Source organism: Campylobacter sp. CNRCH_2014_2849, from assembly GCF_025772845.1.
Lineage (GTDB): Bacteria > Campylobacterota > Campylobacteria > Campylobacterales > Campylobacteraceae > Campylobacter_D > Campylobacter_D lari_D.
On the sequence record NZ_JAKMSW010000002.1, the window covers coordinates 115,343 to 173,013 of the forward strand.

Annotated in this window: 59 protein-coding genes, 1 pseudogene and 1 riboswitch (2 of these 61 running past the window's edge); of the genes and pseudogenes, 15 read left to right on the forward strand and 45 right to left on the reverse strand. The window is 29.5% G+C overall.

Going from position 1 to position 57,671, the window contains the following annotated elements:
• A protein-coding gene (gene glmU, locus L8X33_RS01985; RefSeq protein ID WP_263669818.1) for a bifunctional UDP-N-acetylglucosamine diphosphorylase/glucosamine-1-phosphate N-acetyltransferase GlmU crosses the window boundary here: on the reverse strand, nucleotides 1-586 show its 5' portion. The gene continues 707 nt to the left of window position 1, outside the view; only the first 586 of its 1,293 coding nucleotides appear in the window; it begins with the start codon at nucleotides 584-586; the stop codon falls past the left edge of the window.
• 161 nt (nucleotides 587-747) lie between these two features.
• On the opposite strand from glmU, the gene L8X33_RS01990 reads away from it, so the two are divergent.
• The 5 genes from L8X33_RS01990 (at nucleotide 748) to L8X33_RS02010 (ending at nucleotide 8,672) form a co-directional block, all read left to right on the forward strand.
• The gene (locus L8X33_RS01990) at nucleotides 748-3,093 is read left to right on the forward strand and encodes an autotransporter outer membrane beta-barrel domain-containing protein (protein ID WP_263669819.1); all 2,346 of its coding nucleotides are present in this window, start codon (nucleotides 748-750) and stop codon (nucleotides 3,091-3,093) included.
• 144 nt (nucleotides 3,094-3,237) lie between these two features.
• On the forward strand, nucleotides 3,238-3,972 hold the full coding sequence (gene fliP, locus L8X33_RS01995) for a flagellar type III secretion system pore protein FliP (RefSeq protein ID WP_133318758.1): 735 nt from the start codon (nucleotides 3,238-3,240) through the stop codon (nucleotides 3,970-3,972).
• Nucleotides 3,973-4,037: 65 nt separating this feature from the next.
• Nucleotides 4,038-5,786: a bifunctional anthranilate synthase component I family protein/class IV aminotransferase gene (locus tag L8X33_RS02000; protein ID WP_263669820.1), complete on the forward strand. Its 1,749-nt coding sequence runs from the start codon at nucleotides 4,038-4,040 to the stop codon at nucleotides 5,784-5,786.
• Nucleotides 5,783-6,349: an anthranilate synthase component II gene (locus L8X33_RS02005; protein ID WP_263669821.1), complete on the forward strand. Its 567-nt coding sequence runs from the start codon at nucleotides 5,783-5,785 to the stop codon at nucleotides 6,347-6,349. The genes L8X33_RS02000 and L8X33_RS02005 overlap by 4 nt, the downstream gene beginning before the upstream one ends.
• Nucleotides 6,350-6,443: 94 nt before the next feature.
• Nucleotides 6,444-8,672: an autotransporter outer membrane beta-barrel domain-containing protein gene (locus L8X33_RS02010; RefSeq protein WP_263669822.1), complete on the forward strand. Its 2,229-nt coding sequence runs from the start codon at nucleotides 6,444-6,446 to the stop codon at nucleotides 8,670-8,672.
• A 52-nt stretch (nucleotides 8,673-8,724) separates the two neighbouring features.
• Here the strand turns inward: L8X33_RS02010 and L8X33_RS02015 are convergent, their stop codons facing one another.
• From L8X33_RS02015 to L8X33_RS02100, 18 genes are all read right to left on the reverse strand, one after another.
• Nucleotides 8,725-9,054 carry a Spx/MgsR family RNA polymerase-binding regulatory protein gene (locus L8X33_RS02015; protein WP_263666156.1) on the reverse strand — a complete coding sequence of 110 codons (330 nt, stop codon included), beginning with the start codon at nucleotides 9,052-9,054 and terminating at the stop codon, nucleotides 8,725-8,727.
• Nucleotides 9,048-10,388, reverse strand: coding sequence for a class II 3-deoxy-7-phosphoheptulonate synthase (locus L8X33_RS02020; protein WP_263669823.1), 1,341 nt, complete (start codon nucleotides 10,386-10,388; stop codon nucleotides 9,048-9,050). The genes L8X33_RS02015 and L8X33_RS02020 overlap by 7 nt, the downstream gene beginning before the upstream one ends.
• 53 nt (nucleotides 10,389-10,441) lie before the next feature.
• Entirely contained in the window at nucleotides 10,442-10,795 is a 354-nt protein-coding gene (locus L8X33_RS02025; RefSeq protein WP_243705616.1) for a cupin domain-containing protein, read from the reverse strand.
• 1 nt (nucleotide 10,796) lies between these two features.
• Complete coding sequence (gene rplS / locus L8X33_RS02030) at nucleotides 10,797-11,153, reverse strand: 50S ribosomal protein L19 (protein WP_012661698.1); 357 nt, start codon at nucleotides 11,151-11,153, stop codon at nucleotides 10,797-10,799.
• Between the two features lie 11 nt (nucleotides 11,154-11,164).
• On the reverse strand, nucleotides 11,165-11,869 hold the full coding sequence (gene trmD / locus L8X33_RS02035) for a tRNA (guanosine(37)-N1)-methyltransferase TrmD (protein ID WP_263666155.1): 705 nt from the start codon (nucleotides 11,867-11,869) through the stop codon (nucleotides 11,165-11,167).
• Nucleotides 11,866-12,390 (reverse strand): ribosome maturation factor RimM, encoded by a 525-nt coding sequence (gene rimM, locus L8X33_RS02040; protein WP_263666154.1) that lies wholly within the window; start codon nucleotides 12,388-12,390, stop codon nucleotides 11,866-11,868. The genes trmD and rimM overlap by 4 nt, the downstream gene beginning before the upstream one ends.
• Entirely contained in the window at nucleotides 12,380-12,625 is a 246-nt protein-coding gene (locus L8X33_RS02045; protein ID WP_043019956.1) for a KH domain-containing protein, read from the reverse strand. Before L8X33_RS02045 ends, rimM begins: the two co-directional genes overlap by 11 nt.
• Before the next feature lie 2 nt (nucleotides 12,626-12,627).
• Nucleotides 12,628-12,855 (reverse strand): 30S ribosomal protein S16, encoded by a 228-nt coding sequence (gene rpsP, locus L8X33_RS02050; protein WP_012661702.1) that lies wholly within the window; start codon nucleotides 12,853-12,855, stop codon nucleotides 12,628-12,630.
• A 71-nt stretch (nucleotides 12,856-12,926) separates the two neighbouring features.
• Nucleotides 12,927-14,264: a signal recognition particle protein gene (gene ffh, locus L8X33_RS02055; RefSeq protein WP_220566836.1), complete on the reverse strand. Its 1,338-nt coding sequence runs from the start codon at nucleotides 14,262-14,264 to the stop codon at nucleotides 12,927-12,929.
• 64 nt (nucleotides 14,265-14,328) lie between these two features.
• Nucleotides 14,329-15,081: a pseudouridine synthase family protein gene (locus tag L8X33_RS02060; RefSeq protein ID WP_263669824.1), complete on the reverse strand. Its 753-nt coding sequence runs from the start codon at nucleotides 15,079-15,081 to the stop codon at nucleotides 14,329-14,331.
• The gene (waaA, locus tag L8X33_RS02065) at nucleotides 15,062-16,246 is read right to left on the reverse strand and encodes a lipid IV(A) 3-deoxy-D-manno-octulosonic acid transferase (RefSeq protein WP_263669825.1); all 1,185 of its coding nucleotides are present in this window, start codon (nucleotides 16,244-16,246) and stop codon (nucleotides 15,062-15,064) included. The genes L8X33_RS02060 and waaA overlap by 20 nt, the downstream gene beginning before the upstream one ends.
• Nucleotides 16,243-16,962 carry a zinc ribbon domain-containing protein gene (locus tag L8X33_RS02070; protein ID WP_133318747.1) on the reverse strand — a complete coding sequence of 240 codons (720 nt, stop codon included), beginning with the start codon at nucleotides 16,960-16,962 and terminating at the stop codon, nucleotides 16,243-16,245. Before L8X33_RS02070 ends, waaA begins: the two co-directional genes overlap by 4 nt.
• Before the next feature lie 11 nt (nucleotides 16,963-16,973).
• Nucleotides 16,974-17,699, reverse strand: a complete 726-nt coding sequence (locus L8X33_RS02075) for a Nif3-like dinuclear metal center hexameric protein (protein WP_263669826.1) — start codon at nucleotides 17,697-17,699, stop codon at nucleotides 16,974-16,976.
• Nucleotides 17,689-18,549 (reverse strand): glycine--tRNA ligase subunit alpha, encoded by an 861-nt coding sequence (glyQ, locus tag L8X33_RS02080; protein ID WP_263659059.1) that lies wholly within the window; start codon nucleotides 18,547-18,549, stop codon nucleotides 17,689-17,691. The genes L8X33_RS02075 and glyQ overlap by 11 nt, the downstream gene beginning before the upstream one ends.
• Nucleotides 18,546-19,052: a DUF3972 domain-containing protein gene (locus L8X33_RS02085; RefSeq protein WP_220566839.1), complete on the reverse strand. Its 507-nt coding sequence runs from the start codon at nucleotides 19,050-19,052 to the stop codon at nucleotides 18,546-18,548. Before L8X33_RS02085 ends, glyQ begins: the two co-directional genes overlap by 4 nt.
• 9 nt (nucleotides 19,053-19,061) lie before the next feature.
• Nucleotides 19,062-19,556: a 5-(carboxyamino)imidazole ribonucleotide mutase gene (purE, locus tag L8X33_RS02090; RefSeq protein WP_133318743.1), complete on the reverse strand. Its 495-nt coding sequence runs from the start codon at nucleotides 19,554-19,556 to the stop codon at nucleotides 19,062-19,064.
• The gene (locus tag L8X33_RS02095) at nucleotides 19,553-20,809 is read right to left on the reverse strand and encodes a peptidase U32 family protein (RefSeq protein ID WP_263660991.1); all 1,257 of its coding nucleotides are present in this window, start codon (nucleotides 20,807-20,809) and stop codon (nucleotides 19,553-19,555) included. The genes purE and L8X33_RS02095 overlap by 4 nt, the downstream gene beginning before the upstream one ends.
• Nucleotides 20,806-21,513, reverse strand: a complete 708-nt coding sequence (locus tag L8X33_RS02100; RefSeq protein ID WP_263659057.1) for a protein phosphatase CheZ — start codon at nucleotides 21,511-21,513, stop codon at nucleotides 20,806-20,808. Before L8X33_RS02100 ends, L8X33_RS02095 begins: the two co-directional genes overlap by 4 nt.
• A 214-nt stretch (nucleotides 21,514-21,727) precedes the next feature.
• Here L8X33_RS02100 and glnA point away from each other — a divergent pair, with 214 nt between their 5' ends.
• Nucleotides 21,728-23,158, forward strand: a complete 1,431-nt coding sequence (glnA, locus tag L8X33_RS02105) for a type I glutamate--ammonia ligase (protein ID WP_263669827.1) — start codon at nucleotides 21,728-21,730, stop codon at nucleotides 23,156-23,158.
• Nucleotides 23,159-23,182: 24 nt separating this feature from the next.
• Here glnA and purU read toward each other — a convergent pair whose 3' ends face one another.
• From purU to L8X33_RS02175, 14 genes are all read right to left on the reverse strand, one after another.
• Complete coding sequence (purU, locus tag L8X33_RS02110; RefSeq protein ID WP_263669828.1) at nucleotides 23,183-24,010, reverse strand: formyltetrahydrofolate deformylase; 828 nt, start codon at nucleotides 24,008-24,010, stop codon at nucleotides 23,183-23,185.
• Between the two features lie 2 nt (nucleotides 24,011-24,012).
• Nucleotides 24,013-25,116 carry a CCA tRNA nucleotidyltransferase gene (locus tag L8X33_RS02115; protein ID WP_263669829.1) on the reverse strand — a complete coding sequence of 368 codons (1,104 nt, stop codon included), beginning with the start codon at nucleotides 25,114-25,116 and terminating at the stop codon, nucleotides 24,013-24,015.
• Nucleotides 25,085-25,522, reverse strand: a complete 438-nt coding sequence (gene ciaD / locus L8X33_RS02120) for an effector protein CiaD (RefSeq protein WP_263666151.1) — start codon at nucleotides 25,520-25,522, stop codon at nucleotides 25,085-25,087. Before ciaD ends, L8X33_RS02115 begins: the two co-directional genes overlap by 32 nt.
• On the reverse strand, nucleotides 25,519-25,767 hold the full coding sequence (locus L8X33_RS02125; RefSeq protein ID WP_087691144.1) for a hypothetical protein: 249 nt from the start codon (nucleotides 25,765-25,767) through the stop codon (nucleotides 25,519-25,521). Before L8X33_RS02125 ends, ciaD begins: the two co-directional genes overlap by 4 nt.
• 61 nt (nucleotides 25,768-25,828) lie before the next feature.
• Entirely contained in the window at nucleotides 25,829-27,001 is a 1,173-nt protein-coding gene (locus L8X33_RS02130) for an MFS transporter (protein ID WP_263659053.1), read from the reverse strand.
• A 2-nt stretch (nucleotides 27,002-27,003) separates the two neighbouring features.
• Nucleotides 27,004-27,171: a hypothetical protein gene (locus L8X33_RS02135; protein ID WP_087699327.1), complete on the reverse strand. Its 168-nt coding sequence runs from the start codon at nucleotides 27,169-27,171 to the stop codon at nucleotides 27,004-27,006.
• A 2-nt stretch (nucleotides 27,172-27,173) separates the two neighbouring features.
• A complete protein-coding gene (locus L8X33_RS02140; RefSeq protein ID WP_133318735.1) occupies nucleotides 27,174-27,509 on the reverse strand; it encodes a chaperone NapD in 336 nt (111 codons plus the stop codon).
• Complete coding sequence (locus L8X33_RS02145) at nucleotides 27,496-28,422, reverse strand: WD40 repeat domain-containing protein (RefSeq protein WP_263660117.1); 927 nt, start codon at nucleotides 28,420-28,422, stop codon at nucleotides 27,496-27,498. Before L8X33_RS02145 ends, L8X33_RS02140 begins: the two co-directional genes overlap by 14 nt.
• A 4-nt stretch (nucleotides 28,423-28,426) precedes the next feature.
• Nucleotides 28,427-28,945, reverse strand: coding sequence for a nitrate reductase cytochrome c-type subunit (locus L8X33_RS02150; RefSeq protein WP_133318733.1), 519 nt, complete (start codon nucleotides 28,943-28,945; stop codon nucleotides 28,427-28,429).
• On the reverse strand, nucleotides 28,935-29,726 hold the full coding sequence (gene napH / locus L8X33_RS02155; protein ID WP_263669830.1) for a quinol dehydrogenase ferredoxin subunit NapH: 792 nt from the start codon (nucleotides 29,724-29,726) through the stop codon (nucleotides 28,935-28,937). The genes L8X33_RS02150 and napH overlap by 11 nt, the downstream gene beginning before the upstream one ends.
• Nucleotides 29,723-30,472 (reverse strand): ferredoxin-type protein NapG, encoded by a 750-nt coding sequence (gene napG / locus L8X33_RS02160; RefSeq protein ID WP_263666147.1) that lies wholly within the window; start codon nucleotides 30,470-30,472, stop codon nucleotides 29,723-29,725. Before napG ends, napH begins: the two co-directional genes overlap by 4 nt.
• 2 nt (nucleotides 30,473-30,474) lie before the next feature.
• Nucleotides 30,475-33,249, reverse strand: coding sequence for a periplasmic nitrate reductase subunit alpha (gene napA, locus L8X33_RS02165; protein WP_263669831.1), 2,775 nt, complete (start codon nucleotides 33,247-33,249; stop codon nucleotides 30,475-30,477).
• Between the two features lie 168 nt (nucleotides 33,250-33,417).
• A complete protein-coding gene (flgG, locus tag L8X33_RS02170) occupies nucleotides 33,418-34,212 on the reverse strand; it encodes a flagellar basal-body rod protein FlgG (protein WP_133318729.1) in 795 nt (264 codons plus the stop codon).
• A 16-nt stretch (nucleotides 34,213-34,228) separates the two neighbouring features.
• On the reverse strand, nucleotides 34,229-35,041 hold the full coding sequence (locus L8X33_RS02175; RefSeq protein ID WP_133318728.1) for a flagellar hook-basal body protein: 813 nt from the start codon (nucleotides 35,039-35,041) through the stop codon (nucleotides 34,229-34,231).
• Between the two features lie 134 nt (nucleotides 35,042-35,175).
• On the opposite strand from L8X33_RS02175, the gene rpoD reads away from it, so the two are divergent.
• Nucleotides 35,176-37,053 carry an RNA polymerase sigma factor RpoD gene (gene rpoD / locus L8X33_RS02180; protein ID WP_133318727.1) on the forward strand — a complete coding sequence of 626 codons (1,878 nt, stop codon included), beginning with the start codon at nucleotides 35,176-35,178 and terminating at the stop codon, nucleotides 37,051-37,053.
• A 21-nt stretch (nucleotides 37,054-37,074) separates the two neighbouring features.
• Here rpoD and L8X33_RS02185 read toward each other — a convergent pair whose 3' ends face one another.
• Nucleotides 37,075-39,168, reverse strand: coding sequence for an RNA degradosome polyphosphate kinase (locus tag L8X33_RS02185; RefSeq protein ID WP_263669832.1), 2,094 nt, complete (start codon nucleotides 39,166-39,168; stop codon nucleotides 37,075-37,077).
• A gap of 227 nt (nucleotides 39,169-39,395) precedes the next feature.
• Here L8X33_RS02185 and nrfH point away from each other — a divergent pair, with 227 nt between their 5' ends.
• Both nrfH and L8X33_RS02195 read left to right on the forward strand, forming a co-directional pair.
• On the forward strand, nucleotides 39,396-39,890 hold the full coding sequence (gene nrfH / locus L8X33_RS02190; RefSeq protein ID WP_039618639.1) for a cytochrome c nitrite reductase small subunit: 495 nt from the start codon (nucleotides 39,396-39,398) through the stop codon (nucleotides 39,888-39,890).
• 16 nt (nucleotides 39,891-39,906) lie between these two features.
• Entirely contained in the window at nucleotides 39,907-41,724 is a 1,818-nt protein-coding gene (locus L8X33_RS02195; protein WP_263669833.1) for an ammonia-forming cytochrome c nitrite reductase subunit c552, read from the forward strand.
• A gap of 27 nt (nucleotides 41,725-41,751) precedes the next feature.
• Here L8X33_RS02195 and thiC read toward each other — a convergent pair whose 3' ends face one another.
• The 3 genes from thiC to rpe all read right to left on the reverse strand — a co-directional run bounded on the left by thiC (nucleotide 41,752) and on the right by rpe (nucleotide 44,639).
• Nucleotides 41,752-43,050, reverse strand: coding sequence for a phosphomethylpyrimidine synthase ThiC (gene thiC / locus L8X33_RS02200; RefSeq protein ID WP_263660121.1), 1,299 nt, complete (start codon nucleotides 43,048-43,050; stop codon nucleotides 41,752-41,754).
• A 43-nt stretch (nucleotides 43,051-43,093) separates the two neighbouring features.
• Nucleotides 43,094-43,198, reverse strand: a riboswitch (TPP riboswitch).
• Between the two features lie 32 nt (nucleotides 43,199-43,230).
• Complete coding sequence (locus L8X33_RS02205) at nucleotides 43,231-43,995, reverse strand: 3'-5' exonuclease (protein ID WP_263662503.1); 765 nt, start codon at nucleotides 43,993-43,995, stop codon at nucleotides 43,231-43,233.
• Nucleotides 43,992-44,639 carry a ribulose-phosphate 3-epimerase gene (gene rpe / locus L8X33_RS02210; RefSeq protein ID WP_220566854.1) on the reverse strand — a complete coding sequence of 216 codons (648 nt, stop codon included), beginning with the start codon at nucleotides 44,637-44,639 and terminating at the stop codon, nucleotides 43,992-43,994. Before rpe ends, L8X33_RS02205 begins: the two co-directional genes overlap by 4 nt.
• Nucleotides 44,640-44,781: 142 nt before the next feature.
• Here rpe and rpmB point away from each other — a divergent pair, with 142 nt between their 5' ends.
• The 5 genes and pseudogenes from rpmB to L8X33_RS08760 all read left to right on the forward strand — a co-directional run bounded on the left by rpmB (nucleotide 44,782) and on the right by L8X33_RS08760 (nucleotide 47,560).
• Nucleotides 44,782-44,976, forward strand: coding sequence for a 50S ribosomal protein L28 (gene rpmB, locus L8X33_RS02215; RefSeq protein ID WP_012661734.1), 195 nt, complete (start codon nucleotides 44,782-44,784; stop codon nucleotides 44,974-44,976).
• 25 nt (nucleotides 44,977-45,001) lie between these two features.
• Nucleotides 45,002-46,129: a potassium channel family protein gene (locus tag L8X33_RS02220; RefSeq protein WP_220566855.1), complete on the forward strand. Its 1,128-nt coding sequence runs from the start codon at nucleotides 45,002-45,004 to the stop codon at nucleotides 46,127-46,129.
• Between the two features lie 52 nt (nucleotides 46,130-46,181).
• Complete coding sequence (locus L8X33_RS02225; RefSeq protein ID WP_133318720.1) at nucleotides 46,182-46,397, forward strand: YdcH family protein; 216 nt, start codon at nucleotides 46,182-46,184, stop codon at nucleotides 46,395-46,397.
• A gap of 431 nt (nucleotides 46,398-46,828) precedes the next feature.
• Nucleotides 46,829-47,113, forward strand: a pseudogene (locus L8X33_RS08755) (methyl-accepting chemotaxis protein); the annotation flags it as partial.
• 99 nt (nucleotides 47,114-47,212) lie between these two features.
• Nucleotides 47,213-47,560, forward strand: a complete 348-nt coding sequence (locus tag L8X33_RS08760) for a CZB domain-containing protein (RefSeq protein ID WP_404842196.1) — start codon at nucleotides 47,213-47,215, stop codon at nucleotides 47,558-47,560.
• A gap of 12 nt (nucleotides 47,561-47,572) precedes the next feature.
• Here L8X33_RS08760 and L8X33_RS02235 read toward each other — a convergent pair whose 3' ends face one another.
• From L8X33_RS02235 to groES, 3 genes are all read right to left on the reverse strand, one after another.
• Nucleotides 47,573-48,142 carry an NUDIX domain-containing protein gene (locus L8X33_RS02235; protein ID WP_263660123.1) on the reverse strand — a complete coding sequence of 190 codons (570 nt, stop codon included), beginning with the start codon at nucleotides 48,140-48,142 and terminating at the stop codon, nucleotides 47,573-47,575.
• A 119-nt stretch (nucleotides 48,143-48,261) separates the two neighbouring features.
• Nucleotides 48,262-49,899 carry a chaperonin GroEL gene (gene groL, locus L8X33_RS02240; protein WP_070256698.1) on the reverse strand — a complete coding sequence of 546 codons (1,638 nt, stop codon included), beginning with the start codon at nucleotides 49,897-49,899 and terminating at the stop codon, nucleotides 48,262-48,264.
• A gap of 13 nt (nucleotides 49,900-49,912) precedes the next feature.
• Nucleotides 49,913-50,173, reverse strand: a complete 261-nt coding sequence (gene groES / locus L8X33_RS02245; protein ID WP_039626536.1) for a co-chaperone GroES — start codon at nucleotides 50,171-50,173, stop codon at nucleotides 49,913-49,915.
• Nucleotides 50,174-50,335: 162 nt separating this feature from the next.
• On the opposite strand from groES, the gene L8X33_RS02250 reads away from it, so the two are divergent.
• Complete coding sequence (locus L8X33_RS02250; RefSeq protein ID WP_263669834.1) at nucleotides 50,336-52,879, forward strand: hypothetical protein; 2,544 nt, start codon at nucleotides 50,336-50,338, stop codon at nucleotides 52,877-52,879.
• A gap of 34 nt (nucleotides 52,880-52,913) precedes the next feature.
• On the opposite strand, the gene hpf is transcribed toward L8X33_RS02250, so the two are convergent.
• The 5 genes from hpf to L8X33_RS02275 form a co-directional block, all read right to left on the reverse strand.
• Nucleotides 52,914-53,432 carry a ribosome hibernation-promoting factor, HPF/YfiA family gene (gene hpf / locus L8X33_RS02255; RefSeq protein ID WP_220566860.1) on the reverse strand — a complete coding sequence of 173 codons (519 nt, stop codon included), beginning with the start codon at nucleotides 53,430-53,432 and terminating at the stop codon, nucleotides 52,914-52,916.
• A 78-nt stretch (nucleotides 53,433-53,510) separates the two neighbouring features.
• Nucleotides 53,511-54,191, reverse strand: a complete 681-nt coding sequence (locus L8X33_RS02260) for an endonuclease III domain-containing protein (protein ID WP_263669835.1) — start codon at nucleotides 54,189-54,191, stop codon at nucleotides 53,511-53,513.
• Nucleotides 54,188-57,127 (reverse strand): DEAD/DEAH box helicase, encoded by a 2,940-nt coding sequence (locus tag L8X33_RS02265; RefSeq protein WP_263669836.1) that lies wholly within the window; start codon nucleotides 57,125-57,127, stop codon nucleotides 54,188-54,190. The genes L8X33_RS02260 and L8X33_RS02265 overlap by 4 nt, the downstream gene beginning before the upstream one ends.
• Nucleotides 57,117-57,521, reverse strand: coding sequence for a bactofilin family protein (locus L8X33_RS02270; RefSeq protein WP_263660127.1), 405 nt, complete (start codon nucleotides 57,519-57,521; stop codon nucleotides 57,117-57,119). Before L8X33_RS02270 ends, L8X33_RS02265 begins: the two co-directional genes overlap by 11 nt.
• Nucleotides 57,449-57,671 carry the final stretch of a M23 family metallopeptidase gene (locus tag L8X33_RS02275; RefSeq protein WP_243705623.1) on the reverse strand. 689 nt of this gene lie beyond the right edge of the window, so the window shows 223 of its 912 coding nt (coding positions 690-912); its start codon lies beyond the right edge, outside the window — the gene reads right to left on this strand; the stop codon is at nucleotides 57,449-57,451. The genes L8X33_RS02270 and L8X33_RS02275 overlap by 73 nt, the downstream gene beginning before the upstream one ends.

Sequence of the window (57,671 nt, forward strand, 5' to 3'; positions counted from 1 at the left end):
CATCGGTTAAATAATACTCTTTAGCTTTATTATCATTTTTTATCAAAGGCAATACTTCTTTTAAAATTTGTGCTTTTATAGCATAAACACCACTATTGCAAATGTTTATAGCAAGCTCTTCTTTGCTTGCATCTTTTGTTTCTACTATTTTTTGAATTTTATTTTCTTTTAAAACTATTCTTCCATAACTTTTTGGATCTTTTGCCTCAAAAACTGCCACATTAAAATCACTCTCATTTAAAGCTATTTTTTCTAAATCATCTGCTTTAACTAAAGGCATATCGCCACATAAAATCAATACTTTTTCATATTTACTTTCATAATTTCTTAAAGCCCCTGCAGTACCTGGAAAATTTTGCAAGTCTTGTTCTAAAAAGCGTGTATTTGGAAAATGCTCTAAAACAACTTGTTCAACCTTTTCTTTTTGATGAGAAAGCACCACACATACATCATCACTAATTTTATATGCTTGTTTTAAAATATGTAAAATCATTGCTTTTGAGCAAATTTTTTGAAGCACTTTTGGATTTTGTGATTTCATACGCGTGCCAAGTCCAGCAGCCAAAATAAGCACAGAAATTTTCATAATTTACCTTTGTTTTAAAAATTATTGCTTATTTTAACAAGCTAAAGTAAAAATTCTTACTAGTTGTTATTTGTTTTTTACAGATTTTCATTTACTTTAAACTTAAATTTATGGGGGGGGTATAATGCTTTTTTCAATTTAAATTTACAAGGAGTAATCAAATGAAACTTTCTTATTACACAAGTAAAGTTTTAATGGGAGTTAGCATTAGTGCTTTATTAAGCAGTACTGCTTTAGCTCAAGAAATAAATCATGAAAATTTTTCTAGTTATTTTAGTTATAAAGATGGAATTTGGAGTTTAGATTCTAAACAAAACATAGAATTAAAAATAAGCCCTTCAGATATTCAATCTTATTATATTGGAGAAAATAATGATAAGCCTATAAATGAATTTAATATCAAAACAAGTGGCGTTTTAACCATAGGATCTGATTCAGACTGGATAGATGTAGGTAGCACTTCAACTAATGAAGCAAAATATGATTTATATAGTGTTAATTTAGAAGCAAAAGAAATCATTTTAAATTCTGATAGAGCTACCTTAGAAGCAAATAAAGCTTTTAATATAAAAGGAAATGTTACGCTTAATGGTAGCTCACCTATAACAAATGATAATATAAGCAACGAAGAACTTGATAGACCTGCTTTAGATGTATGGAATGGATATGGCGAAAAAGATGGCTATATGAGCATACAAGGAAATTTAAATGTAAATAATTCTTTTATTGGTATATTTGATGCAAATAAAAAAGGTGGCTTAATCTCTGTAGATGGAGATGTAAATATAAAAGATTCAGCTATAGGTATAAGCACAAATAGTGTTTCAAATTTAGGTATAAACAACTATGTAGCTATAAAAACTACAGGTAGTTTTAACCAAGATATAGATAAAAACTTAGTAACGGCACTATATACTAAAGATATAACAAGCATGCTTGAAACAAGCAATTTACTACCAAAAAATGTATTTTTTGAAGATACTGATTTGGCTCAATTTACAGATTATAAACTTAGTGTTTCTAATGATGGCAAAAGTCTTTTAATTAGCGGTGGTGCTAATGAAAATGTAAGAGATTTATCAAAAATATTAAAATCTGAAATTGATATTAGAAAAGAAGCTTTAGATAGCTTTAATAATATAAAAGAAGATATTAAAAGAAATGAAAATTTAGAAAATTCTGGATTTGGAACCTACCAAAAACCAGGATATATTGGCGATGATGCTATGCTTGAGGCCATAGCACAAGCAGAAAAAGAACTGCAAGAACAAATTAAAAAATTAGAACAACAAATCCAAGATATACAAGATAATGGTGGAAAATTTGATGGTGGTGATTTAGTTGAAAATATGAAAGATATTAGCTTAGAAAATAAAAATTTAGCTGTAAATATGCTAAATAGTATTTTAGATTCTAAACTTAGCAATGATGCTATCGCAGCACTCACTCTAGATACCACAGGAAAAAATCTAAACACACTTACCACAAATACAAAAGCAAGTGCAAAAGCTATAGTAAATAATGCTCAAAATTCTTCTGTTAATTCATCTATAGGTGTAGCAAATGACCTAGCAATTGGAACAAGAATAGCAAAACTTTCAAATCCTTATCAAGATAAAGCTTTAGTAGAAAAATTTGCTACAACCCATATAGCAGCACTAGCAAGCGATGTTTATAATTATTATGGAAATTCTTCATTTAATAATAGCTTTTGGGGTAATGTTTTTGGTGGTGCAAATATCATAGATGGAGATAGTGGTGCTTTATATGGATTTACACTAGGTGCTGATAGAAAAATCAATGATAATGCTTTGCTTGGTTTTTACTTTACTTATGCTGATTCAACTATCAAAGATGGAGTTATGGAACAAAAATCAGATAACTATCAATTTGGTATTTATTCTTTAATTAATCCAAACGATCAATGGGAAATTAATCTAAGAGCTTACGGGCAAATTTCTCCAACAGATCAAAGTGTTGTAATGTTAAATGATTCTAATAAGGCTGATTTTGATAGTAAATTCTTTGGTTTAAGTGCTAATGCCGGTAGAATTTTTAATCCAAATTCATCATCATTATTCATCAAGCCTTTTGCTGGTATAAATTACTACTACGCACACACTCCAAGTTATAAAGAAAGTGGTATGTTTGCAAAAGATGTTCAAAGTATGACAAATAATTCCATATCTTTAGAACTCGGTGCTGAATTTAGAAAATATATGAGCGAAACATCATATTTATTTATCACTCCAAAAATAGAACAATATGTAATGAATAATGGAGATGATTATATAGCTGGATTTGTTGGATCAAATTCAAATTTTATCATCAAAGGTAATGATAAGAAAAAAACTTATGGACAAATCATCATAGGTGGAAATGTAGATATTAACGAGCAATTTAGCCTAAATGCAGGTATTGGAGCTAAACAAATACTAGCTGGTAAAACAGATGGTAAAAATGAAACTTATGTAAGTGGTCAAGTAGGTTTTAAATACAAATTCTAAAAAAATATTTTTTGAGAAACTCCTAAATGCTAGAGTTTTTCACTCTAGCATTTTAAAAATAAACCATTAATTCAATCATATAAATTGCATTTTTAAGAGTAAAATTGCTAAAATAATGCTTTTAATTTTAACCAAGGAAATATTTTGAGGGTTTTACTAGTTTTATTTTTATCAAGCCTAGCTCTTTTTGGTGCTGAAGCAACTATACCAACTGTAAATTTAAGCCTTAGTGCCCCAAATAGCCCTCAACAGCTCGTAACAACTTTAAATATAATTATAGTTTTAACTATACTAGCACTTGCTCCAACTATCATCTTTGTAATGACTTCATTTTTAAGACTTATAGTAGTTTTTTCTTTTTTAAGAACTGCTCTTGGCACACAAACCATGCCTCCAAATACTATCTTAGCGACACTAGCTTTGATTTTAACTTTTTTTATTATGGAACCTGTTGCTACAAAATCATACAATGAAGGCATAAAACCCTATATTGCTGAACAAATAGGCTATGAAGAAGCCTTTGCTAAAGGCGTTAAACCTTTTAAAGATTTCATGTTAAAAAATACCAGAGAAAAAGACTTAGCACTTTTTTATAGGATCAGAAATTTAGAAAATCCAAAAACTATAGATGATGTTCCTTTAACGGTTTTAGTGCCTGCTTTTATGATAAGTGAACTCAAAACTGCTTTTGAAATAGGCTTTTTACTTTTCTTGCCATTTTTAGTTATTGATATGGTAGTAAGCTCAGTGCTAATGGCTATGGGTATGATGATGTTACCACCTGTTATGATTTCCATGCCTTTTAAATTGCTTATTTTTGTTTTGGTAGATGGATGGAATTTGCTTATACAAAATCTCGTCAAAAGCTTTTTAACTTAGCAATTTAGAGCAAAAATATGTGTATTATTAGCTTTATTTGTATTTTTCTAAATCAAAGATTTTAAATGGCATTTGCTATATTTGGAAAATACCTTTATGATGATCTTGCCTTCACTCTTAAAGCTCACACTCAAAAAGAAAGTAAAAAAGCTTTTAAAATCATAGAAAAATATAAAAATCAATATTATTTTTTAGGCTATATTCAATATGAATTCTATAAATATCTAGAAGATAAAAATTATAAAAGCAAAGAGCCTTTTTTATATTTTTTTGCTTTTAAATCAAAAAAAATCTTTACAAACGAAGAAAAAAATTTAGACTTTTATCCAAGTTTTTCATCCAATTTAAACCAAGAAAAGTATTTTGAAAACTTTGACAAAGTCAAAGAAGCCATAGCTAAAGGTCAAAGTTATCAAGTTAATCTTACTCAAGAACTACATTTACAATCAAATCTTAATGTGTATGAGAGTTTTTTAAGCCTTTATCCTAAGCAAAATACCCCCTATAAAGCTTATATGAAAAATGAATTTTTAGAATTGGCTTCATTTTCACCTGAACTTTTTTTTAAAATCAAAAATAAAAAAATCATCACAAAACCCATGAAAGGCACAATCAAACGCTCAAATAATCCAAAAGAAGATGAAAATCTAAAAAACTTTTTAAAATGCGATGAAAAAACTATTAGCGAAAATGTAATGATAGTTGATTTATTACGCAATGATATTTCAAAACTCATCAAAAAACATTCTTTAAAATGCGAACTTTTTAAGGTTAAAACCTACCCTACCTTACACCAACTCATTTCAAAAATAAGTGGGAAATTAAAGCCAAAAAATGATTATTTTAAAATTTTCAAAGCCCTTTTTCCATGTGGATCTATCACAGGTGCACCCAAAATAGAAACTATTAAACTCATAGAAAATTTAGAGCAAAGAAAACGCGGGATTTATTGTGGAGCGATAGGTTTAATCCATAAAGATAAAGCAAAATTTAGCGTAGCCATACGCACTTTAGAGAAAAAAAATAATGATGATTTTTTAAGATATGGTGTGGGAAGCGGACTTGTGTGGGATTCACAAAAACAAGATGAATTTGAAGAATTAAAACTAAAAAGTAAAATTTTAAAACCTAACTTTTATTTATTTGAAACAATGTATTATAAAAATCATTCTATTTTATTTTTCAAAGAACATTTGACAAGAATTTTAAACTCAGCTAATTTTTTTGGCTTTGATACTCAAAGATTAAAACATGATTTTAAAAATATACTAGAGAGTAAAGATAAAAAATTCCATTTTAAATCTTTACAAAATTTTAACAATTTTGTTTTCAATCATCATCATTTTTTTACAAAAAGTAATTTTACTCAAAAAGGCTCAAAGGCTATTAAATTAAAACTTTTTAAAAATGGCCTTTATGAGTTTGATTTTAGCAATATACAAGAAAATTCAAGCAAAAAACTACTCATAAGTAAAGACATCATAAAAGTAAATCTTTTAACACACCATAAAACTTCTCTGCGTAGTTTATATGAGGCAAATTCTCATCTATGGAAAGAAAATATTTGCTATGACATAGTTTTTTTTGATGAAAAAGGCATACTTTGTGAGGGTTCAAGAAGTAACATTATTATAAATTTAAATGATGAGTATTTTACCCCTTATGCTAAAAACTGCCTAAATGGTATTTATAGACAAACACTCTTAAAACACAAGCTCATCAAAGAAAAAGATATCACTAAAGATGAGCTTTTAAATGCTAAAGAAATTTATGCTATTAATTCTTTAAGAGGCTTAAAAAAGGTATTTTTGTGAAAGTTTTGATTATAGATAATTATGATTCTTTTACCTACACCATAGCCTTTTATTTAAAAGAATTAAACATTGCTTATAAAATTATTAAAAACGATAAAATCAAAAATCCAAAAAAGCTTAAAAAATATGATTTTACCCATCTTTTAATCTCCCCTGGACCAAATTCTCCAAAAGAATCAAAGTTAAGTTTAAAAGCTATAAAGTATTTTAAAAAAGATAAAAAAATTCTTGGAATTTGTCTAGGACACCAATGCATAGCACATGTTTTTGGTGATAAAATTTCTAAACTTCCAAACCCAACTCATGGTAAGGTAAAAACTATAAAATTTAAACCAAACCCACTTTTTAAAAATCTTAAACAAAATTTTAAAATTTGTTTATATCACTCTCTTTATGTTAATCATATAGGTGAAAAATGTGAAATTTTAGCCCATAGTGAAGATAATATCATCATGGCTTTAAAACATAAAAAATACGATATTTATGGAGTTCAATTCCACCCTGAAGCCATACTAAGTCAAAACGGCAAAAAGCTACTTAAAAACTTTCTTACTTTGCAATAATCTAATATTTATATTTTTTTCATTTACTTTAAACTTAAATTTATGGGGGGGGGTATAATGCTTTTTTCAATTTAAATTTACAAGGAGTAATCAAATGAAACTTTCTTATTACACAAGTAAAGTTTTAATGGGAGTTGGTATTAGTGCTTTATTAAGCAATGCTATCTTAGCACAAGAAATTACCATAACAGATGACACTATGAAAAATTATTTTGAAACCAGTGATGGTCAAAATTTCAATCTAAAACAAGAACATACCAATCAAGACTTAGCTATAAATCTCACAATGACAGACCTAGCTAATGCTATAGCTAACGATGAATTTAAAGATCTCTCAAGAGTAAATATTAACTTAAATTCTAATAATCTTACTTTGAAAAATACTTCCGAAGGTGCTAGTTATGTAACAAACTATACCATTAATGCTAAAAAAACTGAGGCAACAGATGTGATATTTCAAAGCTTAGATGGAAAATCCATCGTAAATGGAGATTTTAGCATAAAAGGTTCATCTAATCCTACAGATGGTGTTTTAGATGATATAAAATCTTCAGCTATTTTAATCGCTGATGGGCATGGCCTACAAGGTTCTCTTGAAGTAAATGGAAATTTTACAGCAGATAAATCTACTCTATTTACCATAGGTGGTAATAAAAGTCAAAACCACATACAAGTAAATGGTAAAGCAAATATCACAAATTCAAACTTTTCCATAGGAACAACAAGCTTTGGTGATTTGGCTTTAAATAATTATGTTTTCATGAGTGCAAGCGAAGGATTTAATGAAGATATAACAAGCTCAAACAAAGCTAGTGCAAACATAAGTAAAAATTTTGAAAACATTGTAGGTATGAGTAGCAAAGATTTAGGACTTGATTATGAAATTGTAAGAGCTATAGATGTAAAAGATTTTGTTGATTATGAACTTTCTACAAAAGATAATAAGCTTTTAATTAGCGGTGGCGCAAATGAAAATGTACTTAATAATAAGAAAGTCTTAGAAAGTGATAAAAAATATCTAGAATTAATTAAAACTGATTTAGAAGATGCCAAAGATGAAGAAGGTGTTAATATAGAAAAAATAGATGAAGCCATTGCAAAAATTGATGAGCAAATAAAGCAAATTCAAGATATGATTAGCAATGCTGAAAGTGGAATAATCTCTAATGATGATTATATTAACAACGATTCTAGTGTTTCAACTTCTAACAAAGACTTTGTTTCTAAAATTTTAGATGGACTTGCACTCGGTAAAGATTTTAATGCAATAGGTAGTATTAAATTTGATAAAGCTGGAGAGCAAGTAGCAAATGATATAAAAGATTCAGCTAAATCTATCTCAAATGCAAATCAAGCCTCATCGGGTATAAACTCGACTATCAATGTATCAAATGATGTATCTATAGGTTCTCGTGTAGCTATGTTAAATAATCCTTATGGAAATTACGCTACAAAATTATCTCAAATAAGATTTGCTACTAATGATTATAGAGGAAATTATGTTGATAATTATAATAACAGCATTTGGGGTAATGTAATAGGCGGTGCAAACATCATAGATGGAGATAGTGGTGCTTTATATGGAGCCACTATAGGTATGGATAGAAAAATCAATGATGATGTTATTATTGGTGCTTATTTTACTTATGCAAACGCTGAAATAAAAGATAATCTTTTAACCCAAAAATCAGATAATTTCCAATTTGGCGCTTATTCTAATATCCATATAAGTCCAAAGGTAGAAGTTAATGTTAAGGCTTATGCTCAAATTTCTCCAACAGATCAAGATATTGTAAATAGAGGATTTAACACTACAAATAGTGCTGACTTTAATAGAAAATTCCTTGGTTTGAGTGCTAACATGGGATATATTTTTGATTTTAGTAATAATACCTTATTTATCAAACCTTTTGCCGGAGCAAACTACTACTATGCGCATACCCCAAGCTATAAAGAAAACGGAATTGCAGGAAAAGATGTCAATAGCGCTAGTAATAATTCTATTTCTTTAGAACTTGGTGCTGAATTTAGAAAATATATGAGCGAAACATCGTATTTATTTATCACTCCAAAAATAGAACAATATGTAATGAATAATGGAGATGATTATGTAGCGAGTTTAAATGGAGTAGCACTACCTAGCGTAAAAAGTGATGATAAGAAAAAAACTTATGGACAAATCATCATAGGTGGAAATGTAGATATTAACGAGCAATTTAGCCTAAATGCAGGTATTGGAGCTAAACAAATACTAGCTGGTAAAACAGATGGTAAAAATGAAACTTATGTAAGTGGTCAAGTAGGTTTTAAATACAAATTCTAAAAAAATATTTTTTGAGAAACTCCTAAATGCTAGAGTTTTTCACTCTAGCATTTTAAAAACTCTCATACTCTTTAGCTATAAAAACTTCATCATCTTTTATAATTAATGGGCGTTTTATAAGCGTTGGATTTTGCAAAATCATCACTTTAATTTCATCTTGGTTTAAATTTTGAAGTTTTTCTTTATTTAACCCTAATTTTCTAGCACTCATACCCGCTGTATTTACAAGCTCTAAAACACTCCTTTTGCTAAGCCAAAAAGCCAAAGTTTCTTCGTCTAGCTTTTTAATATCTAAAAATTCAAATTCAATTTGCTTAGAATTTAAATAATCCATGGCCTTTTTAACACTATTACAATTTTTAATACCATAAAATTTTAACATTTTCTTGCCTTTTTAACTAAGTCTGCTATGATAAATGCTAATTCTAAAGCTTGGTCAGCATTTAATCTTGGATCACATTGTGTTTCATAGCGTTTAGAAAGTTCTTCTTGAGTGATATTTAAAGAGCCTCCTACACATTCTGTTACATTTTGCCCTGTCATTTCCAAATGTACCCCACCAGGATACACTCCTTCACTTATAGCTATCTCAAAAAACGCACGCACTTCTTGAATAATTTTATCAAATTCTCTTGTTTTAAAATTACCTGATTTAACCGTATTTGCATGCATAGGATCTATGCTATAAAGTATATTAAACCCTTCTTGTTTTAACTCTTTAAATAATTTTGGCAAGGCATTTTCTATCTTATCACATCCCATACGGATGATGAAATTTAATCTTCCTGCTTCATTATGTGGATTTAAAATACTTACTAGCTTTTTTATTTCATCTAAATCATAATTAGCACTAAGCTTAACACCGAGTGGATTTTTTACTCCACTTAAAAAATGCACATGTGCTTCATCTGCTTTTCTAGTGCGCTCACCTATCCAAAGCATATGTGCTGAACAATCATAAATTTCCCCGCTTAAACTATCTACTCTAGTTAAAGCTTCTTCATAAGGCAAAAGCAAGGCTTCATGAGAAGTATAAAAGGCTGTTTGGGAAAGATTTGGGGTATCAGTGATACCACAAGCTTGCATAAAAGCTAAAGCTTGAGTGATTTTTTCACTAAGTTCATTATATTTTTTCCCAAGCTCTGCTTTTTTTAAAAAACCCAAATTCCACTTATGCACTACTCTTAAATCCGCTAAACCACCTCTTGAAAAAGCTCTTAATAAATTTAAAGTTGTAGCACTTTGATAATACGCTTCTAGCATTCTTTTAGGATCAGCTATCCTTGATTTTTCATTAAATTCAAAACCATTAATAATATCCCCACGATAACTTGGAAGTGTTACTCCATCTACTTCTTCAAAATCATTACTTCTTGGCTTTGCAAATTGTCCTGCAACACGCCCTACTTTAACAATAGGACAAGATCCTGCAAAAGTAAGTACTATGGCCATTTGAAGCATAACTTTAAACATATCTCTTATATTATCAGCACCAAAATTTACAAAACTCTCTGCACAATCTCCTCCTTGGAGTAAAAATGCTTGAGAATTTACAACCTTAGCAAGGGATTTTTTTAACTTATCTACCTCACCTGCAAAAACAAGTGGTGGTAATTTTTCTAATTTTTTAACAACATCTTGTAATTCATTTTCATCAGGATATTGCGGCTGTTGCTGAATTTTATAATTTTTCCAAGAATCTTTAGTCCATTTCATAGCTTAACTTCCTAATTTTAAGTAAGCTAAAATTATACAAAATGAGACTTAAATTAAGATTTCAAAACACTCTCAACGCGTTCAAGGCTATCTTGTTTATATAGAGTTAAACGCACTATAGAATCTTCTAGTGCTAAAAGATTATGAATTTCATTAGCTTTTAAACTAATGCTATCTAAAGATTTAAGTAGAATTTGCTGATTTAAAACTCCAAAATCAATAGAGCCTTTTAATACTTGTATAGTAATATCAAAAGGTGCTTTATGATCTTTCATAAAGCTATCCTTTGACATATTTATGCATATTTCCTTAGCATAAGCATTTTCTATTTTTTTAGATATATTTATGCCATTTTCAATTTCTTGTTCCCAAGAAATTACTTCATGCATTTGAGTTCTAAATTTCATTTTATTTTTTAAGTTCTTTAATACGAGCAGCCTTACCTCTTCTATCTCTTAAATAGAATAATCTAGCACGGCGTACACGACCTCTTCTTAATACTGTAATACTTTCTAAACTTTCACTATAAATAGGGAAAATTCTTTCAACACCTACATTATTAGCGCCTATTTTACGCACAATGAAAGTTTCATCTACACCATTTCCTCTACGCGCTATACAAATACCTTCAAAATTTTGAATTCTTGTTTTATCGCCTTCTTTAATGCGAATAGCAAGTCTTAAAGTATCTCCAGCACGAAATTCTGGAACATTTTTACCTTCAATTTGTTTTTGCTCAAATTGCTCAATGTATTTATTTTTCATAACGATATTCCTTAAAATTTGCGTTCATGCTTTTGATACAAATCAGGACGAAAATATTTCGTTTTGCAAGACGCCAAAGTAGTTTTTAAAGCTGTAATTTTAGCGTGATTTCCCTTTAAAAACTCTGAAGGAACATAAAATTTTTTATTTTCCTTTTCAAAAACAAATGGCTTAGAAAATGATGGTGCTTCTAATAAATCATTTTCAAAACTTTCTTCACTTAAACTTTCACTATTTCCAAGAACATCTTGAATATTTCTACTAATAGCATCACACATCACCAAAGATGCTAACTCTCCACCTGTAAGTATAAAATCTCCTATAGAAAACACTTCATTAGCAAATTCTTCCACAATACGCTCATCTAAACCCTCATATCTACTACATACAAAACAAATATGCTCTTTGACGCTTAATCTTTTAGCATCTATTTGCTTAAAAGTTTTAGCACATGGCAAAAGAAAAATAAAATGCGTATTTTTATCTTGGCTTTTAATATGCGTTAAACAATCATATAAAGGCTGAGCTTGTAATAAAAGTCCCGCACCACCGCCTATTTTATAATCATCTACTTTTAGATGTTTATTTGTAGTAAAATTTCTAGGATTAACAAAATCAAATTCTAAAATTCCTTTTTCTTTTGCCCTTGCCAAAATAGAAGCTTTAAAATAAGGCTCAATAAGCTCTGGGAATAAACTTACAAAAGTATATTTCATGAATTTTCTAAAATATCTAAAGCAGATTGTGTGAATATTTTTTTATTTTCTATATCAACTTTTTGAATATATTTATCAACATAAGGAATATAAAAGTTTTTAACCTTTGTCTGTAGTTTTTCATCGCATTTTATACAGAATAAAAATCCAGTTCCATTTTCTAAAATATCTTCAACTACACCTAATTTTTGTTCATTTTCAAAAATTTCACAGCCTATAATATCAAAATAAAAATACTCATCTTTTTTTAACTTACAAGTTTCTTTTGTAGTTTTTATGCTTTGAAATAGTGTAATATTAGTTAGTTTTTTCGCAGATTCTAAATTCTCAAAATCTTCAAATAAAACCAAAGATCTTGTTTTATCGAAAGCTTTTATGGTGTAAATTTTTTGATTACCATCAAAAAATTTAGCACCTGCTTTAAACTGCTCATAAAAATCACTTAAATTATGTAATTTTACATAACCTTTCAAACCAACACTTTTCCCAAGTTTAGCAACTTGGACCAAATCATTCTTCAATAGCTTTTACCGTTATACGATATGAAGTTGCATCTTTAACTTTATAAGCCATAATAACTGTTTTTATTGCGTTGATTAATTTCCCATTTTTTCCGATCAACTTACCAGTATCAGTCGGATCAACATAAATGATAATTTCAGCAAAATTGTTTTCTAAATTTTGTTTTTGTATATCAACTTTTTCAGGAAAATCAACAATTAATTTTGCGTATTCTCTTAAAAAATTTTCAACCATTTTTATTTGCTTGTAATAGCTGCTACTCTATCGCTTAATTTAGCACCTACGCTCTTCCAATAAGCTAAACGCTCAGCATCAAATTTTACTACTTCAGGTTCAACCATAGGATTATAATATCCAATGCTTTCTATCCAACTACCATCGCGTCTTTTTCTACTATCAGTTACAACTATACGATAAAATGGTCTTTTTTTGCGTCCCATTTTTGTAAGTCTAATTACTGTCATTTTAATACTCCTAAAAAAATTAAAATTTTGTTATAGATATTTTAACTCATATATCCATAAAAAAGCTTTAATTATTGCGGTCTTTTAGCTTGCTGCAACATATTCATAAAATTTTCCATTCCTTTTTTGTTTGAAAATTTTTTTGCCAACTTAGCCGCATTACTAAATTGTTTTAAAAAGCGATTTACTTCCATTTGAGATAAACCAGCACCCTCTGCAATACGACGCTTTCTTGCGTTGTTTAATAAATCAGGATTTTCTCTTTCTTTTGGCGTCATTGATGAAATCATTGCTTTAATATGAATAATTTCTTTAGAATTATCCAAATCAATATCTTTAATATTTGCTGCCATAGATGATAAACCAGGTATCATACCAATGATTGATTTCATACTACCAAGTTTTTTAACACTTTCCATTTGATTTAAAAAGTCATTGAAATTAAATTCACCTTTTTTGATTTTTTTATTAAGTTTTTTTGCTTCTTTTTCATCTATAATAGCGGCAGTTTTTTCAGCCAAAGTCGCCAAATCACCTTCACCCATGATACGATTAACAATCCTATCAGGGATAAATACTTCTAAATCAGCTACTTTCTCACCAACACCAATAAATCTTAAAGGCACACCAATTTGTTTAGCTATACCTAGCGCAACACCACCTTTAGTATCTGCATCAAATTTACTTAAAATAACCCCAGTGATTTCTAAAGCTTCATTAAAGCTACTTGCTGTTTTAACTCCATCTTGACCACTCATAGCATCAGCTACATAAAATACTTCATCAGGATTTAAAATAGCTTTTACTTCTTTAAGCTCATTCATCAAAGCTATATCAATTGCCAGACGACCGGCAGTATCTACAAGCAAAACATCATACATAGAATTTTTTGCTTTTTCCAAAGCTTGTTTAGCTACATTTAAAGGATTGCTTTCATTTTCTATAAAAAATAAATCAAGCTCATTAGCTTGAGTGAGTTGTCTTAATTGCTCTACCGCAGCTAATCTTTGCAAATCACATGCAGCAATTAATACTTTTTTATTTCTTAGTTTTAAGTAATTAGCAATTTTTACCGTAGTAGTAGTTTTACCACCACCTTGCAAACCGCACATCAAAACAACCGTAGGTGGCTTACTAGCAAATACAAAACCTTGATTTTTACCTTTAACACTAAGAATTTCTTCTAAATTTTTCTTAATTGAGTCTAAAAATTGCTTTTGGCCTATGCCATTAGTTTTTACATCATTTTCTACTAAAGTGAGTAATTCTTTCGTAACTTTATGATGTACATCTGCTTTTAAAAGGGCTTTTTTTAAAGTGTCAAGAGCATTTTTTAAAGCTTTTTCATCATCAACAAAACGAAGTTTATTAACCGCGGATTTAAATGACTCACTAACTATTTCAAACACTTTATTTTCCCTTTATTAAAATTCTAAAAAGCTAAATTATAAACCCTTTTAGCTTTAAACGCCTTTAAAAATTTAAATTTTTTATTTCAAAACCATAAGCATTAAAACTCTCATCAAGTAAAGCTTTAAATTGATAATCAAAAATATGCGTTTCGTAAGAATGCAAATACATTCTAGAAGAGCTATTTTTTGCATATTTTTCATCGCCAATAATACCATGTTTTATATGATTTAAATGCACTCTGATTTGATGTGTTCTACCTGTTTTAATGACTGCTTTTATTAAAGTTTTTTTTGCATTTACCATTAAAGGTATAACCTGAGTATGAGCTTCTAAGCCAAATTTATCGATTTTACTAAAAGCTCCGGATTTATTTTTTATAGTAGTTATTTTTTCACAAATTTCAAGTTCTTCAGCAATTACTCCATCGACAATAGCTAAATAGCTTTTATAAACATTTTGTTTTTTATACTCTTGAATGCATTTTAGTCTAAATTCCTCATCTTTGCTTAAAAGCAAAACTCCACTTGTTTCTTTATCAAGCCTGTTAATTAATTTAGCATTATAAACACCTTCTAAATTCTCACTAATTTCTCCATAAGGCTTATTTAAGGCTATGATTTTATCATCTTCAAAAAGTATTTTTGCTTTTTTTATTTTTTGCACAACAAATCTTGTTTTAGAACTCATTAAAGCTCTAGCTATAACAACCTTTTTACCCATAGCAAAAACACAGCCTTTATCAATCAAATCCTTTGCTGCATTATTAGAAATTTTTTCTTGCATTGCAAGCAATTTATAAGCTTTTTCTTGCATCTAAACCTTCTTTTATACTTAATATAATTTCATTTAAATCATTTTGCTCTTTAACTCGTGCTTGTGATAATTTTTGCTTTAAAAAATCATTTATATCTTTTACACTCTCACAAATATACAAATCATCAACTTCTTGATATAAACTTTCTTGATTAAAATAATATTTCCCCGAGATAATAACATTATTCCATCTAGCCGCTTCTATAGGATTATGCCCACCTATATTTTTTACAAAAGAGCCACACAAAAAAACTACATCACTAATCTTATAAAAACTTTCTAGCTCACCCAAAGTATCTAGTAATAAACACTTGGTCTTAAAAAAATTTGCAAAATCATTTTCACTTAAAGTAAAGTCTGAAAATTTTTGCATATTATAATGATTTTTTTGGCAAAAATCTTTTAAAATCCCCTCAACCTCACCAAAACGCTCCGGATGTCTTGGAGCGATAATTAATCTATCATTTTCTTCTAGTTTAATCTCATTAAGCAATAATCGTTCTTCATTTTCATGCGTACTAGCAAATATAATAACCCTAGCCTTAGGTTTTGAATAATTTTTCACTTGTTCTTGTTTTATATATGCTTTGATATTTTTATATGCTGCAACATTTTTAGCACCCAAACACTCTAACCTTTCTTTGTCTTTTTGACTTTGCGCAAACACAACATCAATATATTTAAAAATCAAACGATAAAAAAAGCTAAAACGCTTGTAGTTTTTTAAAGATCTATCACTAATCCTAGCATTTAATAAAATAACTTTTGCATTATAAAATTTAGCCATCAATACAAGCATAAGCCAAAGCTCTGCTTCAAAAATAATCAAAACTTTGCAAGGTTTCATCCAAAAAGGTATAAAAATTTCAAATGGTAAAAAATTTACTTTTTTAGAATGTCTTAAAGCTTCATTAAATCCAGTTTGCGTGATGGTTGAAATTTTACAAGTTGGAAAAAGTTTTATTAAGGGAGCAATGCTTTTAATCTCCCCAAAGGAGCAAGCATGAAAATATATATCTCCTTGTTCTTGTTTTAAGTTTTTGTAAAGAAAAAATCTAGATTTTAGAGATACTTTATATTTTTCTTTACAAAAACTTAAAATCAACAAAAAAGGAACTGCGATTACATATATAATCACAGCAAAAATGTAATAAAAAAAAATCAATTTTGATTTTCTTCTTTTTCTTTATATAAAATTCTTCCACAATGCGGACAAGTTACGATTTCATCACCTTTTAAAACTGCTAAATAAGTTTTATCATAAATTCTCATAAAACAGCCATAACAAGCATGTTTTTTCACAGGAACTACAGCACTATTTCCCGCCCATTTTCTAATTTTCTCATAAAAAGTTAAAACTTTTTGATTTATTTCGCCAACCAGCTTTACTTTTTTATCATAAATCTCTAATCTTTCTTTTTCAATATCAACTAATACAACTTTTGTTTGAGCATCTATTTGATCCACTTCATTTTCAAGTTCAGTTCTCTTAGTTTGCAATTCTTGTATAAATTTTTCTTTGTTTTCTAAAATTTTATCTAATCTTTCTATCTCTTCATTTGCTGCATCAAGTTGCTCTTTAGCTATATCTTCTTCGATTTTTAAAGCATTTGCTTCTTTTTCAGTTTTCACTGCAGCACTTTTTTTGGCTATTTCTTTAATTTTCACACCAAATTCTGCAATATGGTTATTGTTTTGTATTTTTTGATTTTCTATATCTTTAATATCTTTTTCAAAACCTGCAATTTCTTCTTCAGTTTTATCAAGCAAATTACGCTTTTCTTTTAAATCCTTTGTAGCATCTTCTACTTTATTTGCAAAACCATCTAACTCTTTATCAATTTGCGATAAAGCTATAAGTTGTTCTAAATATTTATTCATTGATTTTTTCCTTAAAAATATTGAAATGGATTTTTTGAAACTGATATTATAACTTCTAAATGAAATTTTTGCAAATCTTTTGCTAAAATTTCACCAAAGTATAACTCACTTTCATAGTGACCTATATCAATCAAATTGAGTTTATTATGATAACTTTCTAAGGCCTGATGATACTTAAAATCTCCACTTAAAAAACAATCTGCTTTTACACTAGAAATCAAATCTCCACCACTGCCTGTACATATTGCTAAAGTTTTTATTTTTTCTTGATGAGCATTAACAACCCTAATATGATTAAGCTTTAAACACTTTTTAACATGATCAACTAATGTATCTAATTGAAAATCTACATCACAATAGATCAAAAATTCATTTTGTTCTTTGATCTTAAAACCCAAAATTTCGCTAGTAAAATAAGTATTTAAATGACTTAAATCAAAATTTGTATGCATAGCAATCAAGGCTATATTTTTTTGTATCATTTTTGTAAGAAGATTTTGCGGATAAAGCACTCCACTTAAATTCTTCAAACCTTTAAAAATTAAAGGATGATGGACTATAAAAAGTGAATTTTCGCTTGCATTTTCAATTAAATGCATATCTACATCAAGCGCAAGATAAATCTTATTTACATCTTGATCGAAATTTCCAAGCAATAAACCACTATTGTCCCATGAACTTTGCGTATTAAATGGACTAATAGTATCTAAATAATCATAAATTTCTTTAATTTTCATCTAAACTTTCTTTATATACTAAAGCACAACTTTTAGATAATTCTCTAATTTTAAGCATAAAATCTTGTCTTTGAGTTACTGAAATAGCTCCTCTTGCATCAAGCAAGTTAAAAGTATGTGCTGCTAACATACAATAATCATATGCTGGTAAAGCAAGTTTTGCATCTAATGCATTTTTACACTCATTGTAAGCATTTTCAAATTGTACATTTAAAGTTTTTACATCACTTACTTCAAAATTATATTTACTAAATTCAAACTCGCCTTGCTTATGAACATCTTTATAGGTAATTTTTTCGCCGTTAAATTCATTCCAAACTATGTCATATACATTATCTACATCTTGTAAATACATTGCAAGTCTTTCCAAGCCATAAGTAATTTCAGCACTAACTAAATCTACGCTTATACCACCAACTTGTTGAAAATAAGTAAATTGTGTAACTTCCATACCATCAAGCCAAACTTCCCAGCCCAAACCCCAAGCACCTAAACTTGGACTTTCCCAATTATCTTCAACAAAACGAATATCATGTGATTTCAAATCAAAGCCTAAATTTTCTAAACTTTTTAAATATAATTCTTGGATATTATCAGGACTTGGTTTAATTAAAACTTGAAATTGATAATAAGCACCCAACCTATTAGGATTTTCACCATATCTTCCATCAGTTGGTCTTCTACTTGGTGCTACATAAGCAGCCGCCCAAGGTTTTTTACCTAAACTTCTTAAAAAAGTTGCCGGGTGAAATGTCCCTGCACCTGCTGGAAAATCATAAGGTTGCATAATAGCACAACCTTGCTTTTGCCAAAATTCTTGTAAATTTAAAATCATTTGAGAAAAAGTCATTTTTCTTCCTTTAATTCTTCAGACTTCTCAGGCGAATTTGCATATAATTCCACTGTTTTATTCCACATCATTTTATATTTTCTTTTTAGAAATTCAACTTCATTACGCGCATATTTAAGTTGCTCGTTAAGATTTTCTATAGTTTTTCTATCCTCATCATAAAGCTCTTGCATAGAATAAAGAGCATCTTTTAAAAATTTATTTTCACCCTTTAAAGCTTCTAAGGTTTCATCCTTAGCATCAAGAACTTTTTCATGTAAATTTAAAATAGTCCCTATAGTTTTTTCTACAAAACTTTCTCCTGCCAAGGTCATAGAATTTACCATAGCAGGTTGCTTTGAACTTGAAGGAACTACGCTAAAAGTACCTTGATTAGCTTCTATATAAATTTTACCTTCTTCTTCTTTGAAATTTAAAGCACCATTTGCCATCATTCCTTTTACAACATCTTCGGATAAATGAACTAACTGACAAAATTCTTTTAATTCCAAGTAAGTTTGCATATACGCTCCTTAAAGAAAAACTTCAATTGTATTAGAATCTTGGATTAATTTTTCTTGTTGTTTTTGTCTATCTTCTAATAATTTTTGCGCTAAAGACTCATCTTCTATTGCTAAAATTTGCACTGCCAAATAAGCTGCATTAATAGCCCCTGCTTTACCTATAGCCACAGTTGCTACAGGAATTCCACTTGGCATTTGCACAGTAGAAAATAAAGAATCCATACTAGCTAAATTACTTCCTGGCATAGGTATACCTAAAACAGGTTTTGTTGTATGTGCTGCAACAGCTCCTGCTAAATGAGCTGCCATACCCGCTGCAGCAATAAATACTTTTGCACCTTTTTCTTCAGCATTTTTGATGTATTCTTGGGTTCTTTGAGGACTTCTATGAGCTGAAGTGATCAAGACTTCATATTTTACATCAAATTTTTCCAAAATTCCTAAAGCTTCTTTTACTATATCATAATCACTCTTACTTCCCATCAATATGGAAACAAATTTCATTCAACACTCCTTCTTAAAAAGCTAAATTCTGGAAGTTTAAATGGCAAAGTAATTTCATTTTCATTACCACTATGAATTTCACTAAATTCTTTATTGTTTTTTGCTAATAATTGTTTAAACACTATGAATTTTTTTCCTTCATTTTCATATACTAAACCTAGTTTATTTTCCCCTAATTCTATATTAGAATCAACCGGAGCTAGAATTTCATATTCTTTGTTTAATTCTATCCTACCCTTACATTTAAAAAATTCACCATCTTCGCTAATAGCATGCACTTGATGGGTTCCTTCTTCTATACTTGTATTATGATTTATTGAATCGGTTTTTTCATAAGCTCTTGAAACTAAATATCCATCTGTAAAACCTCTGTGTTTTAAAGTATGAATTTCTTTTTCATACTTAGCCGCATCAAAAGTATTTTGCAACACATCTTGCACTGCCATTTTATAAGTTCTTGTAGTCAAAGCTACATAATACTCACTTTTCGTTCTTCCTTCTATTTTAAAAGCATGAATGCAATCTTCTTGCATAATTTTTTGAATATACGAGCTTAAATTTAAATCTTTAGAATTAAACACATGCGTGCCATTCTCATCTTCTTCAAGTCTAAAAAGTGTATTAGTTTCTGGGTTCTTTGCATAAAGTTCATAGTTAAATCTACAATCATTTGCACATGATCCACGATTACTCATGCGTCCACTTTGCACTGAGCTTATCAAACATCTGCCAGAATACGCAAAACACATAGAACCATGGACAAAACTTTCAAGCTCTATGTCACAATTATTTTTCAAATCTTTTGCATCTTTTAAACCAAGTTCCCTTGCTATAACAACACGCTTAGCTCCCATATCTTTATAAACTTGAGCGTCTAAGTAATTTAAAATATTAGCTTGGGTTGATACATGAAGATTGATTTCAGGTGCAAGCTCTTTAACCAAACGCATAGCACCTACAGAAGCTACTATAAAAGCATCAGGTTTCATTTCTTTTAGTTTTAAAATATGCCTTTTCAAACCTTCAATTTGTGAGCTAAAATGAAATCCATTAATCGTTACATAAATTTTTTTTCCTTTTGCATGCGTATAATCAATAGCTTCTTTAAAAGTTTCATAATTAAAATCTCTAGCAGTTCTTGCTCTTAATGAAAAATTACTCACTCCTGCATAAACAGCATCAGCTCCATAAGCTAAAGCTATTTTTAATTTTGTAAAATTACCTGCAGGAGCTACTATTTCAGGAATAATCATTTTTTTCCTAAACTTGCGATTAATGCCTCAATATCATCATTACTTACAACATCTGCAGTTGTATCTCCTTCGATATGCACAGCAGATCCCACGCGTTTTTCATCATCAATTTTACCTTCAAACAAACTACTCATATATCTACTTAAAGCTCTCATAACATTAATAACACGCTCAATTTTTTGACGATGAATATCTTGATATTGCATAGCATCCATTGCCATCATAACTTCATCTTGCCCAGTTTGTAAACAACCTGTAATCTCATCTATGATATTTTTAGCATTGTTATTTATCTCAATAGCTTCTTTAAAGCTTACCACATTAGGAAATTTTGCATTTAATTTTTCAAAAATTTCTATATTTTTATTTAAAGCATCGCTGATTACACAAAGATCACTCTCAGAATTTGCAAAAAAGTCGTTAATAGCTTCTAATTTTTCCATCATCTCTGTGGCTTTTATTTCACTATCTCTTGTAACATCATCAAGTTGATGTACAACTTTATGTTCTTTACTAGGTGGTGGTGGTGGCCAAGCCATATCCGCTCTTGCTTTATAATCACCATTAATCATATCATTAACAATTTGCTTATTTTTTTCCTCATCTTCATAATCTGTATCTGGTTTTTCTTCTGTTTCTTCTACAGAATCAAGATCTAAGTCTTCAGTGCCATTCATTAAAGCATCTAATTCTTCTTGAGTCATTGTTACACCTTTTTTAATAAAAAAACTAATGCGAGATTATATTACAAAAAAATATAAATCAACATTAATTTTACCAATTAATTATTTTTTTACACAAAATAATCTTTTTTTTAATTTGATTATAAAAAAAATATTAATTTAAACTTAATTTAAAAAAAATATACTACAATCTATAAAATAAATTAAAAAACCCAAAAAATAAAAAGGAGAAAAAATGGGTAAATTTGTAAATAACATTGATGAGTTTTTTAGTTATTGTCAAGAACATGAAGTTTTATTTGTTGATTTTAGATTTACTGATATGATAGGCACTTGGCATCACATCACTTATAATATAAAAGCAATTGATGATAAAACCTTTGAAAACGGAATTCCTTTTGACGCAAGCTCTTTGCATGGTTGGCAGCCTATAGAAAAATCAGATATGATTTTAAAACCTGATGTGAAAAGTGCGTTTTTAGATCCTTTTACAGCTGATCCTACTATCATAGTAATTTGCGATGTATATGATATTTACAAAGATCAAATGTATGAAAAATGCCCAAGAAGTATTGCTAAAAAAGCAATGCAACACTTAAGCACAAGCAATATCGCTGACACTGCTTATTTTGGTCCTGAAAATGAATTTTTTATTTTTGATAATGTAAAAATAGTTGATTCTTCTCACTGTGCAAAATATGAAGTAGATACCGAAGAAGGTGAATGGAATGATAATAAAGATTTTACAGATAGTTACAATAGTGGACATCGCCCAAGAAATAAAGGTGGATATTTTCCTGTAAGTCCTATTGATTCTAGTGTGGATATTAGAGCTGAAATGGTACAAGTTTTAGAAAGAGTTGGTTTAAAAACTTTCGTACATCATCATGAAGTAGCACAAGGACAAGCTGAAATTGGTGTAGAATTTGGAAATTTAGTTGAAGCTGCTGATAATGTACAAATTTATAAATATGTAGTTAAAATGGTAGCACATTTAAATGGAAAAACAGCGACCTTTATGCCAAAACCACTCTATGGAGATAATGGAAGTGGTATGCATGTGCATATGAGCCTTTGGAAAGATGGAGTAAATTTATTTTATGATAAAGAAGGATATGGAAAATTAAGTGAATATGCGATTAATTACATCGGTGGAATTTTAGCTAATGCAAGAAGTGTTGCTGCATTTACCAATCCTAGTTCAAATTCTTATAAAAGAATAGTTCCAGGTTTTGAAGCACCTTGTATACTAACTTATTCTTGCCAAAATCGCTCTGCAAGTTGTCGCGTGCCTTATGGTATTAATGAAAAAAGCGCAAGAGTTGAAATAAGATTTCCTGATAGCACTTCCAATCCTTACCTAGCTTTTACAAGCTTGCTTATGGCAGGACTTGATGGTATTAAAAATAAAACCATACCGGTAGGCCCTATGGATGAAAATTTATTTGCACTAACCCTAGATGAGATTAGAGAAAAAGGTATAGAGCAATTACCTCACACTTTAAGAGGATCTTTGGAAGCACTCATTAGAAAAAATGCCTTCTTAAAGCCTGTTATGAGTGATGTATTTATTGATGATTATCAACATATAAAATTTGAAACCCAAGTATGGCCTGTAGAAGCTAGACCAACTGCATATGAGTTTAAAACTTGCTATTCATGCTAATCTTGATGCTTTTTAGCATCAAGATTAAAATACTATTGTTTTATTATCATATATAAAAATCCTATCATCAAACACTAAATCCAAGGCCTTAGAAAAAACATTTTTTTCTACATTGCGCCCTGCTTGTTGCATAGCTTGCCAAGAATATTCATGAGTAACTGGTATAACATCTTGGGTAATAATTGGCCCCTCATCTAAGTTATTATTTACAAAATGTGCTGTTGCGCCTATAATCTTTACCCCTCTTTCATAAGCTTGCTTATAAGGATTAGCTCCTATAAATGCAGGTAAAAAAGAATGGTGGATATTAATAATCTTTCCCTCAAAATTCTCTACAAAAGATGGAGATAATATTCTCATATATTTTGCTAAAACAATATAATCAAACTCATATTGTTTTAAACACTCTAGTAGTTTTTCTTCATGCTCTTGTCTGCTTAAATCCTGTGCTAAAATAGTATGAAAAGGTATGTTAAATTTATCCACTAAAGGTTTTAATACATCATAATTTGCAATAACTGCCTTAATATTTGCATTAAATTCTCCACTAAATTGACGGATAAGTAACTCACCTAAACAATGAGTTTCTTTAGTAGCTAAAACAATAATATCTTTTTTTCTCTTTGAAGTAATTTCAATTTGTGCATTATCAGGAAGCATAGCTTCAAGCGTTCCTTTAAAAGCTTTTATATCAAGCTCACCTTCTAAATGTGCCCTAAAGAAAAAACGATTTTCTCCAACAAATTCATCATTTTTTATAATATTGATTCTATATTTAAAAATAACATCTGAAATTCTATAAATCAATCCTTTTTCATCGCTGCATGAAATTTTTAAAATATACTCATTCATTTTTACTCCTTTATATAGTTTTTTAATTCTTGTAATTTTCTTTTTTCAAGTTCAATTCCAAGTTCTTTCCCACTAAATCCTTCCTTTAGTAAGTCATTGGCGCTAATTTTACTTTCAAAAGCATGATGGTATAAATTTATTTTTTTTGCTTGTGTTATACGCTCATTATTCCAAAGTCCAAGCCATTTGCAAAGTGGTATTTTTAAAGCAATTTTAGCTAAATCAAAATCATCAATTTTACCTAAAATAAATTCTTGTTCGCATTTTTTTAAAAGCTCTTTTTTTAATTTTGTTTTTTTAAAAAATTCCTCTTTACTTATATGAAAAAAATTCAAATACAAATACAAAAACAAAGCCTCATCACAAATTAACTTTTGGCTATACTCTAAAAGTCTCTCAAATTCTTTATTACAACTTTGATAAAAAAAGATTTTTTCTTCTAAATTTAAAATTTTAAAATACTCATAAGCTTTATTTAGTCTTGAAGTTTTAAAAATTTTATAAAGTTCATTATTAATACGCTCTTTAGATAAATCGCTTATATCCATAGTTTGCATTAATTTTAAACTTTCTTTTGCAATTGTTAAATCAAACCTACATGCAAAAGAAATTCCACGAAGTACTCTTAAACTATCTTCAATAAAACTTTTATCATCAATATGTCTTATAATCTTTGCTTGCAAATCTTGCAAACCATTAAAAAAATCCAAAAATTCAAAATCAAAAATATTTACCATCAATGCATTAATGGTAAAATCTCTTCTTCTTGCTCCTTCTTGCTCATTATTACAAACTTTAACTTCAAAACCTCTATGGCCTGTAGAAATTTTATTTTCATAGCGTGCTAGAGCTAAATCAAATTTTTTATATTTATACACAAAAAAACTTCTTCCTACTCCATTTGCACCAAGTTTTTGCATAAGCTCATCAAAAAGTATAGGCTCAATATCATAAATTTCTATATCATAATCATCACTAGATAAATCTAAAAAAGAATTCCTTACACAACCACCTACTAAATAAACCCTTTGTGTGTAAGGCTTAAGTATATTTTTAATTCTTAAAAAATCTTGGTCATTTTTTAAGTCTATCTTCAATCTTTGCAAGTAAAAACTCTAAAAAAGTAATGGTCATATCTAGTCTTTTTTCCATATGCTCATCTTTGGTATTTTTTAATCCTTCAAATAAAACCAAAATACGCTCTCTAAGATTTTTCAAGAAAAATTCTTCATTATTTATAATGCTTTCTTCTTTTTCTTCTAAAGCTTCAACCTTAATAGCGACATTTTGTTTATCATCTTTTACTTTTACTTCTAAATCATCTAGTTCTTGGATTAGCTCTTGTGTAACCTTACTAATTTCTTCTTTGATTTTTTTCTCTTGAGCATTAACATTTTTTTCTTGAGTAATTTCTTCTACCATAGGGGCAAATTCATCGTTTTTATTTTTTTTATTATCTAACTCTGAATTAACTTCACTAATAGCCATTTTTGCTAAATCTTCTATATTCATAGTTTTATCAACCACCTTTTAAATTCATTAATTTCTTCTTCACTTTTCATATTGACAAAAAAATCAAGCATATCATAATTTAAATCTTCATGATTAGAACGCAAGCCACTCAAACGCCTTATAGCATCAATGGCATTTTTATTTTGCGGATCTTGTTTTAATATATTTTTATAAATCTCCAAAGCCTCATCTTTTAAGCCTTGTGCTTCATAAATAGAAGCCTCTGTTACTGTATATCGCATTATTAACTCACAAAAATAAAATCCTAAAATTCTAACAAAAAAGGCTTTAATTTATTTTTAATTTTCACTTAATCACAGGAGCCTTATATGCTAAAAATACAAAAATGTTAAGTATTATAGCTACCACAATAAGCATAATAAAGCCTGAAGTGAAATTTCTAAAATTATCATGAAGCATGCCTATAATCCAAGGTGATTGAGCAGCTATTAAATACCCTATACCTTGCGACATAGCAGAAAGTTTAGCCGCTATGATAGAATTTGAGCTTTTGATAGCAATAAATAATAACGAAATTGTAAAAACTCCACTAGAAGCAAAACCTAAAAAAATAGCCGCTAAAAACAAAATCGCTTTTACTTTAAAAAGAAAAATCATCATAAAACTTAAAAAATACAAAAACCCTAACATCACTATAGCAAAACTTTTAGCACGAGATCTAAGCTTTCCTAAAATGATAGGTAGTAAAAATGCCACGGGCATCCCTATGATTTGAGATAATAATAAAACATTAGAACCAAAGTCAATTCCAAAGCCCTTTTCACTAATCATCACACTAAGCCATGCAAAAAGACTATAAGATAAAAAACTTTGCAATCCCATTACAATAGTAACTTTCCAGGCTGTTAAGTTTAAAAAGATATTCACTTTATTAATATTTTTCTTTTTAGGGCGTAATAATCTTTTATTTTTCAAATGCGGAAAATAAAAAATCAAAGCAATTAAAGCCAATATAGCCCAAAAAAACATAGCTTGAGGTACATCAAAAAATTTAAGCAAAGGAAGTGATAAGGCCACGCCAGCAATTGAAGATAAGCCTATAATTGATCCATATAAACCCATTATCTTATAAGTATTTTTAGAAAATTTTTCTTTTACAAAAGAAGGTAATAAAACATTAGCTATTGCAATGCCTGCTCCTATCAAAAAAACCCCAGAAAATAAACCTATAGTTCCTCCATAACTTCTAATAACTTCTCCAAAGACAATCAAAATTAAAGCAAAAAACAAAGCTTTAATTTGTGAAAAATACGCTACAAAAAACGATATAAGACCAAAAGCTATTAAAGGTAAGGTTGTTAGCATACCTGCTAAAGTAGAATTAATATTGTAATATTCTTGAATATGTTCTATCATAGGACCTATGGAAGTTATAGGTGCTCTTAAATTTAAAGCAAGAGTAATCACAACTAAAATATTAATCCAAAAGAATTTTTTATATGAAATTTGTGTGTACATGATTATTTTTGATTTAATATATTTTCAAGATATCTTTGTTTATCAGAATCGGTGTTTTTTTGCACTACTTGTTTTTTTTCTTTTACAACTTCATTCTCTTTGGAAAAATAAAAGTGATCAATGATAAAAATAGAAGAAATAATCACAATTAAAGGAATTAAAAAAATCATAATCAATACTTTCTAAAAACATTACCATAGTATTCTAAATTATCTTTTTTTAAATTTTCATCAAAAGTATTTGCCTCAAAATTTGCTTTTAAAATTTTTTCTCTTTCTTCATCCAAATCCTGATACGAAAATACCATATTAATACTTATCACCCCATCAAGCTGTTCTAATTGTTTATATGCTTTTAACTCATCATCTAAATTTTCACTTTCTATTACCACTATAATTTTTTCTTCTTGAGCTAATTCCACACTACAACATGGTGTTTGTTGAATTTGTTCTTTAAGTTTTTCTAATTTTTCCTCTTTAGTTAAAATCAATACACTAGAAAGATTCATCTATACTCCAAAATATAATTTTATCTTCATAACCAGCACTAATAATTTCATGCTCGTTTAAAAATATAAGATATTCTAGCAAAAAATCTTTATTTTGGAATTTTTTTATTGTTTTTAAATTTTTAGTATCTATAAGCTCTATAATATTTTTTTCATTATCTCCAAAAACCGCTATAGAACCACTTTTATTTAGACTACAAGCATATATTAAAAAGTCTCTTTCTATGCTTTTTTCTTGATCATTTCGCACTATGCCTAATTTTCTATCAGTGCTACAACTTGTAATAATTGCATTTTTAAAATCAAGTTGATAAATATTATCTTTATGAAGATTTTTATAACTTTTTATTTTTTGCCACTTTTTCACATCAAAAAGTACTATTTCACCACTTTCAAAACCTGCTACTAATTGAGTTTTTGCCTCATTTAAAACCACATCACTTAAACTTGAGTTAGAGAAAGTAAAATTTTTTATAATATTTTTTGTTTTTAAATCAAAAAGCTCTATATTAGAACCTAGCAAGGCTAATAAAATAGTATCATCATCTAAAAACAAAGCTTTTTTTACTCCATCACTTAAAAGCTTATAGTTGTAAAGTTGTTTATTTTTATAAATACTAAGCCTTTTACTACCAAAATCACCTTCACTTAAAATCAAAATAGCCCCATTTAAGTAATCAATACTATAAATTCTAGGGCTAAGATTTTCTTCGTAAAAATTTTTAATCTTATCAAGTTGAGTGATTTTTTGCATTTTTTTGTCTTTAATAAAGTACTGATTTAATTCTCCATTATCAAGTCCTATAAGCAAACTACTATCAACAAGTTTTAAGGCATTTAAATTTGAATCAAGTTTAAGCTCATAACTAAATACATATACACTCATTAGTAAGATTAAAAATATTTTTTTCATAGTTTTATTTTACGCCTTCATTTAAAACATCTAAAAGATTAGATTTTTTCTTTAGTTCCTCATTTTTAAATTTAGCTTCAAAACTATTTCCTACTAAAGGTTTTGCATCGCTTTGTGGTACATGGCATTGTGTACAATTAAACCTTGCATCACTTATCATATCTTTAGTAGATTTGTTTTTTCTTAAGTCAAAATAATGGCTACTTGGAAGCGGAGTGGCTCCAACATCTTTAGCTATGGCTTTATCATGACAGCTTAAACAAATATTATTATCCTTAGTAATTGGAAGCATATCCTCTAAAGTATGTGGAATTAATGGCGGAGCATTTTCAAATGATCTCTCAATTAAAACAGACTCTCCAGCCATTGCTTGAGAATACTTTGCATCCAATAACTCTACATTTTCACTTTCTAAACTTGTTTTTCTTAAACCTATATCTTTTGAATCAACACTTTTAACAGCAAGTCCGCAAGCACTTATTAAAACAGCTGCTGCTAAGGATAAAAAGATTTTATTTTTCATTTTCTCTCCTTAAATTTATTATACTAAAACCTAAAGCATCATCACCGCAAACATCAATACATTTTCCACATCTTATACACTCACCTGATTTTACATCTTGATTTTCTTTACCTATCATCCAAAGCACTTGCTTTTCAGGACATACTCCAAGGCATTTATAACACTTAGTGCATTTTTGCAAGTTATATCTTACTTTTAGTAATGAAAAATGCGAACTTAAAGCCCAAAAAGCTCCTAAAGGACAAAAATACGAGCAAGTAAATCTTGGACTAAAAAACGTATCTATACAAAAAATAATCAAAGCTACAAAAAGCCAAGAAACACCGCCGAAAATAATTCCTCTTTGGATTATTCCTATATAAGAAAATTCCTCAAAAACAGGAAAGGAAAAAAGAAAAGAAAAAATCAAAACAAAAGCCAAAACATAATAACGCAAATTTTTATTTACATTAAAAATCCTTGCTTGATTAAAACCTAATTTACTTCTAATAAAATAAGCAAAATCAGTAATGATATTTACAGGACAAACCCAAGCACAAAACGCTCTTCCAGCAAAAATAGCATAAAATAAAAATACTATCAAAGCACCACTTAAAGCCATTAAATCTACTTGCAAACTTGCTAACACAAGTTGAATAAATGCAAAAGGATCACTTAAGGGCACCGAAGAAAATAAAACTGAAGAGCTTAAATTTCCTTTTAATATAAAATTAAATACACCAAAAGAAAAAAAAGTTAAGATAGACAATTGCACTATTCTTCTTAAAATAAGATATTTCATAACAATTCTCCATCATTAAGATAATCTTTAGCCTTGTTTTTATTGAAATTTTTATCTGTGTTTACATCTTGCAAGCGTTTTTCATCTTTTTCATCCCAACCTTTGATGTAATTATCCCCAGCTTTTCCCAAGACAAATTCTCTAGGTAAAACTCTAATAGCAGCTTTTTGCGTTATACAGGCTTTCTCACAAATCCCACATCCCACGCATACTTCATGATCTACTACAGGTAATAAAAATGCGTGCTTTGCAGTTCTTTCATTGCGTTTTATTTCAAGCTTTAATGCTTTATCTATCAATGGACAGGCTCTATAACAAGCATCACATTGAATTCCCCAATAAGCAACACAACTTGCGCTATCAATTATAGCTATACCCATTTTTGTTTTATAAATTCCATCATTTTGCTCTAAATATTTATGATCTAGCGCATTTGTAGGACAATCTCTTATACAAGGTATATCCTCGCACAATCTACAAGGATTTTCTCTTGCTATAAAAAAAGGTGTGCCATTTTTAGCACTATTTTCTAAATTTGCTAGTTTTAAAACATCATAAGGACAAGCTTTTACACAAAGTCCACATCGTATACATTTTGATAAAAATTCTTTTTCATTATCTGCCCCAGGAGGTCTTAAAAAATACTCCTGATTTGAGCTAAATGCTAAACTTGCTAAAAATGCACTTCCGCTTCCTATACATAAAAGCTTAAAAGTAAAGGCTAAAAATTCTCTTCTATTTTTCATTTTTATGCTTTAGTAATTTTTACGGCACATTTTTTGAAATCTGTTTGATTAGACAATGGACAAGTTGCATCTAATGTAACTTTGTTTATATATACATTTTCATCAAACCAAGGCACATACACAAGCCCTTTAGATGGTTTATTTCTACCACGAAAATCTACTCTAGCTTTTACTTTACCACGGCGTGATTGTACCCATACGATATCACCTTGATTAATTTTCATTGCCCTAGCATCATCTTCATTCATATAACAAAGTGCTTCAGGCACTGCACGGAAAAGCTCAGGAACTCTCATAGTCATAGTTCCACTATGCCAATGCTCTAAAACCCTACCAGTACATAACCAAAATGGATACTCTTCACTCGGTCTTTCAGGAGCTTTCATAAATGGTCTAAAGAAAATTTTCACTTTGTTTTTCAAGCTATATTTTTCTTTAGTCTGCGGAGCCAGCAAATCTCCTTTTGGCAGTTCTTTAGCGAATTCACCATAAAATGCAAAATCTGAATTTGGAGCTGCTTTTTTAGCATAATAATCAAATTTAGTATTAAATCTCCATTGTGTTTCTTTACCGTTCACCACAGGCCATCTTAAACCTCTTACTTTATGATAAGTATCAAAATCAGCTAAATCATGCCCATGACCTAAACCAAATTTACGGTATTCTTCCCATAGATATTTTTGAACGAAAAAGCCATAACCCTCAAATTCTTTACCATCACTACCTATAATTTTTCTTTCATCGCCATTAACATCACTATTATCAAATCCTTTTGCAATAGAATCGTTTGCTTTGAAAGATTTTGCTTCTTTGTTTGCAAATAATACATCATATAAAGTATCATCTTCACTATAACCCATAGCTTTAGCTTCTTCTAAAACACTTGGCAGAGTAAGTTTATCATTTACCTTAGTTTCACCCCAAACTTCTTTTAATTTAAAGCGTTTTGCAAATTCCATAATTTGCCAAGTATCACTCATAGCCTCACCTACAGGCAGCACTTGCTGTTTCCAGTGTTGAGTTCTTCTTTCAGCATTACCATAAGCACCCCATTTTTCATAAATCATAGCACTTGGTAAAATTAAATCTGCCACCTTAGCACTAATTCCTGGGTAGCAATCACTCACAACGATAAAATTATCCATTTCTCTAGCTGCTGCTATCCAGTGATTTGCATTAGCAGTGTTTTGCCAAGGATTATTTACTTGCACCCAAGCAAATTTGATATTTCCATCTTCTAAATCTCTCATGATTTTTAAGTATGGAGCACCTGGTTTAGGATTGATTGTTTTTGCCGGAACTTTCCAAATTTTTTCGCTAATTTCTCTGTGTTTAGGATTTGCAACGACCATATCAGCAGGTAAACGATGCGAAAAAGTCCCTACTTCTCTTGCAGTTCCACAAGCACTTGGTTGCCCTGTCAATGAAAACGCACCGCTACCTGGCTTAGCTTGTTTACCAAGTAAGAAATGTACCATATAAGCTTGTTCATTCACCCAAGTACCTCTTGTGTGTTGATTAAAGCCCATAGTCCAAAAACTTACAACTTTTCTATTTTTTTCTATATATAAATTTGCTAATTCTTGAAGTTTTTTCTTAAATTCTTCAATGCTTTCATCTTCATTACCTTTAGCAACTTTAGCAACATAATCAAGCGTATAAGGTTCTAATGCTTTTTTGAAATCTTCAAATGAAATTTCCCAATGTGCATCAGGAACACTTTGGTGTTTCATTTCAAATTTATCACCTGCTTTTACTCCTAAATAAGCCAAAGATACCGCTTCTTCTTCATCTACAATAATAGCATTTTGTTTTGCTACTGTATCTTTCTCACTTGCTTTAAATTTAGGATGGTTTGGATTATTTCTCATTCCATAACCAATATCAGCATAGCCTGTTGTAAAGATACAATGTTTTTCAATAAATTCTTTATCCATAGCTTCAGGATGATTATAAACAATCTCTCTAGCGATATAATTCCAAATAGCTAAATCAGTATTTGGCTTGAAGATGATTTCAGTATCTGCTATATGAGAAGTTCTATTAGAAAAAGTAGATAAATTTACAATTTTGACTTTATCTAAATTACTTAATTTTCTATCACTTACCCTTGACCATAAAATCGGATGCATTTCTGCCATATTTGCACCCCAAGTAATAATAGTATCAGTAAGCTCTATATCATCATAACAGCCAGAAGGCTCATCAACTCCAAAAGTTTGCATAAAACCAACAACCGCACTAGCCATACAATGGCGTGCATTTGGGTCTATATTGTTTGATCTAAAACCAGCTTTTACTAATTTTGCAGCAGCATATCCTTCTTGTATAGTATATTGACCGCTTGCAAAAATTCCAATTCCTTCAACACCTTTTTCTTTGTAAGCTTTTTTAAATTGTTTTTCCATTTCATCAAAGGCTCTTTGCCAAGAAACTTGTTGAAATTTTCCATTTTTATCAAACTCACCTTTTGCATTTACGCGAAGTAAAGGTGTTACTAAGCGATCTTCTCCATACATAATTTTTGCATTAAAATAACCTTTAATACAATTTAATCCACGATTTACAGGAGCTGCTGGATCTCCTTTTACAGCAACAATTTTACCATCTAAACTTGCAACTAAAATTCCACAGCCTGTACCACAAAATCTACAAACAGCCTTATCCCAACGCCATTTATTCTCAGTATTAGCAAGTACACTACTTGGAACACTAAGACCTGCAACACCACAAGCACTAGCAATAGCGGTGTTTTTAATGAAGTCTCTTCTGTTCATTATATCCCTCGTTATTGTTTATTCAATGTATTTTAATACATCTAAAAAATATTACTACATTAATGATAAAATTTAAATTATAAAAAAGAATATTTTATAAGTATTTATAAATAGGAGTTTTTTAGTATATTTTTAAATATTTTTACATATTATAAACGCTAGTTAATTCTAGCGTTTTAATTGATTTACAATTCCAAGCATATCATCACTTGTAGTGATTGCTTTTGAGCCTGCTTCGTAAGCTCTTTGTCCTGTAATAAGATCAGTCATTTCCTCTACAAGTTGAACATTACTAAGCTCCACAAAGCCGTGTTTGATGACAGAAAAACCGTTCTCGCCCGCTATACCTGCAATAGGCGCCCCACTTGCATCAGTTTCTACTAAAAGATTATCCCCTAAAGCATGTAAACCTGCAGGATTGATAAAATTTACAAGTTCAATTTGTCCTATTTGAGTTTCAGCTGTATTTCCTGGCTGCATTACTGAAACTGTCCCATCGCTTGCAACATTTATAGCAATAGCATCTTCAGGTATAGTCATTTCCGGTAAAAGTCTATAGCCATCTGAATTTACTATGTTTCCTTCAGCATCTTTAGTAAATTGACCATTTCTAGTATAAGCTATAGTTCCATCAGGCATTTGAATTTGGAAAAAGCCATTATTACCAGCAATTGCCATATCAAGACCTGAAGTTGATGTTTGTTTTAAACTACCTTCACTAAAAATTTTACTTACAGCTGTTACTCTTGCTCCAAGCCCTACTTCAATGCCGCTTGGATGTTTTGTGGTGCTTGAGGTTGAAGTTCCTGCATATTTCATCGTTTGATACATCAAATCTGCAAATTCTGCACGCGATTTTTTATAACCTACTGTATTAACATTTGAAATATTATTTGAAGTCACATCAATTTGTGTTTGTTGCGATACCATCCCTGATGCTGCTGTGTATAATGATCTTAACATTTTATCTATCCTTAGTTTATTTAGTACTTGCTAATTTATTAATAGCTTCTTGATTTAAATCATCCATATGAGATGTCATAACTTTTTGATACATCTCAACCATTCTATTTGCCTCAATTAATCCTACCATTTCTGTAACTGGATTAACATTTGATCCTTGAGTAAAACCTTGCTTAATGGCATTTGAATTTGGTAAATCTCTAATCTTGTTTAAATTATCAATTTTATACATATTATCGCCATCTTTTTGTAAATCTCTTAAATCATCAACTTGTGCTACAAATAATCTTGCAATATTTTGATTAGCTGCACTGATGATTCCATTTTTATCCACATTAATAAAAGAAGTGGAATCTCCTATGCGTATGCCATCATTTTCGGGATTATTAAAATAATCACTACTTAAAACTCTGTATCCTTGACGATTTACCAAATAACCCTCATCATCAAGTTGGAAATTTCCATCTTGACTTAATCTTATTTCACCATTATTTGTTTTAATCAAGTAAAAAGTATCTTCGCGAGTAAGAGCTAAATCCAAAGGATTATGCGTCATTTTCATAGAACCTACACTAAAATTTGTATAGACATGATTAACCTGCGGAACTCTATCTATAGTTGTATTAACAAATCTTGCAGCATCTCTTGTGTGATTTTGTATAGGTAACTCATCTTGAGTTTCTTTAAAAATCCTTTTAAAATCTGCAATAACAACATTATCTCTTTTATAGCCACTTGTATTTACATTTGCTAGATTGTTAGTTACAACATCTAAGCGATTAAATTGCGTAACCATAGCACCGGTGGCTTGATAATACCCATTTTGCATTATTTTTCCTAACTAAAATCTTAATTTTTCACTAACAAAGCAAAAGTCGTTCCAAAATATTTTTATTTGTTTTTAATTAATTTTTAGGCATAATATTTAGTTTTACACTCATTACTTAAATACAAGGGGTATCCATGGCTAATGAAACTAATGTTTTAGAAGAACTTTTCAAAGAAAATTCTAAAGATTATATCACATATGAAAAACTTGTCAAGTATTTTGCAAAGCTTCCAAACGCAACAAGTGCGAAAAAAATCCGTGATCTAATGGATAAATATAAAGTAGAATTAATCTCTTCAGCTGAAATTGCCAAAAAAAGAAATTTAGAAGAAGCAAAAAAGCTACAAGAGGAAAAACAAAAATTACAAGATACAAGTTTGGAAAATGAATTTGATTTAGCCAATGAAAATGATTTACTTGAGTGGAGCAGATCAGACTCTCCTGTAAGAATGTATTTAAGAGAAATGGGACAAATTGCTCTTTTAAACAAAGATGAAGAAATTGAAATTTCTAAAAAGATTGAGCTAGGCGAAGATATTATCATCGATGCTTTTTGTTCTGTGCCTTATTTGATTGATTTTATACTTGATTATAAAGAACCTTTAATTAATAGAGAAAGAAGAGTGAAAGAGCTTTTTAAAAGCTTTGAGGATGATGATAAAAGCGATGATGATAAAAGCGATGAAGAAATAGATTCTGAAGAAGAAAACGAAAATGAGGAAAATGAAAATTCTAATGAAAAAAAACCTAAAAAAACAAATAAAAAAGAAGATGAAAGAACTCTAAAAGTCATAGAAAGCTTTAAAGCATTAGAAAAAGCAAAAAAAGAATGGTTAAAAACTATATCTACTATTAATGCAGAAAAAAATGATGATGAACTATTAGATAAACTCATAATTGCTTTTAAGAAAAATATACTAAAAGAAAAACTAATGGATCTAGGTCCAACATCAAAACTTATTTCTGAAATAGTAAAATCTATGGAAACAGCATTAAAAAGTGATGAGGAATTTGATAAAGAATTAAAACGCTTGGAGTATCGCTTACCGATGTTTTCAGAAGAATTAAAACAAAGACACCAAGATATTTTAAAAGATATTACCAAACTTAGCAAAGAAGAAATAGCCGAGCGTGCTTTAGAAACTACCATGGTAAGCACTTATATGGAGATTAAAAAACTAATTCAAACTAAAGAAGCTAGTCAAAATTCTTTTGATTTAGAAAAAGATCAATTAAAAGAAATTCTAGAGCAAATTAAACGCGGTAAAAAAATATCTGATGAGGCTAAAACTAGAATGGCAAAATCAAATTTACGCTTAGTTGTAAGCATTGCTAAAAGATATACTAACCGCGGATTACCATTTTTAGATTTAATCCAAGAAGGCAACATAGGCTTAATGAAAGCGGTAGATAAATTTGAATACAAACGCGGTTATAAGTTTTCAACCTATGCAACTTGGTGGATTAGACAAGCTATTTCAAGAGCAATTGCTGATCAAGCAAGAACTATAAGAATTCCTATTCATATGATAGAAACTATCAATCAAATCAATAAAATCATTCGTGAATATTTGCAAAAAGAAGGTAAAGAACCGGATGTAAGTATTATTGCAAAAGAAGTAGGACTTAGTATAGATAAAGTAAAACAAGTTATTAAAATTACTAAAGAACCAATTTCTCTAGAAGCACCTATTAGCAACGAGGATGATGGTAAATTTGGAGATTTTGTAGAAGATAGAACCTCAATTTCACCTATGGATCACATCTTAAAAGATGATTTAAAAGAACAAATTGATGAAGTTTTAGATCAGCTTAATGATAGAGAAAAGGCTGTTATTAGAATGCGTTTTGGCTTAATGGATGATGAAAGTGATAGAACTTTAGAAGAAATCGGTAAAGAATTAAATGTCACAAGAGAAAGAGTAAGACAAATAGAAAGCTCAGCTATAAAAAAACTTAAACACCCAAAAGTTGGTAGAAAACTTAAAAACTACATAGAAGGTTGGAAATAATCCTTGCTAAAAAAGCAAGGATTAGCTATCCCTAAAAAGCTTCGTTGCTAAGTGCGTCGCCCTGCTGTGATCAGTATCTTTTTTCAAGGTATTAAAAATTCTACTAATATACTCTTCTAAAGTTTGTTGAGAATTGTTGATTTTTTCTGTCTCATTTAAAATAACCTTACGATATCTTCCCTCGCTGTCTAACTCATAAGCTAAATCATTGTCGCTTAATTGTAGTTTTAAAATTTGAGCCAATTTTGCACGAGAATGCTCATCAAAAATAGGAGTCATTAATTCTAGTCTTCTTTCTAAATTCCTTGGCATCCAATCAGCGCTTGAAATAAAATAATTTGGTGTTGTATGTTTAAAATATAAAATTCTAGCATGCTCTAAATATTTTCCCACTATACTTCTAACTCTTATATTTTCACTATATCCTTTTACTCCAGGTCTTAAACAACAAATTCCACGCACAATAAGATCTATTTTAACACCTTTATTTGAAGCTTCATACAAAGCTTTAATCACATCACCATCTACCAAAGCATTCATTTTGGCTATGATTACTCCATCTTTTCCATAGCTTGCTTCAGTGGCTATCATATCTAAAATTCTTTCTTTGATTTGCTTTGGACTCATTGATAAAGTCTTTAAACGACGACTTTTACTATATCCTGAAAGTATGTGAAAAAAAGTTGTAGTATCTTGAGAATATTCTTCTTTTGAAGTAAAATAACTCACATCAGTATAAATTTTAGCTGAACTTGCATTGTAATTACCCGTACTTAAATGATTATAAATTTTTAATTTATCCCCTTCTTTTCTAATCACTTGAGCTACTTTTGCATGCACTTTAAAACCAGTGATTCCATATACCACATGAGCCCCTGCATTTTCTAATGATTTTGCCCAATGCAAGTTATTTTCCTCATCAAAACGCGCTTTTAATTCTACCATTACAGTAACTTGTTTGCCATCGCTTGCTGCATCAATTAAAGCTTGAACTATGTTTGAATTTTTTTCTACTCTATAAAGAGTCATTCTTATAGAAACAACCTTAGGATCTTTACTTGCCTCTTTGATAAATTGATATACAGGCTCAAAACTCTCATAAGGCTGTATAGCCAAAATATCTTGTTTATCTATTGCACTAAATATAGATACATTATCCCCAAAAGGTGGTAAAATTTTTGGTGTATACATAGGATTTAGCAAATGTGTAAATTCTTTGTTGGAAATGATTTGCCATAATGAAGCTAAATTTAAAAGTATATTATACTCATAAATATCTTTATGAAAAATATTCATATGAGAACTTAAAAATTCAATCAACTGCTCATCTGCGCCTTTTTCTATTTGCAAGCGTATAAAAGCACCTTTTCTACGAAGTTTTAAACCCTGCTCTAAAATCAACATAAAATCATCAGCTTCTTCTTCTTCTATTTCCATATCTGCATTTCTAGTTACTCTAAAAGCAGCAGAAGATAAGAGCTTGTAGCCAGGAAAAATATGCTCAGTATGATAGCGTACTATACTTTCTATAGGCACATAAATATTAGAACTTACTTGATAAAATCTTGGTAAAACCCTAGGTATGCGTATCATGCCAAATTTTAAAAGTTCAGGGTGCATAGGATCACAAAGTTTTACCGCTAAAGAAAATGAAAGGTTATTTAAATGCGGAAAAGGATGAGTTGCATCAACTGCAATAGGCACTATCACAGGAAAAATATTAGAAAAAAAATGCTCATTACATTGCTGTTTTAAATCCTCATCAAGTTCTTCGTATGAGCGAATAAACAAATTTTCTTTTTCTAAATCTTGGGTAATTTTAGTAAAATACTGCTCTACTACATATTTTTCTTCATGTAGATAATTTCTAATAGCTTTAAGTTGCGCAAGAGGAGTCATTTCATCATTGCTTGTTGTGCTTATTCCTGCCACAAAAAGTTGTTTTAATCCAGCCACTCTTATCATATAAAACTCATCTAAATTTGTACAGTATATAGCAATAAATTTAAGTTTTTCAAGTAAAGGAAGATCTTTAGAGCATTGATCTAAAACACGAGAATTAAACGCAAGCCAAGAAAGTTCTCTGTTAATATACATTGATGGTTGAATTTGCATGATATACCTACCTTTATTTCTAGATATTTATATTTTAGTATTTCTTTCATTAAAATTTATTTTATTTGTATAATAGTAAATATAATTATATAAAAAAATAATACTTTTTTTATCTTATTAAAAAAATAATAAATGATTAATAAATATATATTTACTTTTTTGCCTTTATGGTGTTATATAATTATACACAAGTTCTTGTAACTTAAACTTCATTCAAAGGAGAGACTTTGAAAAAAGCAAACTCAAAACTTTTTGCTGTTTTCCTCTTCTTACTTGTAATTTTAGCAGGAGTTGGAATGTATACTTTCCATAATGCTAAGGGCACTTCTTATTTTAGCGATGCTAGTGAAAGCTGTAATAATTGCCATATTATGAACGAGGTTTATAATGATTATTTAAAAGCTTCGCACTCTAAAGAAGTTGATGGTAAACCAAGAGCAACCTGTAATGATTGCCATTTGCCACATAGCTTTTTTGAAAAATGGATTGCTAAAGCTCAAAGTGGCTTAGGACATGCTTATGCATTTACTTTCAAACTAGATTCTTTACCTACACATTTGAGTGCAAATGCAAAAAGTAAAGAAATAGTCCAAAATAACTGTATAGAATGTCACAAAGAAATTGCGAGTAACACTATCAACCCTACCCTAGATCCACATAAAGATAATGCTTTAAGTTGTGTATCTTGCCACCAAGGTGTTGGTCACAAGAGAGGATTTTAAATGAAAGGAGTATTTAATGAATAACAAAGGCATTTTATATAGTGCTATAAGTGCTACTATAGTAGCTATTGCAGGTGTATTATGGCTTAATCAGGACATTACAGCTAAAACAAATGATTCAGTAGGCGGGATCATTTCACAAGAAATTGTAAAACTTGGTGATGAAAATCCTACTTTTGATTACTGGGGAAAGAACTTTCCTGATTATTTAGACATGCACACAGCAGTAGAAAAACAAACACCTAATGCAACAGAATTTGGTGGAAATTTAGCTTATTCAAAGCTTATTCGCTATCCACAACTAACTGTTCTTTGGGCAGGTTATCCATTTAGCATTGATGCAAATGAAGAAAGAGGACACTTTTGGGTTCAAGTAGATCAAATGGATACAGCTAGAAATAATAAAGATTTCTTAAATGCACATGGTTTTACAGGATTTGGCGGTCAACCAACAGCTTGTATGAACTGCCATAGCGGATGGACTCCATGGCTTTTAAACAACACTGCAAAAGGTGATTGGGTAGCATTTAACTCTGCAAAATATTGGACTATGGTTAAAACTATCCCAGCTGTAAATGGAGCTAAAGAAAACTCACCTGAACACAGCGGACCTCATGGTGGAAAAAGAATGGGTGTAACATGCGCAGATTGCCACAACCCAACAGATATGAGTTTAAGACTTACAAGACCAGCTTTAATTAAAGCATTAATTTCAAGAGGTTATGAAGCAGACGAAAAACAAGGTGTTAAAGCTTCAAGAAGCGAAATGAGAACTTTAGTATGCTCTCAATGTCATGTTGAATACTACTTCAAACCAACAGGCACTAAAGTGAAAACTATAGGCGAAAGTATTGCTAATGATAGTTCTAAAAAATGGTGGAATGGCACTCAAAAAACTTATGATGAGTTTGATTCTTGGAGAGATGGTAACAAGCCAGTTGAAATCGAAATTAATGGTATAGAGCTAGCATTTCCATGGAGTGAGTGGAAAAAAGGCGAGCCATTTAGAATAGAAATGATTGATGATTATTATGAAAAAAATAGAGAAAATTTTCCAAGTGATTGGGTTCATAAAATCACAAAAGCACCAATGATTAAAATTCAACACCCAGAAAGCGAACTTTATAGTGGTGGAGTACATGCTGCAAATGGTGTAAGTTGTGCAGATTGTCATATGCCTTATATTAGAAAAGGTGCAAAAAAAGTTACTAACCACAATATTACTTCACCTTTAGTTGATATTAACTCAGCTTGTAAAACTTGTCACACTCAAAGCGAAAGCTATCTAGCTAAACAAGTAAAAGATATTCAAAATTCAGTAGCTCATGATTTAAGAACAGCTGAATATTCTTTAGTAAGCTTGATTAAAGATGTAGAAACTATTCGTGCAGAACTTGGAAAAATGCCTAAATTTCAAACTGATGGCAAAGCAGATGATGCTAAAATTTCGGCTGAATTAAAAGAAGTATTAGAACTACATAGAAAATCTCAAATTAGAGCGGACTTTGTAGGTGCTGAAAACTCAACAGGTTTCCACAATCCTAGAGAAGCTTCAAGAATGCTTTTACAATCAGTTGATATGTCAAGACAAGGACAAACTAAGCTAGTAGAAATTGCAGCCAAAAATGGCATTAAAGATTTCAAAACTTCAAATTTAGATTTTGAAGATATTCAAAAATTAAATCCAGGTGAAATTCACTATAAAGTAGATCTAAATGGTAATAAAGCAGGTGATCGCTACTATAAACACCAAGAAGTAAATGGTAATCCACCAGCAAAACTTCTTGAAGATGATAAAAATCTAAAACCTTATAATTATAAAGTAATAGATTAATCAAAATAAACCCTCGCAATCGAGGGTTTATTCTTTTATCAAACTTACATCCTCACCTTTTAAAATTTTATTCATAGTGTTCATAGCACACATTTTTCCACACATTGAACAAGAATTAAGTTCTTCAGGCTTTCTTTCATTAAACATTTTCTTAGCCTTTTCTCCATCAATTGCTAATTTAAACATTTTTTCCCAATCAATATCTTGTCTTGCTTTACTCATTTCATCATCTATTTTTCTTTCTTTGGGAAGCTTGGCTATATCTCCTGCATGAGCTGCTATTTTAGTTGCTACTATACCATCTCTTACATCTTCTAAATTTGGAAGTCTTAAATGTTCAGCAGGAGTTACATAACAAAGTATATCAGCGCCAGCTGCTGCTGCAACTGCTCCACCAATTGCTCCACTTATATGATCATATCCTGCACCTATATCAGTAACTAATGGTCCTAAAACATAAAATGGAGCTCCATTGCAAATTCTTTTTTCAAGTTGCATATTAGCTTCTATTTCGTTAATAGCCATATGACCAGGCCCTTCTATCATTACTTGTACATCTTGAGCCCATGCTCTTTTAGTTAATAACGAAAGTTCGATAAGTTCAGCAATTTGAGCTCCATCACTTGCATCATGAGTACAACCAGGTCTTAGTGCATCACCCAAAGAAAGTGTCACATCAAATTCCTTACATATAGCAAGCAAATCATCATAATATTCATAGAATGGATTTTCAGCATCATTCATTTGCATCCAAGCATAAAGAACTGAACCTCCTCTTGAAACTATATTAGTAATCCTATCACACTCTTTAAAAACCCTAGCAGCACGAGAATTTATCCCTGCGTGAATTGTCATGAAATCCACTCCACTTTTAGCATGATGATATACTACATCTAAAAAATCTTTTGCTTTAATATCTTTTAAATCTTTTTCCAAAAAACCTACCGCATCATAAACAGGCACAGTTCCTATCATAGCTTTTGAAGTAGCAATTAGCTCATCTCTAAAACGACTGGTTTTACCATAATTACTAAGATCCATAATAGCTTCTATATTAAATTTGTGAGCCAATTCTACCTTTTTCATCTCTTCACTATAATCTACACAATCATTTGAAACGCCTAAATTTACATTTACTTTCGTTTTAAGTCCATAGCCAATACCATTTGGATCTAATGCTTTATGGTTGATATTTGCAGGAATGATGATTTTTCCACATGCTATATTTTCAAGTAAAAAACCTTCACTTACTTGTTCTTTTTGTGCAACAATTTGCATTTGCTTTGTGAAAATTCCTTCTTTTGCATAAGACATTTGAGTTTTCATTTGAATTTATCCTTGAAATAATTTTGGATAAATGAAGGGTATGTGAGTAGTTGATAAATTATCCCAACGCTAGTATTACCTAGTTCTGGTGCGGTCTAAGCTTTTAGCTTACTCTCAGCCTGTATCACAAGCTCCCGTCATTTATGCAAAAGAAGTATAGCAATAAATACAAAACAAAGTTTATTTTTTTGTTTGATTTTTAGCTTGCTTGCTAAAATGTAACAATTCTTCAGTAGTTTTAATGTAAAAAGGAATTTTTTTAAGACAGTATTTCAAAATTTCACTTGCGGCCAAAGCATCGCTTAAAGCTCTATGATGCTTACTTTCAATACACAAAAACTCTTTTAGAGCATCAAGGCCGTATTTGGGACTTTCAATGCATTTTTTAGCTAAATCAATAGTACATAATCTTCTATTTAAAAGTACTCCAAAATCATTTTCATACATAGCTTTAGATATAAAATGATAATCAAAACGCACATTGTGTGCTACAAAAATGCTATCTTTTAAAAATAACTTAAAATCATTTAACACAGCTTTCAAAGAAGGAGCATTTTCTACCATATCTAAACTAATCCCAGTTAATTCTGTAATATTTTCAGGTATGCTTTCTACTTTTACAAAACTTTCAAACCTATCAATTTCTTTATAATTTTGAATTTTTACAGCACCTATTTCTAAAATTTGACCACTTTTTATCCCGCCGGTACTTTCAATATCTACAACACAAAATATCTCATCTTTTATTTTTTTATTTTTACTTTTTAAACACAAACAATTTTGTGCATTAAGCTCTACCCCTAGTCCTAAAAGCTCAAAAATATATAAATCAAAATCATAGTGGTTTAATTCTTCTATTTTTGCAAGTTCTTTTAAAACCCAAGGAAAAGGTTTGTTTTCTTTGCTTAGCTTGATGATTAAATCATCGATTTGTTGTTGGCTCAAAATTCAAGCTTTAAAGAATTAATTGCTGTTTTTTTATCTTGCGAAGAAAAAATATAACTACCCGCGACTAAAATATCAGCTCCTGCTTCATCCAAATCAGGTGCATTTAAGCCATTTACCCCACCATCAACCTCTATAAAAACTTTAAGATTTTTCCTATCTATCATTTCTCTCAACTGGCGAATTTTATTATACACCAAAGGTAAAAAACTTTGCCCGCCAAAGCCTGGATTAACACTCATTAAAAGCACCATATCTACAAATTCTAAAATATGTTCTATGCTTGAAACTGGAGTATGTGGATTTAATACAATAGCAGGATGAATGCCGTTTTTTCTTATATACTCACACACCCTAATAGGATGGTTTTCAGCTTCTAAATGAAAACTAATAAATTTTGGTTTTATAGGTATAAATAAATCTACAAAACTACTAACATTATGCACCATTAAATGCACATCTAAAGGTACTGAAGTAATTTTTGAAATATTTTCAATCACACAAGGACCAAAAGTAAGATTTGGCACAAAATGTCCATCCATCACATCAATGTGCAACAAATCAGCTCCCGCTTGAGATACTTCTTTAATCTCATTTTCTAAGTTTAAAAAATTTGCAGACAATAAACTTGGCGCTACATACATTATATATCTCCAATAAAATAAAAAATAATTTTATCATACTTATTATCAAATTTTCTTTATGTATTTTTAATAATATTTGATTTTTTTAAGCTTGCTTTAGATATAATGCTAAAAATTATTTTTATTTCATAAGGAAAAATTTATGTCAAGAATTTGCCAAATTACAGGAAAAGGACCTATGGTAGGTAACAATGTTAGCCATGCTAACAACAAAACTAAAAGACGCTTTTTGCCAAATTTAAGAACAGTTCGTATTACTTTAGAAGATGGAACTACTAGAAAAGTTAGAGTTGCTGCTTCAACTTTAAGAACACTTAAAAAACAGAGTAGCAAATAATCCTTAATATAAACGAGGAATTATTATGTCTTTTTTGAAAAAGCTACAAAAATTCCTCAATTGGTCCCCTTCTCCAAAACCTTCAATCAACCTCAATGACGAGCTTTACGAGCAACTTAGATTTTTAAGAATTCCTCTTATTGCTGTCGTAATAATGACACTAATTGGAGCTTTTGGTTATATGCTTACAAGTAATTATAATCTCAATGATGCTATTTACCAAGCTGGTATGACATTTACCACTTTAGGCTACACTGAAGTCAATCCCATACCAACAGCGGGTAGAATTTTTACCGTTATATATGTATTATTAACTTTTACAATATTTACTTTTTGCATGGGTTTAGTGATAGAAATAGTAAAAAAAGGAATCTTGTCTAAAATAATCAAGGAGAGAAGAATGCTTCATAAAGTTGCAAGATTAAAAAATCATTTTGTAATATGCTATCACAATGATTTTACCATAGAACTAGCACAGCAATTCAAAGAAAATCACATTCCTTTTGTTGTTGTTGATGAAATAGAAAATTTTAGCGAGATAGCTGAAAAATATAATTATCCTTATTATATAGAAAGTGCTCCACATACAAATATAGCCTTTTTAAAGACCAATCTTTCTAGCGCAAAAGGTGTAATTACTCTTAGCAATAACATAGCAGATAATATAGCCATCATTGCTTCAGTGAGATTGTTTGAAAAAGAATTACAAAGAATCAATCCTTATTTTATACTAGCTAGCTCAAGCAATGAAGACGAAACTGAAAAACTAAAAAAACTTGGAGCAAATTCCATAGTTTCTGCTACAAAATTGGTCGCACAAAGACTTAGTGCTATGTCAGCAAGACCTGATATGGAAAATTTATTAGAAAATTATCTTTACAAAAAAAATAGCCCTATTGATTTAGAAGAGGTTAAAATTCCTGACGAGTCATGGGTGAGATTTAAAAGACTAAAAGAAATCCATTTAAGAGATATGGCAAATGTTAGCATAGTAGGAATTTTGGAAAATAAAAAATTTACCCCTATGCCAAGAGGAGACACTTTAATAGGCACTGGTGCAAAATTGTTAATCGTTGGTACAGCAGATAGTATAAAAATAGCTAAAAAGATTATTAAAAATAAACAAAAACCTGACGAGTTAAAATACATTTAACTTATTTAAGCTATAATCAATAACAATAAAATTTCAAAAAAAGGAGGCTTACATGCTACATGAATTTAGGGATTTAATCACCGAGTTAAAAGGCAAGGATATGCATTTTGATAAGTTGTTTGAAGAGCACAACAAACTTGATCACAAAATCAAAGATGCAGAAGAAGGTAGAATTCATCTAGATAGCTTAGAAATAGCAAATCTAAAGAAAGAAAAGTTAAAATTAAAGGATGAATTAAATACTTATTTATCAAATTATAAAAAATAATTTCTGCCGATTTTTTTAACTTTTAAGGATTAAATATGTTTAGGAAAAAAAGTCAATTATCACAAGACTTTGAAAATTTACAAAATAAAATCAAAGAACTAGAAGAAGAAAACAAAAGACTTCTTTCAGAAAAACAAGAATTAATTAAAAATTATGAAAAACAACTTCAAGGAAATTGCGGAAAAACTGAACTTGAAACAAATCTTTTGGAAATGCTATTAAATGGTGTTTTAAAAGGTATTGCAAATGTTCAAAGTGATATGCAGGAAAATGTTAATAAAGCGGAAATGATTTCTCAATATTCTGATTCCTCTTTAAAAGATATGCAAGAGTTAAATTCAATAACTCACTCTATCATATCTTCACTTCAAAGCATTATAGAATCAGCTAATCGCTCAAGAGATACAGCGGGAAATTTACACCGCAGCGTTGATGAGATCACTAATGTTATTAACTTAATCAAAGATGTATCCGATCAAACCAATCTTTTAGCACTAAATGCCGCAATCGAAGCTGCTAGAGCAGGAGAACACGGCAGAGGCTTTGCTGTTGTTGCTGATGAAGTAAGAAAACTTGCTGAAAAAACACAAAAAGCAACTTCTGAAGTAGAATTAAATATTAACCTATTAAAACAAAATGCTGATGAGATGTATGGACAAAGCGAACAAGTAGAAAAAGTATCATTAGAATCTAATGAGCATATAGTAAAATTCTCTAGTAATTTTGCTCAATTAATTTCTAATGCAAATTCAACTAGTTCTCACGCTAAAAGCATTACCTCTGAAATATTCATATCACTAGCAAAACTAGATCATATTGCATTTAAATTAAATGGATATAATGAAATTATTCATGCTTCAGGAAAAACTTTATCTGATCACTTAAGTTGCAGACTTGCAAAATGGATTGCTGGTATTGGCAAGGAAAGATTTTCTGGCGGAAGAGCTTTTGGTAAGTTAAATTTACCACATCAAAAAGTACATGAAAATATGAACCAAGCCGTTGCTTTAGCACATAATGAAGATACAAGTGATAAACTAGTACAAAATCAAATTTTAGATAAATGCTCTAATGCTGAAAAGGCTTCTGAAGATTTATTTGGAATCTTTAAAGAAATGCTTGATGAAAAAGATCTAAATATTGAAAATAAAGAGGAAAAATAAAAAGAGGTAAGATTAATTCTTACCCTTAAACCATAAATACGCATACTCAAGTAAAGGAGTTTTTATAGGATTTTCTTTAGAAAACTTTTCAAAATCTTTTCTTTTTATCCATACTGCTTGGATATCCTCCCCCTCAATTCCACCACCATTACCAATTTTATCATCTTCATTAATTTCAGCAAAAAATAAAAATTGTCTACTAACACCTGAACCAAAACCTGCATAAAATTCCCCTATTTTTTCTACAACCTTAGGAGCATAACCTAGTTCTTCAACACATTCTTCTTTAGCTATTTCCTCTAAACTCAAATCTTTATCAACAAGACCTGAACAAAGCTCTATGCTAAATCCCATCTCGTTTAAATTTAAGTTATTGCGTTTTTGATAATCCCATAAAGGAATTCTAAATTGCTTTACAAAAACAAAAGAATCTTTTTGAGTATGATATAAAAAAACAGAAACACTATCTAATGCTTCTATAAAATCCCAAGTGTATTTTTTGTTATCTTTACCTATATAAGTATATCTTTTAGGTTTAATATATTTTGAGTTAGAAAATTGCTCTTCTTGTAAATTTTTCATGTAAAATCCTTATAATTTTACATCTATTATAACAAAATAAAACGAGTATGAAAAAATATAAAAGAATTTAAAAGAGTTGCTATAAAAAGCAACTCCAAAAAGAAGTAAAAAAGATGGTATTACATCATACCACCCATGCCTCCCATACCGCCCATACCACTCATATCAGGCATAGCAGGTTTATCTTCTTTAATTTCGCTAATTGTAGCTTCAGTTGTTAAAAGCATACTAGCTACTGATACCGCATTAAGTAAGGCTACTCTTTCTACTTTAACAGGATCGATAATACCGCTTTCAAGCATATTTACATATTCACCTTTTGCAGCATCAAAACCAGTATTTTCTTCTTTACTATTTTCTACTGTATTTACAACTACACCAGCATCAAATCCAGCATTTTCAGCAATTTGTCTTAAAGGTGCTCTTAATGCTCTTTCTACAATAGCTGCACCAATAGCTTCATCACCTTGCAAATTCAAGCTGATTTTTGATTTTGCTTTGATTAATGCAGCGCCACCGCCTATTACTATACCTTCTTCAACTGCAGCTTTTGTAGCACTTAATGCATCATCAACTCTATCTTTTTTCTCTTTCATTTCAGTTTCAGTAGCCGCACCAACTTTAATCACCGCTACACCGCCGCTTAATTTAGCTAATCTTTCTTGTAATTTTTCTCTATCATAATCTGAACTTGTTTCAGCAATTTGGGCTTTGATTTGGTTAATTCTTGCATCAATATTTGCTTTTTCACCTGCACCATTTACAATAGTTGTATTGTCTTTATCAATAATCACGCTTGAAGCTTGACCTAAATCTTGAATACTAGCACTTTCTAAAGTTCTTCCAAGCTCTTCAGAAATCACTTCACCACCTGTTAAAATAGCAATATCTTCAAGCATAGCTTTTCTTCTATCGCCAAAGCCAGGAGCTTTAACTGCTGAAATATTTAAAACACCTCTTAATTTATTTACAACTAAAGTTGCCAAAGCTTCGCCTTCAATGTCTTCAGCTATAATTAAAAGTGGTTTTCCTGTTTTTTGAATTTGCTCTAAAATTGGTAATAAATCTTTTAAGTTGGCAATTTTTTTATCAAATAACAAAATAAAAGGATTTTGCAATTCAGCTGTCATTTTTTCAGTATTTGTAATGAAATATGGGCTTAAATAACCTCTATCAAATTGCATACCTTCAACTACATTTAATTCATCATTGATTGATTTTGCTTCTTCAACAGTGATAACACCATCTTTTCCAACTTTTTCCATAGCATCAGCGATTAAATTTCCGATTTTCTCATCTGAATTCGCAGAAATTGTCGCAACTTGAGCTATTTCTTTTTTATCTTTAACTTCACGAGAAAGTTTTTTAAGTTCAGCTACTATAGCTTCGCAAGCTTTATCCATACCTCTTTTAACTTCGATAGGATTAGCACCTGCTGTAATATTTCTCAAACCTTCTTTAAAAATAGCATGCGCTAAAACTGTTGCTGTTGTTGTTCCATCGCCTGCTTGATCAGCTGTTTTACTAGCTACTTCTCTAACTAAAGAAGCACCCATATTTTCTAAAGAATCTTTTAATTCCACTTCTTTAGCTACACTCACACCATCTTTTGTGATAGTTGGAGCACCAAAACTTTTTTGGATTAATACATTACGACCGCGTGGCCCCATAGTGACTTTTACAGCATCATTAAGTTTTTTAACACCTTCATAAAGTTTATTTCTTGCTTCATCTGAAAAAAATATTTCTTTTGCCATTTTTTATCCTTTTTTATTTAATAATCCCTAAAACATCTTCAACATTAAGAACTAAATACTCTTCATTATCAAGTTTAATTTCAGTTCCACCGTATTTTGCAAACATTACTTTATCATTTACCTTAATATCTTCTATTTCTTTGCTTACTGCAACAACTTCACCATTTAATGGTTTTTCTTTAGCATTATCTGGTATAATAATCCCAGAAGCAGTAGTTTTCATTTCTTCTAAGCGTTTTACTAAAATACGCTTTCCTAGAGGTTGAAAATTCATTTTTTATCCTTTCTAAAATGTGCCATTTTTAGCACTCTTTGTTTTTGAGTGATAGAATTATACATTAAAGAAAGTTAATTGTCAATAAATTAAGTAAAATATATCATATAAGTTTAGTCTATATCACTAAATTTATATGATATATTATTATAAAGGTTTCTCATGAAAAAAATTCTTTACATTCTTTTAGGTGTAGTGTGTATAGCATTTCTAGCTATATATACATTATTATTTACAAGCATGGGTAATGCTTTTTTAAAGCCAAGAATCGAAACGATTATTGCTCAAAAAAGTGGTATGAATGTTAAATTTGAAAATTTTAAAATTAGTTTTTCACAACTTGACATTAAAGCAAATATTGATGATAAATTTTTTGCTAACATAGAAGGTGGCATATCACCTTTAAGACTAGGATTTGATTTAAACTATCTTTTAGGACTTAAACAAAACTATATTCAAAATCTTGGCTTAAAAAGCGATAAAGATTTTACATTTAAAGGTAGTGCTATAGGTAAAAGTAGTGATTTTTTAGTAAAAGGTAATGGATTTTTGTTTGATTCTAATCTTAGCTTAGATGCAAAAATTGTTGATTTTTCTCCTATAAATCTTGAATTTATTGGTAAAAATATAGATTTGGCTCAAATTTTAGATTTTGCTAATCTACCAAGATATGCTCAAGGAAAAATTAGTATTATAAGTGATATACAAGCTAAAAATTTAAAACCAAATGGTAATGCTTTGATTAATTTTTATACAAGTTCTATCAACAATACTCTAATTGAAAAAGATTTTAATCTAAGCTTACCAAAACAAAGCTATATAAAGGGTGAAATAAGATCTTTAATCCAAAACAATGAAGTTATTTCTAAAAGTGAAATTTTAAGTAACTTCTTCAAACTTTATACACAAAAAAGTATTTATGATATAGCAAAACAAAGCTTAACTAGTGATTTTGATATCAAAATAGATGATTTTAATCAATTTTCATCTCTAGCCAAAATGAAACTCCAAGGCAAAAGTCAAATTCAAGGTAATTTACTTTTTGCAAACAATCAATTGCAAAAATTAGATGCTAACTTACTTGGATTTGGTGGTAGCTTAAAAGCTGTTTTAGAAAATAATAATCTTAATATCAATACAACTAATATAGAAGTAGCAGAACTTTTAAAAACCATATCCATACCTGCTTTTATTAATTCTAAATTAGTTTTAGATTTAAAAGCACAAGGGCTTGATTTTAAAAATTTCAATCTAAACACTAGGTTAAACAATGCAAATATAAATGTTATGGAATTTAAAAAACTAAGCAATCTTGACTTTCCAAAAACAAATTTTAACTTACAAGCTAAAGCAAATGCGAAAAATTCTTTGATTGATTATGAAGCTTTACTTGATTCAAACATAGCAAAAATACCTCAACTAAAAGGTTCATATAACCTTACAAACAAAGATTTAAATGTACAAATTAGTGCTTTTATAGATAATCTTAACAAATTAAAACCTTTAACCAAACAAGATCTCAATGGACCTTTAAATTTAGATGCCAAAGTTGATCTTAAGTCAAATCAAATTCAAAATCTTGATGCAAATATTAAAATCATGCAAGGGCTTATCAATGCAAAATCCAATGGAAAAAGTTTACAAGCAAAGATTGATAATATAAAATTAGAACAACTTTTTCCTTTGATAGGACAAAAAGTTTTAGCATTTGGTGATGTAAATGCAGATATTGACTTAAAGTCACTTGATTTTAACAATATTAATGGTGATTTTAAAGCAAATATTAATTCTTCTTTTAATGAAGTAGAATTATCCAAGCTTTTAGAGAAAAAATTTCCAAAGAATACTTCAGCAAAAATCAATCTTGATGGAAAAATTTCTAAATCAATCATTGATTTTAACGCTAAAGTTCTAAGTTCATTTGCAAATATTAATTCATTAAAAGGTAAATTTGATCTTAATCAAATGGATCTAGTAAGCACTTATAATATATCATTGCAAGATTTTTCGAAGCTAGGATTTTTAGTTGATAGAAACTTAAAAGGTAAGGCTGATTTTGAAGGAAAATTTGATTTTAAAAACGCTTTAATAGATGCAAGTATTAATAGTAAAAATATATTTAACGGCTCATTAAATGCCACTTTAAAAAATAATATTTTTAACGCTAAAATGCAAAATACCGATCTTTCAAATTTAACTCAAAGCTTAGATTTACCTGATTATTACCAAGCAAAATCAAATTTAAGCATTGATTATAATCTTTTAAAAGAAAGTGGTGTAGTGCTAATGAATTTAGCTGATGGGCAACTTAAGAAAAATCTCATCACAGGTGCTTTAATGTTACTTTTACAAAAAGATATCACTCAAGATGTATATCGCAACGGTGAAGCCAAAATAAATATCAACAAAAATCTTATAGATTTAAATTTAAACCTAGTGGCTGATAGAAGCAATATAAATATTAGCAAAGGTAAGGTTGATACAAAAAGTACCAAATTAAACATTCCTTTTAATATCGTCATTGATAGAGCAAACTTCAAAGGTGTTATAAAAGGAACAACGCAAGATCCTAAAGTAAGTCTTGATACAAAAAGTGTTGTAAATTCTATTGTTAATACAATAGGTGGAAATGCTAGTGATGGTGCTAAAAATACAGGTAAAAAAGTAGATCAAGCAATAGATAAAATTTTTAACAAACTCTTCTAATAAATCTAGCCTTTAAAAAAAGGCTAGATTTTTATTAAAATAAACCAAATTTACCATCTTTTTTCTTATATAACACCCTCATTTTTGCATCTATGTCATTAAAAACTAAAAATATATCTTTACTTGCTTTTAATTTTTCCAATGCTTCTTCAATTTCCAAAGGCTTATATAGCTCAAGTTCTGTTGGAACTATCTCATCTTCCTCAATCAAGCTCGGTAATACTAAATTTTCTTTTATCTCATCTTGATGTTTATGGGTAATATTTTTATCATGCAATCTTCTTAAAACCTTAGAAATTCTATCAGTAGCTAAATCTATAGCAGCGTATAAGTCTTTATCTTTTTGCTTTACAACCACTGTATTAATACCGGCTAGATTAATGCTAAATTCAGCCCAAAATCCTTTCTTTCCATGCCTTTCATCAGCACTTATAACACAACGCGCAGAAATCACATCTAAGCCATATTTACTTAAAGCATCAAAGCTTTTTTCCACATACTCTTTTATAGACTCAGTTAGCTCAAATTGCTTTCCAACTATACTTGTATTCATTACTTCTCCTTTTTATGAAGTTAAATACATTATAGCACTTTAATCGTAAAAAAATAACTTTTTAAATAAAAAATAAATTTAAAATTTTAAAGGATCTAGAATAAGCACACCATTCTCTGAAAGTTTTTTACCTTGAAAGTGTGTTTTACAAAAAGAAACAATTAAAGCATGAAAAATTTGATAAAGCTCATATAATTTACATTCTTTTTTTAATAAAACACACAATTCTTGTTGATTTTTAGCTATGTCTTTTTTTAAAAAATCTGCCAACTCATCATAACTTTGACACTCATAGCCTAAATAATTAGCTATTTTTGCACTATAAGCATCAACTACTAAAACTTCTTTTTTGCATATATAATTTAAAATTCCATCAGCACTTTCTTGACCAAAACCCTTAATATCTAAAAGCCATTCTCTATCAACTTCTTCTTTAAAAAGCTCAAAAGAATTAAAATATTGAAAATATTTTTGAGTAAAATTTTTAATATATTTTGCCTTAGTATTATAAAATCCACTTGGCTTTATTAAAAACGCTAAATCTTGAGTATTTAAATTTGATAAATCTTCTATCTTAGCAATATTTGCTTGTTTTAAATTTATCAAAGCTTTCAATACATTTTTCCAGTTTGTATTTTGAGTTAAAACTACAGAAATTAAAATTTCAAACTCACTTAAAGTATTATTTTCTAGCCATTCAAAATCTTTATAACCAATATTTGCATTAACTAAAGCTTTAAAAATTTCATATCCACTCATGCTTTTTCACTCTTTCTTAAATGCATCAAAATAGCCTCAATTACATCATCATCGTCTTTACTTTTTGCTTTAATGACTTCTTTGCTCTCATCATCTTTTACAAAACAAATATTTTGCTCATAATTGCTCACTAATTTATAATATTTGCTAGCTAAAATTTTTATGATGATTAAATCCAAAAACTGCTTTGTGAAGATATCAGGTCTTCCAAAACGATCATTCATCTCACTTTCTATCTCATAAACTTCATTAACACTCATACACTTACTAAGTCTTCTGTAAAGTTCTAATCTCAAACGATCTTCGCTAATATACTCACTATTTAAAAAAGCATTGATATTAAGCTTTAGATCTATTTTCTTCTCTTTAATTTCTTCTTTTTTACTTAATTTATTAATTTCATCTTCTAACATTTTAAGATACAAACTATAACCAATTTGTTCTATATGTCCACTTTGATCCACACCTAATAAATTTCCACCACCACGAATTTCTAAATCATGGTAAGCAAGCACGCTTCCTGAGCCTAAATAAGAATTACTCTCTAAACTCGTAAGTCTTTTTAAAGAATCTTTTGTGATTTTTTCCTTATCTTCAATCAAAAAATAACAATATCCTTGCTTAGCACTACGCCCTACTCTTCCTCTAAGTTGGTGCAAATCAGCCATACCAAAGCGATCTGAATTTTCTACTATGATAGTGTTTGCATTTGCCAAATCAATACCACTTTCAACTATAGAAGTACAAAGCAATAAATCATATTCTTTATTTTCGAATTTAATCATTTCTTCTTCAGTAGTTTTTGCATCAATTTTAGAATGCAAGATTAAAATTTTTAAATTTGGAAACAAATCTAAAAGATATTTTTTACACCCATCAATACTTGCTATATGATTGTGTATATAAAAAATCTGTCCTGCTCTTCTTAATTCTCTTGAAATAGCTTCTTTAATCAAAGCATCACTACTTTCTCTAACAAAGGTACGCACATCCAAACGATCCTCAGGTGGAGTTTGTAAAACACTATATGATTTTAAAGAACTAAGAGCTTGATTTAAACTTCTTGGTATAGGTGTTGCCGACATAGATAGAATATGTGAATTTTTACTTAATTCCTTGAGTTTTTCTTTTTGTTTTACACCAAATTTATGCTCCTCATCTATCACGACTAAACCCAAATTTTCACACTCAACCCCTAAAAGAGAATGCGTTCCAACCACTACACAAGGCTTATTTTCTTTTAAAAATGCTAAAACTTGTTTTTTTTCTTTAGCACTAGTAAAACGATCTAGCTTAAAAACCTCTATATCAAAAGAATCAAATCTTCGTTTTAAGGTTTTAAAATGCTGGGCTGAAAGTAAAGTAGTTGGCACAAAAAATAAAGCCGTATAACCACTTTTTACACAAGTAAATATAGCGTTCATAGCAACTTCTGTTTTACCAAAACCCACATCGCCACTTAAAAGCCTATCCATCACCTGCATACTTTTTAAATCTTGAGTGATTTCTTGACAAACTTGACTTTGATCTTTAGTGTAAAAAAATCCTGCCTTATTGATAAATTCATCTTGTAATTCTTGAGAAATTTTTAATTCTTTTGCTTTTATCAAAGCTCTAGCCGCTGCTAAAGAAACTATATTTGAAGCAATGGCAAATAATTTTTCTTTTAATCTTTCCTTGATTTTTAAAAAACTTCCTTTTCCAAGCTTATCAAGTAAAGGCACGCCACCACTTGCACCGATATATTTATCAATCATATATAAATTTTCAACAGGCAATAAAAGCTTATCGTTATTTAAATACCCAAGAGCGACAAATTCTTTTTTTGCTCCTGCTATTGCAATAATCTCAAGACCTAAAAATTTAGCTACACCATAATCTTCATGCACAACAAAATCCCCAACCCTAAGCTCATCTATTACCAAACTTGCTTTTCTAACTCTTTTATTTTTTTCTTTTTTATTTAAAGATATGATAAGCTCATCTTGAGTACTTAAATTAATTCTTTCTTGGGATATTTTTAATTTAATATTTGAAAATTCTTGTAAATTTAAAGCTTTAAACAAAGCTTCATTTTTTGCTAAAACAGTAATTTTTTTATCTTTGTGAAAAGTGAAAAAATCATGATTATAAGAACTTACCAAATCTTTATAAAATATTGGTTCAGGTAAAATATTTTGATTGATTTTACTAATATCTTCTTCAAAATCATTTACATCAAATTTTTTTATGCTTACAAAATTTAAATCTAAATAATCACAAAAATCATCAACACACCAAAAACCTAAAGAATTAACATCGTTTATAATACTTTGACTTTGGAAATTTTGAATTTTTTCTTGTAAATTTTCATATTGCTCTTGGCTAAAAGCACTCAAAAAAGGACAAATTTCTATATTGGAGAGTTCAGCAGGGATTGATTTTTGCGTATGTATATCAAAATATCTTATACTTTCTATCTCATCTGAAAAAAGTAAAATTCTAAAAGGTTGTTCTTCATTAATCGCAAAAATATCTATAATATCCCCGCGTATTGAAATTTCACCCTTATCTTGAACTATATCTACAAACTCATATCCACTATGTAAAATTTCTTCTTTAAATTTCTCTAAAGCAAGAAGTGAATTTCTTTTCAGAATAATGTTTTTTAGATGCTTTTTACCTGGTAATTTTTGCAAAATTGTTTTTATGGGAGATATTAAAATTTTATTTTCATTTTCTTTATGATAAGCATTTAATACTTTACAAATTTCAAAAAGTTCTTTAGAAAAAGAGCGTAAATCGCTACCAAATTCTGCTCTAAAATCAGGTAAAATAAAAGTTTTTAATTTTAAAAATAAGCAAACTTGAGCTAATTCATCTGCTTCTTTATCATTCTCACAAATTATTAACTCAGTTTTATTACTTAATAAATATTCATATAATTTAGCTTGCATTTTCTGAATTTTCTATACTCACATCAATAGTTGCAAGCTCTTCTTCTTTTTCAATTATTTTACTACTTCCGTTAAATTTCCCACCATTTTCAATACTTAATTGTTTAACTATGATATTACCATTAAGTACACCGCCGGATAAAATTTCTAAAGAATCAACTTGCATTTCTCCCTCAAAAACTCCATTGATTACTATTTTACTTGCCTTAACTTGTCCTTTTAAAACACCACTTTTACCTATCACTATCACATTAGAAGAATTAATTACTCCTGTGATTTCTCCATCTAAATGAAGCATAGAATCAAAATAAAATTTTCCTTCTATTTTTGCTCCGTTTGAAATGACTGTAGTTTCGGATACTGCAGCAATAGAGCCTTTATTAAAGATTGCCATGGCACTCTCCTTTCTTTTTCAAAAATTTGTTCATAGTTTTTTCGGTTTAAATCTATAAAAATCTTAGGATCTAAAAGTTTATTAATAAATCTAACCTCATAATGCAAATGCGGCCCCGTAGAAAGACCTGTATTTCCTGTATAACCCAAC

Excerpts from the sequence above, each read along its gene's own strand:
- L8X33_RS02135 (WP_087699327.1), bottom strand. The coding sequence starts at position 27,171 with ATGATTTTTTTAATTCCTTTAATTGTGATTATTTCTTCTATTTTTATC.
- glnA (WP_263669827.1), top strand. The coding sequence starts at position 21,728 with ATGGGTAAATTTGTAAATAACATTGATGAGTTTTTTAGTTATTGTCAA.
- L8X33_RS02250 (WP_263669834.1), top strand. The coding sequence starts at position 50,336 with ATGAAAAAAATTCTTTACATTCTTTTAGGTGTAGTGTGTATAGCATTT.
- L8X33_RS02145 (WP_263660117.1), bottom strand. The coding sequence starts at position 28,422 with ATGAAAAAAATATTTTTAATCTTACTAATGAGTGTATATGTATTTAGT.
- L8X33_RS02070 (WP_133318747.1), bottom strand. The coding sequence starts at position 16,962 with ATGAATAAATATTTAGAACAACTTATAGCTTTATCGCAAATTGATAAA.
- L8X33_RS02000 (WP_263669820.1), top strand. The coding sequence starts at position 4,038 with ATGGCATTTGCTATATTTGGAAAATACCTTTATGATGATCTTGCCTTC.
- napA (WP_263669831.1), bottom strand. The coding sequence starts at position 33,249 with ATGAACAGAAGAGACTTCATTAAAAACACCGCTATTGCTAGTGCTTGT.
- napG (WP_263666147.1), bottom strand. The coding sequence starts at position 30,472 with ATGAAAAATAGAAGAGAATTTTTAGCCTTTACTTTTAAGCTTTTATGT.
- thiC (WP_263660121.1), bottom strand. The coding sequence starts at position 43,050 with ATGAAAACTCAAATGTCTTATGCAAAAGAAGGAATTTTCACAAAGCAA.
- L8X33_RS02150 (WP_133318733.1), bottom strand. The coding sequence starts at position 28,945 with ATGAAAAATAAAATCTTTTTATCCTTAGCAGCAGCTGTTTTAATAAGT.
- ciaD (WP_263666151.1), bottom strand. The coding sequence starts at position 25,522 with ATGAATATAGAAGATTTAGCAAAAATGGCTATTAGTGAAGTTAATTCA.
- trmD (WP_263666155.1), bottom strand. The coding sequence starts at position 11,869 with ATGAAATATACTTTTGTAAGTTTATTCCCAGAGCTTATTGAGCCTTAT.
- groL (WP_070256698.1), bottom strand. The coding sequence starts at position 49,899 with ATGGCAAAAGAAATATTTTTTTCAGATGAAGCAAGAAATAAACTTTAT.
- flgG (WP_133318729.1), bottom strand. The coding sequence starts at position 34,212 with ATGTTAAGATCATTATACACAGCAGCATCAGGGATGGTATCGCAACAA.
- L8X33_RS02095 (WP_263660991.1), bottom strand. The coding sequence starts at position 20,809 with ATGATTATTCCTGAAATAGTAGCTCCTGCAGGTAATTTTACAAAATTA.
- L8X33_RS02025 (WP_243705616.1), bottom strand. The coding sequence starts at position 10,795 with ATGAAATTTAGAACTCAAATGCATGAAGTAATTTCTTGGGAACAAGAA.
- L8X33_RS02260 (WP_263669835.1), bottom strand. The coding sequence starts at position 54,191 with ATGAGTGGATATGAAATTTTTAAAGCTTTAGTTAATGCAAATATTGGT.
- L8X33_RS02010 (WP_263669822.1), top strand. The coding sequence starts at position 6,444 with ATGAAACTTTCTTATTACACAAGTAAAGTTTTAATGGGAGTTGGTATT.
- L8X33_RS02015 (WP_263666156.1), bottom strand. The coding sequence starts at position 9,054 with ATGTTAAAATTTTATGGTATTAAAAATTGTAATAGTGTTAAAAAGGCC.
- L8X33_RS02020 (WP_263669823.1), bottom strand. The coding sequence starts at position 10,388 with ATGAAATGGACTAAAGATTCTTGGAAAAATTATAAAATTCAGCAACAG.
- L8X33_RS02175 (WP_133318728.1), bottom strand. The coding sequence starts at position 35,041 with ATGCAAAATGGGTATTATCAAGCCACCGGTGCTATGGTTACGCAATTT.
- L8X33_RS02195 (WP_263669833.1), top strand. The coding sequence starts at position 39,907 with ATGAATAACAAAGGCATTTTATATAGTGCTATAAGTGCTACTATAGTA.
- rpsP (WP_012661702.1), bottom strand. The coding sequence starts at position 12,855 with ATGACAGTAATTAGACTTACAAAAATGGGACGCAAAAAAAGACCATTT.
- glyQ (WP_263659059.1), bottom strand. The coding sequence starts at position 18,549 with ATGACTTTTTCTCAAATGATTTTAAATTTACAAGAATTTTGGCAAAAG.
- L8X33_RS02130 (WP_263659053.1), bottom strand. The coding sequence starts at position 27,001 with ATGTACACACAAATTTCATATAAAAAATTCTTTTGGATTAATATTTTA.
- L8X33_RS02270 (WP_263660127.1), bottom strand. The coding sequence starts at position 57,521 with ATGGCAATCTTTAATAAAGGCTCTATTGCTGCAGTATCCGAAACTACA.
- rplS (WP_012661698.1), bottom strand. The coding sequence starts at position 11,153 with ATGAAAAATAAATACATTGAGCAATTTGAGCAAAAACAAATTGAAGGT.
- L8X33_RS02225 (WP_133318720.1), top strand. The coding sequence starts at position 46,182 with ATGCTACATGAATTTAGGGATTTAATCACCGAGTTAAAAGGCAAGGAT.
- purU (WP_263669828.1), bottom strand. The coding sequence starts at position 24,010 with ATGAATGAGTATATTTTAAAAATTTCATGCAGCGATGAAAAAGGATTG.
- L8X33_RS02220 (WP_220566855.1), top strand. The coding sequence starts at position 45,002 with ATGTCTTTTTTGAAAAAGCTACAAAAATTCCTCAATTGGTCCCCTTCT.
- L8X33_RS02045 (WP_043019956.1), bottom strand. The coding sequence starts at position 12,625 with ATGGTTGAAAATTTTTTAAGAGAATACGCAAAATTAATTGTTGATTTT.
- L8X33_RS02085 (WP_220566839.1), bottom strand. The coding sequence starts at position 19,052 with ATGCAAACTTACTTGGAATTAAAAGAATTTTGTCAGTTAGTTCATTTA.
- L8X33_RS01990 (WP_263669819.1), top strand. The coding sequence starts at position 748 with ATGAAACTTTCTTATTACACAAGTAAAGTTTTAATGGGAGTTAGCATT.
- L8X33_RS02060 (WP_263669824.1), bottom strand. The coding sequence starts at position 15,081 with ATGCAAGAAAAAGCTTATAAATTGCTTGCAATGCAAGAAAAAATTTCT.
- rpe (WP_220566854.1), bottom strand. The coding sequence starts at position 44,639 with ATGTATGTAGCGCCAAGTTTATTGTCTGCAAATTTTTTAAACTTAGAA.
- L8X33_RS02140 (WP_133318735.1), bottom strand. The coding sequence starts at position 27,509 with ATGAATCTTTCTAGTGTATTGATTTTAACTAAAGAGGAAAAATTAGAA.
- L8X33_RS02075 (WP_263669826.1), bottom strand. The coding sequence starts at position 17,699 with ATGAAAATTAAAGAAATTTATGATTATTTAGATACTATTAGTCCATTT.
- rpoD (WP_133318727.1), top strand. The coding sequence starts at position 35,176 with ATGGCTAATGAAACTAATGTTTTAGAAGAACTTTTCAAAGAAAATTCT.
- purE (WP_133318743.1), bottom strand. The coding sequence starts at position 19,556 with ATGAAATTTGTTTCCATATTGATGGGAAGTAAGAGTGATTATGATATA.
- napH (WP_263669830.1), bottom strand. The coding sequence starts at position 29,726 with ATGAAATATCTTATTTTAAGAAGAATAGTGCAATTGTCTATCTTAACT.
- L8X33_RS02100 (WP_263659057.1), bottom strand. The coding sequence starts at position 21,513 with ATGACTCAAGAAGAATTAGATGCTTTAATGAATGGCACTGAAGACTTA.
- L8X33_RS02235 (WP_263660123.1), bottom strand. The coding sequence starts at position 48,142 with ATGAAAAATTTACAAGAAGAGCAATTTTCTAACTCAAAATATATTAAA.
- L8X33_RS02185 (WP_263669832.1), bottom strand. The coding sequence starts at position 39,168 with ATGCAAATTCAACCATCAATGTATATTAACAGAGAACTTTCTTGGCTT.
- L8X33_RS02265 (WP_263669836.1), bottom strand. The coding sequence starts at position 57,127 with ATGCAAGCTAAATTATATGAATATTTATTAAGTAATAAAACTGAGTTA.
- hpf (WP_220566860.1), bottom strand. The coding sequence starts at position 53,432 with ATGAATACAAGTATAGTTGGAAAGCAATTTGAGCTAACTGAGTCTATA.
- rpmB (WP_012661734.1), top strand. The coding sequence starts at position 44,782 with ATGTCAAGAATTTGCCAAATTACAGGAAAAGGACCTATGGTAGGTAAC.
- groES (WP_039626536.1), bottom strand. The coding sequence starts at position 50,173 with ATGAATTTTCAACCTCTAGGAAAGCGTATTTTAGTAAAACGCTTAGAA.